The following is a 55,678-nucleotide window of genomic DNA, read 5'->3' as shown; positions in this document are numbered from 1 at the left end:
CTTCCTCAGGACGCGGACTCGCCCAGCGGGCCCAGCCAGACGTCGGTGACCCCGCTGACGTAGCGGGCTCCGCAGTGGTCGTCCGGGACGACCAGCTGCGGGCCCGCGGCGTCCAGCGGGGCGCCGTCCATGCTGGTGGCCAGCAGGATCTCCTGGCCGCCGAAGTCCGGGTCGATCTCGGCCCAGGAGACGACCGCCCGGTGCCCGTCCGCGCCGCCGACCGACAGCAGGAAGCGCAGCCGCTGCTTGCGGCCGCTGAAGTCGATCCGGGGCCGGGCCGCGCGCAGCACGTCCCACAGGGCCGGGCCCTCGTAGCCGTGGCGCTGCTCGCCCTCCGTCCGGCAGTCGAAGCTCACCTCGACGCGGTGCGCGGGGAGGGTGCGCAGCTCGTCGACGGTCAGCTCGGCGGGCCGGTCCAGGTGCCCGTGCAGCCGGACGGTGGGTCTCGCCGGGGTCATGTGCTCGCCCTCCTCCCGGGCCGCGCCGCCGCAGCCCGGGTGGAGGAGTACCCGAACGGGATCCGTGGCATTCGCACATGCGGCGATGAAAGGAACATTTCAGCCGCATCTGCGATGGATGATGCGCCTCAGGGCCAGCAACTGCAATCGTCCGGACGGCCGGTTCCACACCCTGCCGCCACCGCCCGCACTGGATGATCCCACGAGAAGAACCACCCTTCCGCCGCTTGCATTTACGATGCCCATGCGAATGTGAAGCTTGCAAATGCGAGAGGCGGCGAAAAATGATCGTCGGTGACCTGCTGCACCTCGACGACCTCGACATCCGGCTGGCCTGGGGCACGCCGGACCTCCTCGACCGCCCGGTCACCGGCATCAGCTCCACCGACCTCCAGGACCCGGCCCGCTACCTCCAGCCCGGCGAGCTCGTGCTCACCGGCCTGGTCTGGTGGCGGCCCGCCGATGCCACCGGCGCGCTGCGCTTCGCGACCGCGCTGCGCAGCGCCGGCGTGGCCGCCCTGCTGGCCGGCGAGGGCACCCACGGCAGCATCCCCGACAGCCTCGCCGAGGCCTGCCGCACGCACGGCATCCCGCTGCTCGCGGTGCCCGTGGGGACCAGCTTCCGCGCCGTCACCGACCGCGTCTACCTGCGGCTCTGGGGCGACCTGCGGGCCGGCTCGCAGGACACCGCGGCCATCCCGGAGACCGTCCGGCACGACCTGCTCGACCTCATCCACGCGGGCGCCGAGCCCGGCGAGGTGCTGGCGCACGCGGTCGGCCGGCTCGGCGTGCCGGACTGCTCGATCGCCACCGCGGGCGGCCGGCCCGTCGCCGCCACCGCCGCCCCGGTGCCGTCCGTCGTGCGCGGCGACGCCGGACTGCCGGTCGGCCCGCAGGACGGCTCGCCGTTCGACGGCTGGCGGCTGCGCCCGCACACCCGGGCCGCGGCGGCCGAACCGATGCTGCGCGCGCTGGCCGACCTGCTCGCCCCGCTCGCCGTGCGCGACCGCGCCGCCGCCGACGCCCGGCACAGGGCCGCCGGACGGCTGCTGGACGCCCTCGCCGGGGACGGCGGCCTCGCCGAGCCGCTCGCGGCCTGCGAGCTGGGCGACGCCCGGGCGCTGGTGACGGTCACCGCCCGCATCGACGACGCACGGGCCGAACCGGACGGCGACGGCAGCGCACCGGCCGCCTGGGCCGCGCACGCGCTGGCCGAGGCGCTGCACCCGCTCGGCATGCCGTTCGCGGCCGGGACGGACCGGGCCGGCCGGGCCGCCGCACTGGTGGCCGCGCCGGCCGAGCGGGTCGCCGAGCGGCTGCGCCGGGCCCGGCCGGGCCTCCAGGCCCGGCTCACCGGGCGGCGCGCCCTGCGGGTCGGGGTCGGCCCGGCCGCGCCGCCCGACCCCGCGGCCCTGCGGGCGGCCCTGGTGCAGGCCCGCTACGTGCTGGAGGGCTCGGCCGGACCGGTCGCCAGCGCGGTCGAGCTCGATTCGCTGGCCGGGCTGCTGCGCGGCATCCCGGCGGAGGTGACGGCGGCCTTCCACACCCGGCTGCTGGCACCGCTGGCCGCCCATGACCGGGAGAACGGCGTCTCCCTGCTGGGCACGCTCGCGGTGTTCCTGGACCACGACGGCTCGTGGGCGCGGACGGCGGAACAGCTCCACATCCACGTGAACACCGTCCACTACCGGATCCGCCGGATCGAGGAGCTGACCGGGCGCAACCTGGCCCGCCTCCACGACCGGCTCGACCTGCGGGCGGCGCTGCTGTGCGCCCCGGAGCCGGCCACGGTCCCGGCACAGGGATCGGGGACGGGGTCAGGGGCGGGGACTGCCGTGGGCGCGGGTGCCGGCACGGGTGCCGGCGCCGGCACGGCCCGGGGCTCCGATCCGGTGGTTACGGGACGTCGTCGAGCCGCAGCCGGGCGCTGACCTCGCCCAGCCCCTCGGCGAGGACGGCGAGCTGCTCGTGGGTGAGCACGTCGATCAGCAGCTCGCGGACCAGGGCGACGTGTCCGGGTGCGGCCTGGCGGACCGCCTCGCGCCCCCGGTCGGTGAGTTCGGCCATCACGCCGCGCACGTCGCTCGGGCAGGAGCGGCGGCCGACCAGGCCCATCCGCTCCAGCTGGGTGACCTGGTAGGTGAGGCCGCTCTTGGAGGTGACCAGCTTCTCGGCCAGCTCGGTCATCCGCAGCGAGCCGGCCGGGGCGGCGGAGAGGTGCACCAGGATCTCGTACTGGGTGTGCGAGAGACCGGAGTCCTCCTTGAGCTGGCGCTCCAGGCGGCGGTTGAGCAGGTTGCTCGCGACGACGAAACCCCGCCAGGCGGCCATCTCGTGCTCGTCGAGCCAGCGGGGCTCACGGGGTGCGGACATGGGGCTCAGCCTACTCCCGTTGTTCAAATTCGAACGAAGGTGTACCGTCGGTCGGTAGAGGTTCAAATTTGAACTATCCCGGATCGAGCCGGATCGAGCCGGATCGAGGAAGAGGAAGTCGCCATGAGCACCGCGGCCCCCGAGCGCATGCCCGCCCTGTACCTCTCGCACGGCGCGCCGCCGCTCGCCGACGACCCGGTCTGGCCCGGCCAGCTCGCCGCCTGGTCGGCCGACCTCCCCCGCCCCGAGGCGATCCTGATGGTCTCCGCGCACTGGGAGGAGGCCCCGCTCGCGCTCGGCGCCGTCGACACCGTGCCGCTGGTCTACGACTTCTGGGGGTTCCCCGAGCACTACTACCGGGTCCAGTACGCCGCGCCCGGCGCGCCGAAGCTCGCCGAGCGCGTGCGCAAGCTGCTGCGCGCCCCCGGCACGCCCGTCCAGGACATCCCGGACCGCGGCCTCGACCACGGCGCCTACGTCCCGCTCGTCGAGATGTACCCCGAGGCGGACGTCCCCGTCCTCCAGATCTCCCTGCCCACGCTCGACCCGCAGCGGCTGATGGAGATCGGCCGCCGGCTCGCCCCGCTGCGCGACGAGGGCGTGCTGATCGTCGGCAGCGGCTTCTTCACCCACAACCTGCGGGCGCTCAGCAACGACGGACGGATCAGCTCGGTCATGGCCGAGTTCGACGACTGGGGCCGGCGCGCGCTCGCCGCGCACGACCTCGACGCGCTGCTCGACTTCGAGCACAAGGCCCCGGCCGGGAAGCTGGCGCACCCGCGCACCGAGCACTTCGCGCCGCTGTTCGTCACGCTCGGCGCCGGCGAGGCCGACCTCGACAGCCAGCGCAGCGTGATCGACGGCTTCTGGATGGGGCTCGCGAAGCGCTCGATCCAGCTCGGGTAGCCGCCGGGGTCTCACAGCGCGCAGCAGGTGAAGCGCTCGCCGATGTGCTCGGGCTGCTCGATCTCGTCGACCAGGGCGACCGCGTAGTCCGGCACCGAGATCCGGCTACGGCCGGCCGCGTCGGCGAGCAGCTGCTCCAGGCCCGTCCGGTAGCGGCCGGTCCGCTCCCCCGGGCCGATCTCGGCGGCCGGGCTGAGCACCGTCCAGCGGACGTCGGAGACCGTCCGGTAGAAGTCCAGGGCCTCGCCGTGCGCGTGCATGATCTGCAGGACCGGCCCCGGCAGGCCCGGGGCGTCCCAGACCCGCACGCCCGGCGCGGTCTCCAGGCTGCCCGCCCCGCCGACCGCGATCAGCCGCGGCGCGGCGCCGCCGAGCGCGCGCAGGCCCTCGACCAGCGACCGGGCGGCGGGCTCGATCAGCGCGGCGTGCCCCGGCCCGTCGCCGCCGCCCACGGCGCTCACCAGGACGTCCCGCCCGGCCGCGACCCGGGCCACGTCCGCCGGGTCCAGTACGTCGCCGCGCTCGACGGCCGCCGCGTCGCCCCGGTACCGGCCCGGATCGCGCACCACCGCCGCGACCTCGTGCCCGCGCGCCCGCGCCTCCGCGACGACGGCGCTGCCGATGGTGCCGTTTGCGCCGATCACGGCGATTGTGGCCATGGGGTACCTGCCTGTCCGTTCGGTGGCGGTGTGCGGTGTCCTGACATTCCGTCAAGCATCGGCGATTATCGGCCAACCGGGCGCCGGGGAGCGTCGCGACAGCCCGGGCGGAGGCCGGAATTCCGCCGCGGACCCGAACCCGGCCGGGCGGTCGGTAAAGACTTCGGATGACTCCAGGCCAATACGTCGACCACTGTCGAAATTAACCGACCGGTCGGCCGGTCGGCGCCCTTCCACCGAGCCGGACGCGACGCCGCACGGGAACTCCCCGCCGCCTTACGGGCTTTCGGCCAACCCCGCCGCAAGGCCTGGTCCGCACGGACGTGACGGCGCACGATCGAAGGGACCGGAGCGACGCGACAACGCTCCTGTTCCCCATGCGACTTGTGCGACTGAGGAGACTCGACATGCAGAAGAAGTGGGCACTTCGTGCGGCCACCCTCACCATCGGCGCCGGCGCCGCGCTCGGCCTCGCGGTCGGCACGGCCAACGCCGCGTCCCTGATCCAGTGGGGCTCCACCGGTCAGCCGGTGGTGTGCGTCCAGCAGGCCATGAACTACCTCGACAACGCCGGCCTGTCGGTCGACGGCCAGTTCGGCCAGAACACCTACAACGCGGTGTACGCGTACCAGGGCTCGAAGAGCAACCTGCAGCAGGACGGCCAGGTCGGCCCGCTGACCGGCGGCGACATCAAGGCCGACATCTACAACTCCTACCGTGCGGCGCACGGCTCGGGCGACTACAACACCCAGCAGGTCCTGGGCTCGTGGATGAGCAACTGCAACAGCCAGATCCCCGGCTGACCGTCGCCACTTCCCCGGCGATGAGCGGCTGACCGAGGCTGGTTCCGCACCGTGCGCACGGTGCGGAACCAGCCTCGACCGGTATCTCGACCGGTATCAGGCCTCGCCGGTGGCGACGCGCTGGGCCTGGCTGCGCTCGACGCAGAACTCGTTGCCCTCGGGGTCGGAGAGGACGGCCCAGCCGCGCCCGTCCGCCGTGCGGCGGTCGTCGACCATCCGCGCGCCCAGGGCCAGCAGTCGCTCGACCTCCTCCTCCCGGGAGCGGTCCTGCGGCTGGAGGTCGAAGTGGATCCGGTTCTTCACCGACTTGCCGTCCGGCACCCGGATGAACAGCAGCGCAGCCCCCGCGGACTCCACCAGCACCTCCGGGTCCCCGGGGTTGTCGTCCTTGCCGAGGGTGCCGTCCAGCACCTCGGCCCAGAAGCCCGCCAGAGCGTACGGGTCAGCACAATCGATCGTCACGTGTCGTACCAGAGAAGCCATGCCCCCCACTCTGGCCCCGGCCGTTCGAATCCGTCCAGCCGATTCCTGGAGTGCCGGTGGCCGTCGAGCGGGAACTCCGGGGGCAGAGCCGTCAGCACCTCCCGGAACGCGTACCCGCTCTTCTCCGCCACGCGGCACGAGGCGGCGTTGTCCACCTGGTGCAGCAGGTCGATCCGGGCCAGGCCCTCGTCGGCGAACGCGGCGAACGCCCAGGCCGTCAGCGCCTCCACCGCGCGTGGTGCGACGCCCCGGCCGCGGGCGGCGGCGGCCGTCCAGTAGCCGACCTCCGCCCCCTCGCCGCCCGGGGTGCCGCGTTTGAGCACCACGTTGGCGACCAGGTCGGCCCCGTCCGCGTCCAGGACCGCGAAGCTGTAGCGGGTGCCCTCCGACCAGCCGCGGTGCTGCAGCTCCAGCCAGCGCGCGGCCTGGTCGGCGTCGTCCACCGGGACGCGGGTGAAGCGGCGCAGCGTCTCGTCCCGGTAGGCCTCGACCAGCGCGGGGGCGTCCCCGTCCTCGAAGGGGCGCAGCAGCAGACCGCCCACCGCCGGGAGGGCGGTGGGGGCGAGGGTCACCGCAGTCCCTCCCAGCCCCAGCGGGGCGTCGGGCCCGGGTCGCCGAGGTCGGTGCCGGCCGGAGAGGCCGAGACGTCCTCGGCGATCCTCGTGCCCCAGTCGAAGTACTCCAGCACCCGCCGGCGCAGCAGTTCGTCGTCCGGGAGCTCCTTGCCGACGGCGGCGGCCATCAGCTCCATCCAGCGCAGGCGCTGCTCCTCGGTGATGGCGAGGCCGAGGTGGGCGCGGAGCAGCGACTGGTGGCCGCCGAGCTCCTCGGTGTAGCGGACCGGGCCGCCGAAGACCTCCGCCAGCCACACGGCGACGTGCTCGATGTGCGTGGTGGTGAAGTGCTCGAAGACGGGTGCGAGGAGGGGGTCGGCGAGGACGCCCTCGTAGAAGGTGTTGCTGAGTCTGCGCAGCGCTTCGATGCCGCCGACGGCCTCGTAGAGGCTGTCGGGCCGCTGGTCGTCGCTCATTGGTGCTCCCCGTTGTGGTGGTGACCGTGCGTCGGGACTTTCCTAGCAGGTCCGGCACAACTCCTCGGCGGTTCTCCGCATTCCGCGCTTGACGTTGTCGTTGGCGTCAGGGTCGGAGGGTGGGCGCATGAACACCGAAGAGGAAGCAGTGGAGCGGCGCGTCGTCCTCGTCACCGGGGCCGGAACGGGGATCGGACGGGAGACGGCGCGGGCGTTCGCCGCCCGGGGCGCGCGGGTGGTGGCGGTCGGACGGCGGCCGGAGCCGCTCGCCGGGACCGCCGCGACCCACCCCGGGCTGATCCGGCCGCTGGCCGCCGACATCACCGGCCCGGACGCGCCGGAGGCGATCGTCGCGGAGACGGTGGAGCGGTACGGTCGGCTGGACGTCCTGGTCAACAACGCCGGGATCGTGCGCGCCGGGCAGGCCGTCGGCGACCACGACAGGGCGGGCGTCGAGGCGCTGCTCGCCACCAACCTCGTCGCCCCCGTCCTGCTCGGGCGGGCCGCGGTGCCGGCGCTGGCGGCGAGCCGGGGCGTCGTGGTCAACGTCAGCACCGCCGTCGGGCAGCGCGGGTGGCCGTCCAACGCGGTGTACGCGGCGAGCAAGGCCGCACTGGAGACGGTGACCCGCAGCTGGGCGGTCGAACTGGCGCCGCGCGGCATCCGGGTCGTGGCGGTGGCGCCCGGGGCGATCGACACGCCGATCGGCGAGCACGCGGCGTTCGGCCCCGAGCAGCGCGCCGCCGTCCGCGCGTGGCAGATCGCGCACACCCCGCTGGGCCGGATCGGCCGACCGGCGGAGGTGGCCTGGGCGATCGTTCAACTGGCCGAGCCGCAGGCGTCGTTCGTCACCGGAGTAGTGTTGTCGGTCGACGGGGGCGCGCTCGTGGGATGACGCGCGACGGGCGGAGCCATCGGGGGCGGTGCGTGGTGCGGATCGGGGAACTGGCCGAGCTGACCGGCACGACGGCCCGCGCGCTGCGGCACTACGAACAGGCCGGGCTGCTCACCGCCGGGCGCACGCCGAACGGCTACCGCGAGTACGGGGAGGCCGACGCCGTCCGGGTGCGCAACATCCGCGCACTGCTCGGCGCGGGGCTCACCCTGGACGACCTCCGGCCCCTCCTGGGCTGCCTGGACGGCGACGTCATGGCACAGCCGCCGTCCGCGCGGGTCCTCGGGATCGCCCGCGACCGGCTGGCCGTCCTGGAACGGCGGATCGCCGCCCAGACCGAGGCCAGGGACCGGCTGCTCGCCGCGTTGGAGGCGGCGGGGAACGCGGTGGCGGGCAAGGCGGTCGCGGGGAACGCGGTGGCGGGGAACACGGTGGCGGGCAAGGCGGTCGCGGGGAACACGGTGGCGGGCAACGCAGTCACGGGGAACACGGCCGTCGGCGCCACGGCCGTCAGCACCACGGCCGCAGGGTCGCGTTCGGACGGGTGACACCCCCGATCGGGGGTGTGCAGGGAGCGGTCCGGAGAGGACAGTGGGCGCATGCAGATTCCACTCTCCGTGATGGACTTCCTCGACCGGGCCGAGCTCGTCTACGGCGACCGGGTCGGGATCGTCGACGAACCCGTGCAGCCGGCCGCCCCCTGGGGCGAGCTCGACTACCGCCGGATCGCCGAGCTGGCCCGGGCCCAGGCCGCCGGGCTGGACCGGCTCGGCGTCGGGCCGGGCGAGCGGGTCGCGATCGTGTCGCACAACTCCGCCCGGCTGCTCACCTCCTTCTTCGGGGTGAGCGGGTACGGCCGGGTACTGGTGCCGGTGAACTTCCGGCTCAAGGCCGAGGAGGTGGCGTACATCGTCGAGCAGAGCGGCGCCTCCGTCCTGCTCGTCGACCCCGAACTCGCCGACGCGCTGCACGGGGTGGTGGCCAAGCACAAGTTCGTGATCGGGGCCGACAGCGACGCCGTCCTCTACGACTTCGACAACTCCCCCCGCCGGTACGCGATCTCCGAGAACGACACCGCCACCATCAACTACACCAGCGGAACCACCGCCCGCCCCAAGGGCGTTCAGCTCACCCACCGCAACATCTGGCTCAACGCGACGACCATGGGCCTGCACTACGGCGCGAGCGACCGCGACGTCTACCTCCACACCCTGCCGATGTTCCACGCCAACGGCTGGGGGCTGCCGTTCGCCCTCACCGGCCTGGGCGCGCAGCACATCGTGCTCCGCAAGGTCGACGGCGCCGAGATCCTGCGCCGCATCGACCGGCACGGCGTGACCTTCCTGTGCGGCGCGCCCGCGGTCGTCCAGATGGTGCTGGACGCGGCGGCCGACTGGGACGGCCCGGTGCCAGGACGCGACCGGGTGCGGATGATCGTGGCCGGCGCCCCGCCGCCCACCTCCGTCGTCCAGCGCGTCGAGGCCGAACTGGGCTGGGAGTTCATGCAGCTCTACGGCCTGACCGAGACCTCCCCGGTGGTCACCGTCAACCGCACCCGCGCCGAGTGGGACGCCCTGCCCGCCGCCGAACGGGCGGAGAAGCTCGTGCAGGCCGGCGCCCCCTCCCTCGGCACCCAGCTGCGGGTCGACCCGTCCGGCGAGGTGCTCGTCCGCTCCAACACCGTCCTGGACGGCTACTGGCAGCAGCCCGAGGCGACCGCCGAGGCCCTGCGGGACGAGTGGTTCCACACCGGCGACGGCGGCTTCCTCACCGACGGCTACCTCACCATCTCCGACCGCAAGAAGGACGTCATCATCAGCGGCGGGGAGAACGTCTCCTCGATCGAGGTGGAGGACTGCCTCTACGCCCACCCGGCGGTGGCCGAGGCCGCGGTGATCGGCGTGCCGGACGAGAAGTGGGGCGAGACCGTCAAGGCGCTGGTGGTGCTCCGGGAAGGGCACGGCGGCGTCACCGCGGCCGAGCTGATCGCGCACTGCAAGCAGCGGCTGGCCGGCTACAAGTCGCCCACCTCCGTGGAGTTCCGGGACGAACTGCCGCGCACCGCCACCGGGAAGCTGCAGAAGTTCCGGCTGCGCGAGCCGTACTGGAGCGGGCAGGACCGGCAGGTCAACTGAGCAGGCAGGCCGACCGAGCGGGCAGGCTGGTCGACCGAGCGGGCAGGCCGACCGGGTCGGCGGGGTCGCGGGCGGTCCGGGTCAGCCGAGCAGTCCCGACTCCCTGGCCGCCACGGCGAGTTCGGTCCGGTTGCGGACGCCGAGCTTGTGCATGGCGGACTTCAGGTAGCCCGTCACGGTGTTGCAGGTCAGCCCCAGCCGGGCGGCGATCTCCGGGTTCGTCCGGCCGGTCGCCGCCCAGCGCAGCACCTCGTGCTCGCGCGGGGTCAGGGGTCGTGCGGGGGCGGCAGCCCGGTCCTTCCCGGCGGGGCCGGGCTCCGCGCGGCTCCAGGCGGCGGCGCCGGCGAGCGCCCGGGTGGCGGTCGCCGCCAGCTCGCCGACGGCCGCGATCCTGACGTCCCCGAACGGCACGACGGCGCGCAGCGAGGCGTACACCACGCCGTGCACGGTGCCGCCGTGCAGCAGGGGCACCGTGAGCATCGCGTACAGGCCCTCGGCGCTGACGGCCGCGTCGTGGTGGTGCGAAATGGTGGTGGCGGCCCGGTAGTCGGGCACCCAGCTGGGAGCCCGCTCGGCGAGCGCGCGCCCGCCCAGTCCGGTGCCGGCCGGGACGGGACGGTCGTGCAGCAGGTCCGCCCGGGTACCGGCCCAGTGCCGCAGCACCAATCCGTCCTCGCCCGCCCGGTGCCCCGGCAGCGCCACCGGCAACGGCTCCGGCACGCCCACCAGGCCGACGTCGGCACCGCACTCCGCCACCACCCGGCGGGCGAGGTCGCCTAGCACGGCGTCCCTGACCAACTCGGCGGCGCGCGCCCCGAGCCCGGGGTCGTCCGGGGGCGCGGCGGTGAGGGTCTCCACGGCCCCTGTCATCGCGAGACTGCCCTTCGCATCGCGTGCATCGCGAGATTGTCACACGCGGCACGGGCGCTGGCGAGGGTTCCGGTGTGCGGGTCCGGCAGCGTTGATTCGGCGGAGTGGCGGGCGTGGTGGCCGCCCCCGGCGTAGGGTGCGGCCGTGACCGTGGATTACCGGCGGGTAATGCGCCGGGACCGGAGGAAGGGGAACCGATGACGGATCCGAACGCCCCGCAGGATGCCTCGAAGGACGTCCCACAGGACGTCCCGCAGAACGCCCCACAGGACGGCCCGCAGGACGGCCCGCAGGACGTCCTGCGCGGCCTGCTCGCCGACCTCGGCGCCGAGAGCGCCGTCCTGGACGCGCTGGTGGCCGACCTCCCCGCGGCCGGCTGGGCCCGCCCCACACCCGCCGAGGGCTGGACGGTCGCGCACCAGATCGCCCACCTCGCCTGGACCGACGACTGGACGGTCCGCGCCGCCCGCGACGGCGAGGCCTTCACCGCGGCCGCCGGCGCCGCCTTCGGCGACCTCCTCGCGGCCGGCCGCGACCCGGTCGACGAGGGCGCGGTCGCGGGCGCCGCCGAGGAGCCCGCCGCCCTGCTCGCCCGCTGGCGCACCGGACGCGACGCGGTGCACACCGCGCTCGCCGCCACCCCGGCCGACGTCAAGCTGCCCTGGTTCGGCCCGCCGATGAAGCCCGCCTCGATGGCCACCGCCCGCCTGATGGAGACCTGGGCGCACGGCCAGGACGTCGCCGACGCCCTCGGGGTGACCCGCGAGCCCTCGGCCCGCCTGCGGCACATCGCCCACCTGGGCCTGCGCACGCTCGGCTTCGCCTTCACCCTGCACGGCCGCCCCGCCCCGCAGAGCCCGGTCCGCCTCGAACTGACCGCCCCCGACGGCACGTCGTGGACCTTCGGCCCGGCCGACGCCACCGACGTGGTGCGCGGCCCGGCACTGGACTTCTGCCTCCTGGTCACCCAGCGCCGCCACCACGACGACCTCGCCCTCACCGCCACCGGCCCGACCGCCACCGCCTGGCTCCCCATCGCCCAGGTCTTCGCCGGCCCACCCGGCAAGGGACGGCAGCCCGGCACCGGAGCCTGAACGGCCCCGGGCGGGTCTGTGCCTAGACTGCGACTTGCCGAATGCACATACCCGGAGGCGGCACCATGAGCTTCTACGAGCGGCACCGCGACTTCGTCAAGGTGGTGCTGCGCACGGCCCCTGACGGTGTCCGGGTCGAATGGTCCGGCGACATGCTGGTCATGCAGGCAGCCTCTTCCAGCGTTCACCAGTTGAACCTCGGACTCGTCCAGCGCCAGTTCGAGCACCATGCCCCGGACGACTACGTGCCCGGCGGCTACACCACGCTGACCACCCCCGACATGACGAAGGGACGCAGCCCTGATCTGACCTACCTTCCGATCGCCTCCCTGGCCCGGCCGGGCAACAGCACCCCCGCCGAGGAAGCGCTCGTCGCGGTCGAGGTGGTCTCGCCGTCCAACCCCGGGAACGACTGGGTGGACAAGCTCCGCGACTACGCGGTGATGGGCATTCCGCTCTACCTGATCGTCGACCCGCGGGAGGGCACGGTCACGCTGTTCTCCGAACCGAACCACGACCGCTACCACGCGCGGCACGACCGGAAGTTCGGGGACAGCATGCGCATCCCCGAGCCGTTCGACTTCGACCTGGACCTGAGCGGGCTCGTGCGCTACCCCGACTGAGTGGCCCGAGGACTCTGCGGCTTCAGAGGCCGATCCGCAGTGGTGTGAGCCGGGTGGCGATCAGGTTGGTGGCGCCGCGGTCGCGTTCGATGTGGCCGTGGACGAGGAGGCCGGCCCGGTCGAGGGCGGTGCGGCGCTGGGACTCCCAGACCGGGCGGTTGCAGATCACGTTGATCAGACCGGTCTCGTCCTCCAGGCTGAGGAACAGCACCCCGCCGGCCGTCGGCGGCCGCTGCCGGTGGGTGACCAGGCCGCCGACCACCACCGCCGTCCCCGGTGGGACGTCCGGGAGTTGGGCCGCGGAGAGCGCTCCGCCGCGCTCCAGGTGGGCACGCAGGTGCTGGAGCGGGTGGCTGGTGGCGGAGGTGCCGGTGGCCCACAGGTCCGCGATGGTCTCCTCGACCGGGCTCAGGCCGGGCAGCTCCGGCGCCTCCGTGCCGGGGGTGGTGCCGGGCAGCAGATCGGCCGAGATTCCGGCGAACGCGCCCGCCGACCACAGAGCTTGACGTCTCGTCAACCCGAAGCAGTCAAACGCACCGGCCGTCGCCAGCGCCTCCAACACGGGCGCGGTCAGGCCCGTCCGGCGAGCGAAGTCCTCCAGGCCGGCGTACGGCTGCCCGGCCACGATCGCCTCGGCCTGCGGGGAACCGATGCCGCGAACCGTCTCCAGCCCGAGCCGGATCGCCGGCTGCGGACGGCCCGCCGTCAGCGGCGGCGCCGGCGTCGGCCCCCGGTACGGCTCCAGGCCGGGCCGCGCCCCGCTCGCGTTGACGTCCACCCCGCGCACCCGCACCCCGTGCCGCCGCGCGTCCGAGACCAGGCTGAGCGGCGAGTAGAAGCCCATCGGCTGGTTGGCCAGCAGGGCGCAGGCGAAGGCCGCCGGGAAGTGGTACTTGAGCCAGGCGCTCGCGTACACCAGGTAGGCGAAGCTGATCGCGTGGCTCTCCGGGAAGCCGTAGTTGGAGAACGCCTCGATCTTGCCGTAGACGTCCTCGGCCACCTCGGGCGGGATGCCGCGCTCCGCCATGCCGGTCAGCAGCCGCTCGCGCAGCCGGGCGACCCGCTCGTGCGACCGCTTGGCCCCCATCGCCTGCCGCAGCAGGTCCGCCTCCGCGGGCGTGAACCCGGCGCAGTCGATGGCGAGTTGCATCATCTGCTCCTGGAACAGCGGCACCCCGAGCGTCTTCCCGAGCGCGTTCTCCATCAACGGGTGCGGGCAGCCCGCCGGTTCGGCCCCGGCCCGCCGGCGCAGGTACGGGTGGACGGAACCGCCCTGGATCGGGCCGGGGCGGATCAGCGCCACCTCGACCACCAGGTCGTAGAAGTGGTCCGGCTTGAGCCGGGGCAGCGTCGCCATCTGCGCCCGCGACTCGACCTGGAACACCCCGACGGTGTCGGCCCGCCGCAGCATCGCGTACACGCCCTTGTCGTCGTCCGGGATGGACGCCAAGTCGTAGCGCAGGCCGTGGTGTTCGGCGATGAGGTCGCACGCGTCGTGCAGCGCGGCGAGCATGCCGAGCCCGAGCAGGTCGATCTTCACCAGTCCGGCCCCGGCCGTCGACTCCTTGTCCCACTGCAGGACCGAACGCCCGGGCATCCGGGCCCACTCGGTCGGGCAGATCTGGCCGATCGGCTCCTTCGTGAGCACCATGCCGCCCGAGTGGATGCCCAAGTGGCGCGGCAGTCCGTGGAGTTGCTCGGCCAGCGACAGCACGTCGGCCGGGATGACGGCGTCCGCGCCGGGCGCCGAGCGGAAGTCGGTCTGCCGGCTGAACGCGTCCACCTGCCCCTGCGGGTAGCCGAGCACCCGGGCCGCGTCGCGGATCGCCAGGCGGGGCCGGTAGGTGATCACATTGGCCACCTGGGCGGCGTGCTCGCGCCCGTAGCGGCGGTAGACGTACTGGATGACCTCCTCGCGGCGGCGGTTCTCGATGTCCAGGTCGATGTCGGGCGGCCCGTCCCGGGCGGTGGACAGGAAGCGCTCGAACAGCAGCTTGTAGTGGATCGGGTCGACGGCGGTGATCCCGAGGGCGAAGCAGACCGCCGAGTTGGCCGCCGACCCCCGGCCCTGGCACCAGATGTCCTCGCGGCGGCAGAAGTCCACGATGTCGTGCACGATCAGGAAGTAGCCGGCCAGGTCGAGGTCCTCGATGACGTCCAGCTCCTTGGCGAGCTGGCGCCGGGCGGCGGCGTTGCCCGCTCCGAATCGGGCCGGGCCGCCGGCCGCGACCAGGGCGCGCAAGTGGCCGATCTCGCTCCCGCCCCCGGGGACGGGGTAGCCGGGCAGCTCCGGATCCAGCTTCGCGAAGTCGAAGGCGCAGCTCCGGCCGAGCTCGGCGGTCGCCCGCTGCACCCCGGGGAAACGCGCCAGGCGGGCCGCCATCTCCCGCCCCGAGCGCAGGTGCGCGGTGCCGGACGCCTGCGTCCAGCCGGCCGCGTCCTGCAGCGTGCGGCGCTCGTGCAGCGCGGCCAGGCTCTGCGCGAGGCGGCCCTGGGCCGGGCCGGCGTGATGCGCGTTCGTGGACGCGACGACGGGCAGGCGCAGCCGGGCCGCGAGCGCGGCGAGGGCGTCGTTGCGCCGGTCGTCGCCGGGCAGGCGCTGGTCGATCAGCTCGACGTGGACGTTCTCGCGGCCGAACAGCTCGGTGAGGGTGTGGAGTTGGCGTGCCGGGCTACCGGGGGCGGGCGGAGGCGCGAACGGGGTGGCGGGCGGGGGCGCGAGCGTAGGCGTGAACGGGGTGGTGGGCGGATTCGCCGACGGAGTGGCGGACAGGGCGGCGGGCACCCGGCCGAGGCGGCAGCCGGTGAGCACCGCCCAGTGGCCGTCGTGCGCCCCGGCCAGCGCCTCCACGTCGTACGCCGGCCGGCCCTTCGCGCCACCGGCCATCTGTGCGGCGGCGATCGCAGCGGAGAGGCGGCGGTAGCCCGCGGGGTCGCGGGCGAGGATGAGCAAGTGCTCGGTGCGGCCCTCGTCGTGACGGATCGTCAATTCCGCTCCGAAAGCGGTGGCCAGCCCCGTCCCCCGGGCGGCCTCGGCGAGCCGGACGGCACCGTACAGCCCGTCGTGGTCGGTGAGCGCCAGCGTCTCCACGCCCAGCCGCAGCGCCTCGGCGACCAGATCCTCCGGGTCGCTCGCGCCGTCGAGGAAGCTGAAGGCGGAGTGCACGTGCAACTCGGCCCAGGGCTCGCTCGGGCGGGGGGCGGGACGGGGAACGTCTCCGCCGCGTCCCTCTCCGTTCCGGGCCTCCTCCCCGTTCCGGGCCTCCTCTCCGTTCCGGGCCTCTCTGCCTCGGGCCTCCCCGTCTCGGGCCTCCCCCTCCCGGGTGGGGCGGTGCAGCGGGACGACCTTGTCCGACGCTTCGCCGGTCATGCGGCGGCGCAGCTCGCTCCAGGGGACGGTGGGGTGGCTGGTGAAGCCCATCGGGGATCGCCTTCGTTCTCGTGCTCTCGCTCCCCCTCGGGTCGGTTCGGTGGCCGCTAGTCGTAGCCAGCCTCCAGGTACCACCCACCCCCCTCCACGGTCAGCAGCAGCGCCCGGCCGCCCACCACCACCTGGAACCGCGCCCGACGGCGGGCCAGCGACTGATCCCACCAGTACTCGACCGCCGGCCACGGCCCGGTCCAGCCGTCCACCCGCTCCTCCCGCCCCCGCACCACGACCACGGCCGGCCGGCCCGACACCCCCGCCCGGCCGTCCACCGCCACCGGCCGCCCGTCCTCGTCCAGCACCCGCACCGGCACCGGCTCCCGCAGCACCACGGCCGGCCACACGTCCAGCAACCGCCCGGGCCACGGGGCACCGGCCGGCGCCGCCGCCTCGTACGGCTCGCCCCACGGCACCCTGACCGCCTGCTCCGCCGGACCACGCCCGCCCCCCGGCTCGATCCGCCGCAGCCCGGCATGCCCGAGCACCGCCTGCACCCGCGCCACCGCCCGCTCCACCCGGTCGTCCGCGACCGCCTGACCCCACAGCGCCAACTGCCGCCCCTCGTCGGGCGACAGGCCGTCGGGGGCCAGGCGGAGGAGGACGAAGCCGGTGTCGGTGTCGGGGGCGGGGGGTCGGGTGGTCGCGTCGGCGGTGCCGTCGGGGCGGATGGGGTCGGCCGACCTGCGGGCGGGGCCGACGGACCCGCGGGTGGGGCCGACGGACCCGCGGGTGGGGCCGACGGACCGGACTGGGCCGGCGTCGGGGCGGGCATGGCCGGCGTCGGGGCCGCCCGGCCGAGGTCCGGAGCTGCCGCCGAAGCGAGCGCCGCCGGCGGCCGGAGCGTCAGCGGGACCGCCGGGCCTGGTTCCGGGGCCGAAGGTGCCATCGGGTCGGGCCCGAACGGCGGTGTGGCCGTCGGGTCCGGCCGCGCCGCTGTCCCGTCGAGTGTGGTCGGTGCCGGAGGTGCCATCGGGCCAGGTCCGGTCGGCGGTGTGGCCGGGTGCGGAGGTGAAGGCGCCGGCGCTCTGCCAGGCCTGGAGCTGCCAGCGGACCCGCTCGGCCAGTGCCGTCGCCGACAACCGGCCCTCGTGCCGCCAGAGTCGCGACGCCGTCCGGCCGTCCGCGCACTCCACCTCGACGGCCACCCGCTGGCAGGTCAGTCCCGCCGCGGCCAGTCGCCGGTGCAGTTGCTCGGCCAGCGTGCGGGCGACGAACACCAGTGGTTCGGCCAGTGTCTCCGGCGGGTCGAAGCGCTGCTCGACGGCCAGGTCGGGCCCCTCTCCGCGCGGCACCAGCGGGCGCGGGTGGAGACCCCGGGCCAGTCGGTGCGCGGCCGTCCCGGTGGGGCCGAACCGGTCCGCGACGGCCTCCGGCGGCAGCGCGGCGAACGCCCCGACGGTGGGCAGCCCGAGCCGCCCCAGCAGCTCCGCCAGGTCCTCGTCGCCGAGCGCGCTCACCGGGTACGGCGCGAGGAACTCCGCCGTCCGGCCGGCCGGCACCAGCACCCCGGCCCTGGCCGCCAGCACGGCGGCGAACAGGCCGTCCGCCACGCCGACCTGGGCGTGGGGGGCGGTGGCCGTCGCGGGTTCCGCGTCCCGGCGCACGGGTTCTGCGTCCCCACCGGGGACGGCGTCCGGGACCGGCTCCTCGGCCAGCGCCGCCGCGACCGCCGTCCGGACCTTCGACGCCAGCGCCTCCTCGCCGCCGAAGTAGCGGCCCGGCCCCTTCACCGGGATGGCGCACAGGCCCGGACGGATCACCTCCACCCGGGGCGTGAACCCCGCCACCGCCGCGACCACCGGCTCGAACCGCCGTGTCTCCGCCTCCGGATCCCGGTCACGCAGCTCCAGCGCCGGGCAGAGCCGCTGCGCCAGCTTGAGCCGCTGCCCCTGCCGCACCCCGGCCGCCCGGGCTCCCGCCGAGCACGCGAGGATCCGCCCGCCCTCGGTCACCGCCACCGGGTCGTCGCCCGTGACGGCCACCACCGGCCAGTCCGGGCACCACACCACCAGCACGCGCGGCGTGCCTCCGCCCGCCATCTCACACCACCGCCACGCGCTCGGCGGCCTCGCCGATCTCGCCGATCTCGCCGATCTCGGCCGACTGCGCGACCTGCGCGACCTGCGCAACCTTGGCAACCCGCGCGGCCTGAAGGGCAGCAACGGGCTCGGCGGGACGGCGGCGCCCGCGCGGGTGCACCTCCCCGAGCGGATGCACCGCCCCGGCGGCGCCGGACGCGCCAGGCAGGCGGCGCACACGTCCGAACGGCTCCGTCTCGACGACCGCTCCGGCCACCTCCCCCAGCGGGTGCACCCCATCGGAGGCGTCGGCCGCGCCGCTTTCGAACGCGTCCGTCTCCCCTGCGCCCCCCGCGGGCTCGCCGACCGGGCGGGCCGCGCCGTGCTCGTCCGGGAGCCAGAGGCGGGCGGTGCGGCCGGGGGCGGCCGAGCCGCGGCCCTCGGCCACCACCTCCACCTGCCGCCCGGCGAGCTGCCCGTACCCGTCCCCCAGTCCGAACCAGCGCCCGGAGCGCACGCCCAGCCGCAGGGCGGCCCCCGGCCACGGTCCGGCCACCAGCAGCACGCAGCCGCTGCGCCGCAGGACCGCCGCCAGCCGGGTGGCCAAGCGGGGCGGGACGGGGCCGTCCGGGCGGAGCATCACCAGTTCGACGGCGCCGGCCAGCACCGACACCACCTCGGCCCAGTGCGGCCCGGGGTCGTCCGCGACCAGCAGTCGCCGCAGGTCCAACCCGTACCCCTCGGCGGCGGCGAGCCCCAGGTCGGGCAGGCCGACGGCCGCCGCCCAGCCGCCTCCGGCGTCCTTCGCCCCGGCGGCGAGCGCCAGGAGCAGCCCGGTGTCCCCGCCCGCGACGGACACGGCGGTGCCCCGGCGCAGCCCGCCTTCCGGCAGCAGCTCCCGCAGGGCGGGCACCACCGGCAGCAGTCCCCGTTCGGCGGCCGTGGCCTCCGTCGGCGCAGCCGTCGGCACCACCGGTCGGAGCGTGGGCCGCCCTCCGGTGGATTCGAAAGCGGGTTCGATAACGAGCACACCCCCAGGATCGAACATTCGTTCGCAAAGATTCAAGTCCGAATAGGCCACCCCATCCGTCACGCTCCGTATTGCCGGGGGCATGACAAGCAATCCCGAAAGGCGAGGTGAGAGCCGTGCGCACGGCCTCCGCGCCCTGCAAGCCTCAGATCGGGAGCCCGACGATCCCCCACCCACGCCGCTCGGCCTCGCCGACCACTTCCCCCCACCCGGACAGCAGCCCCGCGAAGTCGTCGAAGCCCTCGATCCTGCCGCCGGGGGAGGCCGCGAGGCGGTCGTACGGCTCCCGCACCCTCGGCAGGACCGGGACGATCTCCCGCCAGCGGCGGCTGAGGCGCGCCGTTTCAGCCGGGCCCCACGCGATCAGCGGCCCGGACCGCAGGACCGGGTCGTCGGGCGGGAAGACGCCGGCCTCCACCTGTTCGGTGTCGGTCTCGATCTCGGGACCCCACCAGATCAGCGCCCCGAGGAAGTCGTCCAGCAGCGCCCGCGGCTCGCGTCCCACGCCGCGCCGGGCATGGTCCCAGCCGTCCGCGGCGCAGAAGTGCGACTTGACCGAGCCGCTGATGCCGTCGAACTCGAACCGTCCCAGCCACGACGGGCCCGGCTCGAACCACACCCAGCCGGCGTGGACGACGCGGTCGTCGTCATCCGGGTACGCCGCGTCCTGGAGTGCGTCCGCCCGGTCGTCCGGCGCGATGCCCATGAGGTGGCCCCAGTCGACGACCAGGACCGTGATGTCAACACCCATGCGGCGAGGCTAGGGCACGCCAACGGGCCGCCAGACGAACACCTCGGTGGCCGGCTGACGGACCGAGAAGCGGCCCGCCGCGGAGGCGCGGGCCAGGAGCCGGCGCAGGTCGGCCTCGAACGCCGCCCGCCCGGGGCCGAACAGGTGCGGCGCCGAGAAGGACATCGAGAACACCCCGGCCACCACGTCGTCCACCGTCCGCTCCAGCACCAGCCCGCCGGGGACGACCACGCGCTCCGGGCCCGCGAAGCCCGCCCGGGCGAGGACGGCGGACTCGTTGCCGGGAGTGCCGGCGGCCAGGAGGCCCCGGCCCGCGCGCCGGACCGGGCCCAGGTAGCGGCGGACGAGCTCGCCGATCGCCGCGTCGGGGACGGGCGGGTGCGGGAGGCCTTCGGCGGGGCGGGGGTCTTCCTTCGGGTTCGGCCCGTCGCCCGGCTTCAGGTCCGGCTTCAGGTCCGGCTTCAGGTCCGAGACGTGCACGAGCGCTCCGCCGGGACGCAGCATGCCGCGGACGGTCGCCGCCACCAGGTCGCGGTCCATCCAGTGGAAGGACTGGCCGAACGTCGCCACCGTGAACGTTCCCAGCCCGGCGGGAAGTTGCTCCGCCCGGATTCGCAACCAGGTGCTGCGGCCGGCCACTTCGGCCGCCTTCGCCGCCCGACGGGCCGCGGCGATCATCCCGGCGTCCGGATCCACCCCGACGACCTCCTCGAACCGGTGCGCCAGCAGCAGCGCCAGCGTCCCCGGCCCGCAGCCCACGTCGAGCAGCCGCCCCCGGCCGTCCAGCCGCAGCACCCCGGCCAGCGCGTCCGCCAGGCCGGGCGCGTAGGGCAGCCTGCCGCGCTCGTAGTACGCGGCCGTGCCCGCGAACAGCGTCTCGTCCCACGTCCAGCCGTCGATCATGGCCGCCGCCTTCCAGGGTTCGCCCGCCTCGGATCCGCGGATGTGACGCTACGCCACATCCGTCCGGCGAAACCCGGTGGACAGCCCCGGGGCCGTCCACAGACTGGTCCCATGACCGCCACCGACCCCAAGGCCGATCTCCGCGTCTACCTCCAGGACGCCCGCGACGTCCTGCTCTGGAAGCTCGACGGCCTCTCCGAGTACGACCTCCGCCGCCCGCTCACCCCGACCGGCACCAACCTGCTCGGCCTCGTCAAGCACCTCACCGGCGCCGAGGCGCTCTACTTCGGCGACACCTTCGGCCGCCCCTTCCCCGAACCCGCCCCGCTCTGGATCACCGGCGCCGCCGAACCGAACGCCGACCTCTGGGCCAGGGCCGACGAGACCACGGAGGACGTCGTCGGGCGCTACCGCCGGGCCTGCGCGCACGCGAACGAGACGATCGAGGCGCTGCCCCTCGACGCGGTCGGCCAGGTGCCGTTCGGCGCACGGTCGAAGCAGACGCTCCACCGGGTCCTGGTGCACATGGTCTCCGAGACCCACCGGCACGCCGGCCACGCCGACCTCGTCCGCGAACTCGTCGACGGCGCCACCGGCCAGCGCCCCGACGGCGCCAACACGGCTCCGGGCGACGCCCCTTGGTGGGCCGCCCACCACGCCCGCGTGGAGCGCGCCGCACGGGACGCCGCCGGGCTCAGCTGACCTCGGCGTCCGCGGCGAGCCTGAGACCGGCGGCGGCGTGGCGCCGGGCCGTGGTCACCCGCAGCAGTCGGCTGCCGAGCAGGCTGTACATGGCCAGATGGTTCTCGTCGATGCCGTCGTCGGCGCCAGTGCCGGTGCCGATGCTGGTGCCGGTGTCGGCGCTCGTGTCGGTGTCGGCGTCGTCGGTCATGTGGCGCTCCATCAGTGGGCATGGGTGCGGATGTGCCCCCGCAGGCCCCTCACCCTGATCGGGTACGAGACGGCCCGCAACGGGATTTGATGGGCCATGGCCTACATCCGCCGAGCACCGGCTACACGTACCGGCGCGCCGTCGCGACGAAGGCGTCGATCGACTCCCGGCTGCCGTCCCGCCGGGCGGTGACGTCCTGCCGGTCCACCGCCCGGTCGATCCTGCCGATCCGCTCGAAGGCCTCCCCGGCAACGGCCAGGAGCTCGGGCTCGTCAACGAGCAACTGGAGCTGGAACAGGGCCCGCTGCGCCCCGGAGCGCGTCTCGAACGACCGCTTGCGCAACTCGACCTCGTCCTCGGCGTCACGCCCCTCGTGCACGCAGAACCAGTGGTGCAGTGCGGCCTGCCGGTACTCCACGAGCAGTCCGGCGTACGAGCCGAAGGTCTCCAGCCGCTCCTGCCGCCCGCGCTCCAGACGGGTGTTGTGCTCCGTGCGGAGTGCGGCGCGCCGCTGGAAGACGTGCGTCACCGTCGACCCCAGGAGCGTGCCGAGCACCGCGATGATGCTCGTGACCATGGCATTCATGCCGCACATGCAACCAGACGCCCCAAGGGCACTGACCACGGAGGTGGACGGGGTTCACGGCACCTCGCTTGCGGGCAAGCCACCCCCCGGCCGTATCCCCAACCTCACGGGACAGAACACCTAGGCTTCCCGGCATGATGATGCAGGGCGTGGAACTGGCCGCCCGCTGCGACGGGTGCGGGGGCACGGCTACGCGGTGGGTGCGGCAGTTCGTCCAGGAGCGGGGGCCTAGGCAGGGGCGAGGCCCGGGCTGGGAGCTGTGGTGGGACTCCGAAGGGTCCTGCCGGGACTGCGGCGCCGCCTGGTGCGAGCACGCGGGGCCGGAGCCGGCGCCGGAGGCCGTCCGGGAGGCGCTGCTGACCGCGCACGGGCCGTTCCGGCTGCGGCCGGCCGGGGCTTCGGTCGATGCGGTGGCGGCGCTGCGGGTGTTCCGGACCTTTCGGGCTTCCCCGGTGCTCCCGGAGGGCGACGGGGCCGTCCCGCTCGGTCGGGCGCGTGAACTGCTCGGCGAGTTCCGTGATTTCGGCCTGGTCGGGACGGAGGCCGAGATGACCGTTCTGGGTCTGCTGCTGCGGGATCACGGCGTTCCGGCCGAGGTGTCGACCGGCCCGGGGCGGGCGTACCGGTACGTAGGGCCGCCGGAGTTGTGGGGTGGTGGCGGACCGGGTGGGCAGCTGGTACGGACGGAGCCCGAGTTCGCCGACTGGGTGGGCGAACGGACCGCCGCGGAGCTCGCGGAACCGTTCACCTTCGTCGTCGACCTCGCCGGCTTCCTGCGCCTCGCCCCGCGCCGCAGTGAGCACGTGGTCTGCGCGGGCGGCGAGTTGGTGCTGAGCGCCGGGGAGGTCCGTTTCGAGCGGGGTGACGACGCGGACTTCCACGGCTGGACGGCCGAGGAGGTCAGCAACCAGTCCACCGGGTACTGTCCGGACGTCGTGTCCTGGTCTGCCGTCGCCGCGGCGCTGGAGCGGATCGGCGTGCGCCGCCCGGGCGGCTTCACGCACGGGATCGTGTTCCGGCGCTGCCCGGGCTGCCGGGGCGTCAACGTCGTCCGCGAGGGCTCCTTCGTGTGCGTGTTCTGCGACGGCGACCTACCGGTCCGGTGGAACGTGGACGACGGATCACGGGTGTAGTGCGGGCCCGGTGCGGGGGTGTCGGCGGCGGCCGTTAGGGTCGGGGTGGTCAGTCGGGGTGGTCGGGGGTCGTACGGGGAGGGTGGTGGGCTCGTGGGGTACGGGCTGGTGATGGCCGGGGAGCTTCCGGCCGGGGTGGTGCACACGGGGAGCCGGGAGTTCCTGGAGCGGGAGGGCCTGCCGCGGACGGGGGCGTTCCTGGACTTCGGGCGCTTCGGGGACGGGCCGCTGGAGTCGGTGGAGCTGTCGGCGTCTGCGGAACCGTCCGCCTTGGCGGAGGCCGCCGGGGCCCCGGCCGCTGGAGCCCAGGCGGCCGGGCCGCTGTTCGTGCTGGGCGAGACGGAGTACTGCGCACCGTTCGCACGCGCCGGGAACACGGTGCTGCTGGACGGCGTCACCGGCGAGGTGTTCCTCGCGAAGCCGTCGGGCGAGCACCTGGACCGCGACCTCCTGGCCTCCGACCTGCCCGCGCTGGCCGCGATGGTGCGGGAGGTCGAGTCGGTGGCGGAGACCGCCCGCCGGCCCGAGGCGCTGGACGGGCGGCGCGGTCCGGCCGTCGTGGCCGAGGTGATGGCGGCGGCGGACCGCCGGCTGCGGGAGCTCGACCCCGGGCTGTTCGGCCGCTCGGACGTCCCGCCCGCGCACTGGGGCACGACGCTGCTGGTGCGGGCCCTGGGCTGGGGCGCGCTGCCGGGCGGCCCGGACGGGCCCGCGTACGAGATCGGCGCGGACCTGGTCGCGGAGATCGCGACGCTGACGGACGAGGGCCTGGTCCACCGCTACCGTCCCGAGGAACTGCCACCCGGCCTCGTGCACGAGCCGACACGCCGGCTGCTGACCGGGATCGGCCTGCCGCTGGGCGGGGCGATGTTCGGGGTGTCCGAGGAACCGCTGGTCACCATGGGCGAGGCGTACCCGGAGTACTTCGACGGCGAGGAGGAGCGCCCCTACCAGCGCGACTTCGTCGCCCTCGGGCACTGGCCGACGGACCTCGTGATCGCGCTGGACGGCGCGACCGGCCTGCTGGAGCTGCCCGACTGGTACGACGACGGCGAGCCCGAGGCCTACCTCAACCGCGACCTCTCCGCCCTGCTCTACTCGCTGTGGACGTACGAGCGCATGCGCGCCGAGTGGGAGCGCTGGGACTACGGCCTGGGCCGCGACACCTGGGCGGTGTTCGACCCGCAGTCGCTGCTGAGCACCGCCGTCGACGGCGTGGTCGAGGCCCTCGACCCGGAGGCGTTCGCGCCCGGGCGGTCGTGGCGGCTGCTCGCCGAGGACGCGCACATGGGCGGCCTGCTGGGGTGAACCCGGGCCTTGGGCGGCTGCTGGGGTGAACCCGGGCCTGGGGGCCGCCGTCACGGGATTCGTGGCCGCCCTGCGGGAGCGGCCCCGCGGCGGTGCGGACACGAAGGGTGGCCGCCCCGCCGCACGTCCTGCTCCGCGCCCTGCCACACGCTGCGCCGCACAATCCGAGGCACACCCTGCGGCGAACCGGTCGTGCCTGCTCGCAGGCCGGTACGCTGCCTCGGTGACGAACATCCGTACGGCGACCGCGCGAAGACGGGCGGTCCTGCTCGGCGTCGGCGCGGCGCTGTCGCTCGTCGGCGCGGGCGTCGTGTACGGGGTGCTGTACGCACGGTCACTGGACTTCGCGGAGCGCTGCGAGCAAGGCCTGGTGACCGGCAGCGGACAGCTGCTGGAGACGGGCGCCTCGTGGCTCCCGCCCGACGCATGGTGCCGGTTCGAGGACGGGAGTGTGTCCACCACGCCGTTCTGGGCACTGCTGCTCTTCTACGCACTGCTGACGACGGCGGTGTGGGCCCTGACCGCCCTGGCGCGGGTCCGCCGTCCGCACCCGCTGCCCGGGGCTGAGTGGCAGGTGGGGCACGGGCGGGGCTGGTAGACGCCGACGGAGCTGGTAGGCGCGGACGGATTCCTCCTTCAGACGTTTGGGAGAACGTTTTTGACATCTCGCCAGCTGCGCCGGTGGTGCGGCTCGGCAGGCGGTCCCCACACTCGTGCGGACGGCGGACCGCTCGAAGCGGCGCCCTGAAACGACGCCCTGAAACGACACCGCCGCCACGAAGCAGCGTCGCCGACTTGAAGTTGCCGCAACGGCAGCTCCTACCGTCGTGACCAGGGCCGGAGGAACCGGCCCGGGAACGGCGAACGTGCGGGAACACAACCTGGAGGAGGCGGCCATGGCCTGGCCGATCGCGGAGGTCGCCCGGATGTCGGGCGTCACCGCCCGGACCCTGCGGCACTACGACGAGATCGGGCTGCTGCCCCCGGCGTGGATCGGCTCCAACGGTCACCGCTACTACGAGGAGCGGCAGTTGCTGCAACTGCAGCAGATCCTCGTGCTGCGGGCGCTGGGCGTCGGGCTGACCGAGATCGCCCGGATCCTCGGCGAGCAGGTGGACGAACTGGAGGCCCTGCGCGGCCACCACCACCGGTTGGTCGCCGAGCGGGACCGGCTGGACGGCCTGGCCACCACCGTCTCCCGCACGATCGCCGAACTGGAACGATCCAGGAAGGACGGCACACCCATGACCAGCATCAACCGCCCGGAGAACCTGTTCGAGGGCATCCAGCCCACGGACGTCGCGGCGAGCCTCCGCGACTTCCCCGAGCACGCGGAGGCCGCCTTGCGGGCGACCGCCACGATGACCCCGGCCGAGGTCGAGGCCGGCCAGCGCGAACGGACCGCGCAGATGATCCGGCTCGCCGAGTTCATGACGGACGGCCTCCCGGCCGACGCCGAACCCGTGCAGACCAAGATCGACACGGAGTACCGGGCCCTCATCGCGCTCCGACCGGTCCCCGTCGAGGAGTACCTCGCGATCGCCCGGTCCTGCGTGGAGCACGAGCAGTGGCACGCCGTCTACGAGGCCGTCGCCCCGGGCCTGGCCGCCTACCAGCGGGCCGCCATGGAGGCCTACGCGGCGGCGCGGCTCTCCTGAGCCGGTCCTGCGGGTAACAGCCGGTCGGGGCAGCCGGTGGAAGGCCACGGCCGTCGGACGCTGCCCGGGCCGGGCTGCCGCTCCGGCCGCCCCGAGCAGCGACCTCCCGGCCCGGCGGCGGCCTCACTCGGTGCGCAGCGCCGTGACCGTCCGGGTGCGGGCCGCCCAGGTCGCGGGCAGGAGGGCGCCGATCAGCGCCAGCACCAGGCCGCCGAGTATCAGCGGCCCCACCACCGAGGGGGCGAACACGGCCAGGTCCGCCTCCGGCACCCCGACCCCGGCGGCGCTCGCCGTGGCCGGCATCACCCAGTGGTGCACCAGGATCCCGATCGGCACTCCGACCAGCCCGGCCACCAGCCCGCTCCCGCAGACGGAGGTGAGCACCATGCCGACCGTCTGTCGGGGCGACATCCCGAGTGCCTTGAACACCCCGAGGTCGTGCACCCGCTCGCGGGTGTCCAGCAGCACCGTGTTGAGAACGCCGAGGCCGGCCACCGCGATCAGCAGCAGGGTCAGTGTCCCGGCCAGGGTGTTCATCGCGAGGACGACGAGGTTGAGGTGCGTCCCACCGGGCTCGGCGCCGAGCCCCAGTGGCCGGACGGCGGCGTCGAGCCCGTCCGCGTACGCCTTGGCATCGGTGCCGGCGGTGAGGTCGATGTGGTAGGCGATCGCTTCGGCGTGGACGGGCGAGCCCAGCGCGGTCGGCGCGGCCCGGTCGACGAAGACCAGGTCGTTGGTGGCCAGCACCTCACCGGTGATCCGCACCGGGGTGGAGCGCCCCTGGTCGGTGAGGGTGATGGCGTCGCCCACCTTCGCCTGGTTGGCCCGGAGGTAGCCGGAGCCGACCACCGCCTCGCCGGGGCCGTTGAACCAGCGGCCCGAGACCATCTGGTAGCCGCTCCAGGAGGCGTCGCCGGAGAAGGCCACCACTTCGGAGCGGGCGGTGTTCCCGGCCACCGCGACCGAGGTCGGAACGGTGCTGTACCAGGCCCGGGTGCCGGGGCGGGCGTCGATCGCCCCGGCCACGGCCGCCTCGTCCACGTGGTCGGGGACCTTCACGGAGCCGTCGATCGGGGCCTCCACCACGACCTTGCCCGCGTGCTCGGCCGTCAGGCCCTCCTGGAAGCCGGTGAGCGAGAGCGTGAGGCCGACGCAGAGCGTGACCCCTGCGGTGCCGAGCACCACGGCGGCGGCGGTGGTCGCCGAGCGGCCAGGTCGGTTGAACGGACTCGCCAGCCCGAGGCTCAGGGCACGCGGCAGCGGCAGTCGGCCGATCAGCCGCTGGACCGCGGCCACCGGGCCCGAGCCCGCCGCACCGCCGCCGCGGGCCGTGGCCCGCTTGGCGCCCGGCGCCGTGCGGCCGACCGCGAGCGCCTCGACCGTGCGCAGCCGGCCGGCGCGCAGGGCGGGCACCAGTGCGGTGGCCACCACGGCGGCCAGGGCGACGGCCGGCACCGCGAGGTCCACCCAGAGCGGTATGCCGAGCAGGCCGCCGTGCAGGGCCTTGTGGGCCAGCCCGAGGACGGGGACGGAGAGCACGTTCCCGCCGAGCACGCCGAGCGCGGTGCCGATCCCGGCGGGGATCAGCGCCTGGCCGACGTAGGCGCGAACCACTTGGGCCGGGGTGAAGCCGAGCGACTTGAGGATGCCGATCCGCCGGGTCGCCGCGCTGACGGCGCCACTGACCACCACCCCGATGATCAGCACCGACATGGCCAGGCCGATCACCCCGAAGGCCGTCACGAACGGGACGAAGGTCGCCGCCGTCCGGTTGGCCTCCGCCTGGGCCGGTCGGTAGGAGGTGGCCGTGGTGAGCGCGCCGGGCGGCGCCGCGGCGACGAGCGCGGCGTGGTCCGCATCGACCTCGGCGTCGGTGGCGGCGTGGGCGAAGCGGTAGAGGTACTGCTGGGCGGGCACCGTACCGGGCGCGGTCAGCGCGGGGACCTGCCCGGGGGCGACCCAGCCGTCCGCGCTCCAGGAGACGGAGGAGGCGATGCCGACGACCTTGAGGGTCGGTCGGCCTGGCAGATCGGGGAAGGCCATGCTGTCGCCGACGGCCAACGGCGAGTGGCCGTCCAGGAACACCACCTCACCGGGGCCCGCGACCCACCGGCCCATCAGCATGTGCAGGTCGTCCATCGGGCCGCCCTGCTCCCGGCCGACCAGCGTCAGTGGCGGGAGCGGGCTCCCGGGCGGCGGAATCCGGGTGTCCGGCCCGGACCGCGCCTGCACGGTGACCGCCGGGTAGGGGCCGGCCGAGGCCGTCACACCGGGGACGTGCTCGGTCGCCGCGAGCTGCGCGGGAGTCGCCTTGGCCGGGTCGTACAGCACGTTCAGGTGTGCGCCGCGCTGGTCGGCGAAGGAGCGCTGGTAGGGCCCCTGCGCAGCGACCAGCAGCCCCGTCGCGAGGATGCACGCCGTCACGGACATCATCGTGGTGAGGACCATGACGAGCGTCTGCACCCGCTTGCGCCCGACCCCGGCCCGAACCACCTTGCTCAGCGCGCTCATGCGCCCACGTCCCTTCCGTCGGCAGGGGCGATCGCCCACCCGCGCCGTCCCGTTCTCCGTTCTCCTCCGGCGCACGGTCGGGGGTGACCCCACCGCCGGCTCACCGCACACCTCCGGTGACGGGCGCCGCCGCGGTGTCCCGGACGAGTCGGCCGTCGAGCAGTTCGATCGTCCGGCTCGCGCAGGCGTCGGCGAGCGCGGTGTCGTGGGTGACCAACAGGATCGTCTGGCCCTCCGCGTTGAGTTCGGTGAGCAGGCTCCGGACGTCGGCGGCCGAGGCCGAGTCGAGCGCCCCCGTCGGCTCGTCGGCCAGCAGCAGCGGCGGACGGTTCATCAACGCCCGGGCCACCGCGACGCGCTGGCGCTCGCCGCCGGAGAGCCGGCCGGGGAAGGCGGTGGCGTGCCGGGCCACCCCGAGCCGCTCCAGCAGCTCACCGGCCCGGGCCCGGGCCTTCTCCCGCCGCATCCCGGCCAGTTGGGCCGGGAGCAGCACGTTGTCCTCGACGTTCAGGTCGTCCAGGAGGTTGAAGAACTGGAAGACCATGCCGATCCGCGTCCGTCGGTACTCGGCCAGCGCGGCCTCGCCGAGCTCGTGCACGGCGACGCCGTCCACCACCACGCCGCCCTCGCTGGGCCGGTCGAGCCCGGCGATCAGGTTGAGCAGCGTCGACTTGCCGCTGCCGGAGCGGCCGAGCACGGCCAGCGCCTCGCCGGCCCCCACCGCGAGGTCGAGCCCGGCCAGCGCGGCACGGGCGGCGTCGGATCGGTCGTACGTCTTGCCGACGCCGCGGATCTGGATGATCGGCGTGCTCACGGGCCCTCCACTGCTCGGGGTCCGGCACCGGAAGGCCGGTGCCGACTGACGGAACACGACGCTACGAACCGGGGCCCGGGTCCGGACAGCTGTCTAGGCGGCGTCTCTGAGGTGTATTCAGATACACCTGGTTTTCGGGGTTCAGACCTAGAGCGCCGCAGGTGGACGGCGCTGCAGACTGGCTGCCGACCGATCGACCGGGGGGCTTGCGGGCCGCCGTACGGAGAGGAGGCGCGGGATGAGGACCGATGCCGGGACGAACACGAACGTGGTGACGCGGGCCACCGCGCGGGCAGAGGGCGCCGTCGTGGCCGGCGTACGGGCGCTCTACGCGGTCACGCTGGGCGTGACCGGGCTGGTCTCGCTGGCGGCCGGGCCGGTCCTGCTGGCCGCCGCACTGCTCGGCCCCGACGACTCGGGCGGGCGCTCGCCGGGCGGGCCGCTGATCCTGCTCGTGCCGCTCGGGCCGGTGGCCCTCTGGGCCCTCTGCTGGGCCACCGGGGGCGGGGGCCGGGCGGTCGGGGCCGCCTTGGCCGCACCGGGCGCGCTCGCGGTGATGGCCACCCACCTGTACGGCGGCGCGGCGCCCGGCGGCCGCTCCGGCTCGCTCTGGCTGGCCCCGGCGATGCTCGTGTTCGGAGTGCTCGGCGCGCGCTGGGTCGCGGCGGAGACCAGGCGCGTCGTCGGGAAGTGGAGCGGCCGCCCGGTCCCGGTGCCGTACCGCCGCGCCGCCGGCACCGATCCGTGGCAGCGGCTGCTGTCCGGCGGCTGGCTGACCGACCCGGCGACCTGGCGGGACCTCGCCTGGACGGCCCTCAGCGGGCTCGCCTACCTGTTCACCGCCGCGTTCGTCGTCCTCGCCCCGGTCTCGCTGGAGGTCCTGGGGCGCAACGGCCCCCTGGTCCACCTGGGAGTCGTCTACATGATGGGGCTCTGGGTCGCTCCGGTGGCCGCCCTCTGGGCCGCCCCTCCTGTCCTGCGGCTGCACGAGCGGGCCGCGCGCCTCCTGCTCGGGCCCTCCCGACGGGCCGAACTGGCCCGCCAGGTCCGCCATCTGACCCGGACGAGGGCGGACACCATCGACGCCGGCGCCGCCGAGCTGCGCCGCATCGAGCGGGACCTGCACGACGGGGCCCAGGCCCGGCTGGTGGCGCTCGGCATGCTGCTGACCGTCGCCGACCAGCTGGTGGAGGACCCGGTGGCGCTGCGCCCCCTGCTGGCCGAGGCCCGGCTCTCCTCGGTCAAGGCGCTCGGCGAGCTGCGGGACCTGGTCCGCGGCATCCACCCACCGGTGCTCGCGGACCGTGGCCTGGCCGACGCCGTCCAGGCCACGGCACTGGACCTGCCCCTGCCGGTCACCTTCGCCGGCGCACTGACCGGCCGTCCCCCGGCGCCGGTCGAGTCCGCCGCCTACTTCGCGGTCAGCGAGCTGCTGGCCAACGTGGTGAAACACGCGGGCGCCTCACACGTGTGGATCGAGATAGGGCACAGTGACGGGTTGCTGCGGATATCGGTGACCGACGACGGGCGCGGCGGCGCCGACCCGTCCCGGGGCACCGGCCTCAGCGGTACCGAACGCCGACTGGCCGCGTTCGACGGGGTGCTCGCGATCAGCAGCCCGCCGGGCGGTCCGACCATCGTGAACCTGGAGATCCCGTGCGCGTTGTCATCGCCGAAGACCTCTTCCTCCTCCGGGACGGGCTGACCCGGTTGTTGGAAGCCAACGGCATGAAGGTCACGGCGGCCGTGGAGACGGGTGAGGACCTGCTCGCCGCGGTGGCCGCCGACCGGCCGGACATCGCCGTGGTCGACGTACGGCTCCCGCCCGGCTTCACCGACGAGGGGCTGCGCGCCGCCCTGGCGGCCCGTCAGGCCCACCCGGGGCTGCCCGTGCTGGTGCTCTCCCAGTTCGTCGAGCAGCTGTACGCCCGCGAGCTGCTGGCGGGCGGCAGCACCGGGGGCATCGGCTACCTGCTCAAGGACCGGGTGATGGACGGCGCCCAGTTCATCGACGCGGTACGGCGGGTCGCCCAGGGCGGCACCGCGATGGATCCGGAGGTGATCACCCGACTGCTCACCCACAACTCCTCGGCCGGCCCGGTCGCAACCCTCAGCCCGCGCGAGCGGCAAGTGCTCGCGCTGATGGCCGAGGGCCGCTCCAACGCCGCGATCGCCCAGCAACTGGTGATCACCGAGCGCGCGGTCGCCAAGCACACGGCGTCGATCTTCGTCCGGCTCGACCTCCAGCCCTCGGACGACGACAACCGGCGGGTGCTGGCCGTCCTCGCCTTCCTCAACAACGGGGAGAAGAACTGAACGACCGAGAAACGAACCACCGAGAACCCGACTGCCGGCGACCCGGCTGCCGCCGATCCGACCCCCGGCGAGCCGACGACCAGATGTCCCACGACCGAGCACCGGGCGCCTGAGGACCGCCCGGACGAGAGAAGGGCTCCTTGACAAGAGCACAGAGAAGTAGAGAAGTGGGGACGAGCCCTCCGCCGTAGGGGGCTCGCCCGACACAGAACGGGTCATTTAGGCTGGTGACGTGCTCATCCTTGTTCGTCGTCGCCACGTGGACCTGCTCCGCGTGACGAGCATGTCCTGTCGACGCTCCGGCTGAACCTCGCGCCACCACCCTCAGGGCGGCCCCAACCGGGCCGCCACCACCACCCGGCACCCGGAGCACGCGCCGCACCAGGCCACCGCTCCGCCCTCCCCCGGTCGACCACCGGGACCGGCCGGGACGAGACCCAGCGGATGTCACCCATGACGCAGCAGCACACCCTGTCCCACCTCCAGTCACTCCCGGTGATCGACCTCTCGCTCGCCGACGGCGGCCCCGAGGACCGCCGCCGCCTGCACGACGAGCTCCGCGCCGCCGCCACCGGCGTCGGCTTCTTCCAGCTCGTCGGCCACGGCATAACCCCGGCCGAGACGGCCGCTCTCACCGAAGCGATGCGGGCCTTCTTCGCCCTCCCCGAGGCCGACCGGCTCGCCGTGAGCAACCTGAACTCCCCCCACTACCGCGGCTACACCCGCACCGGCGACGAGCGCACCGGCGGCAGCCAGGACTGGCGCGACCAGCTGGACATCGGTGCCGAGCTGCCCCCGCACGTCCCCGGCCGGGGCGAGCCGCCGTACTGGTGGCTGGAGGGTCCGAACCAGTGGCCCACGGCGCTCCCCGAGCTGCGCACCGCGGCCCTCGGGTGGATCGACCGCCTCGGCTCCGTCGCCCGCCGCCTGCTGCACGAACTCCTCACCGCGATCGGGGCCCGCCCCGACTTCTACGACGCCGCCTTCGCCGGCCACCCCCACCTGCGGCTCAAGCTCGTCCGCTACCCCGGCACCGCCCCGGACGGCGCCGGCCAGGGTGTCGGCGCGCACAAGGACTACGGCTTCATCACGCTGCTCCTCCAGGACACCGTCGGCGGGCTCCAGGTCGAGCGCCCGGACGGCACCTTCCTCGACATCCCGCCACTGGAGGGCGCCTTCGTCGTCAACCTCGGCGAGCTGCTGGAGGTCGCCACCGACGGCTACCTCAAGGCCACCAGCCACCGCGTGGTCAGCCCGCCCGGAGCGCACGAGCGCTACTCGGTGCCGTTCTTCTACAACCCCCGCCTCGACGCCCACATCGAGCCGCTCGACTTCCCGCTCGCGCACCACGCCCCCGGCGCGACCGAGGACCCGGACAACCCGCTGTTCGCCGAATTCGGGCAAAACGAGTGGAAGGGGTACACAAGGGCCCATCCTGAGGTCACCCGCCGCCACCACCCCGGCCTGGCGGAGACCGCCTCCCGCTGAACCGGCCGTCGCCCCGCCCCGCCGGTCGCGTGCCCCAGAGCGGCAACGCCCCAAAACAGCAGGGCCCCGGAGCGGCAGTGTCCCGGATCGACAGTGATCCGGGTCGACAGCGCTCAAGGACGCGGTGGACCGGCGGGGCGGGCACTGTCACACTGCTGCTGTTACAGCACGAGTGTGCCAGCGCGGCGGGAGGCGGCGGATGGGGGAGCACGGGGCCGTGGCGGGTGAGGTCCGGCTGACGGTGGACGAGCTGGCGGCGCGGGCCGGGGTCACGGTGCGGACCGTCCGGTTCTACGGGACGAAGGGGCTGCTGCCGCCGCCCGAGTTGGGGCCGCGCCGCGTCGGGCTGTACGGCGTCACGCACCTGGACCGACTGGGGCTGATCGAGGAGTTGCAGCGCCAGGGGCTGACGCTGGCCGCGATCGAGCGCTACCTCGCCCGTCTGCCGGAGGACAGCACGCCGCTGGACCTCGCCATCCACCGCGCTCTGGTGGCCTCCTGGACCCCGGAGGCGGCCGAGGAGGTCGGACGGGAGCAACTGGAACGCCGGGCCGGGCGCGAGCTGTCCGAGGAGCAGGTGGACCGGCTCCTCGCGATGGGGGCGCTGGAACGGACGGCCGACCCGGAGGTGTTCCGGGTGGATCCGGGGCTGCTCCCGCTGGGGGTGCGCATCCTGGACGTGCCGATCCCGCTGGAGACACTGCTGGCCGCCCGGGCCGTGGTGCTGGAGCACAGCCGGGCCACGGCGCGGGAGTTGCACCGGCTCTTCCGGGAGACGGTGTGGAAGCCCTATCGGGAGAGCGAACCCGCACCGGACGATCTGGTGCGGATGAAGGCGCTGACCGACCACATCCAGCCGATGGTGGCACAGGCACTCGTGACGGCGTTCCAGCGGTCGCTGCGCGACGAGTTGGGTGAGGCCGTGCGTGACACGGCCCCACCCGCCCAAGACTGACGGATCCCTCGGCGCACCCGGGGCGCACCTCGGGAAGCGCCCATGAGACGAAGGACCTCCGCCTCAGGCAGCGCACCTCAGGCGGAGATCCCCGGCAGCGTCCCCAGCCGGAGACCCCTGGCAGAGTCCCCAGTCGGAGTCCCCAGTCGGAGTCCTCAGTCGGAGAACGTCCGCCCCTCCGCCGCCATCCGCTCCAGCAGTGCAGGCGGCGCGAACCGCTCGCCGTAGGCGGCGGCGAGCTCGCGGGCCCGGGCCGCGAAGCCGGCCGGGCCGCCCTCGTAGCCGTTGATGTACTGGAACACGCCGCCGGTCCAGGCCGGGAAGCCGATGCCGAGGATCGAGCCGACATTCGCGTCGGCGACGGAGGTCAGGACGCCCTCCTCCAGGCAGCGCACCGAGTCGAGCGCCTCACTGAACAGCATGCGCTCCTTGAGGTCCTCGAAGGGCACCTCGGCGTCGGCGCGGGTGAAGTGCTCGCGCAGCCCCGGCCAGAGCCGCCCGCGCCGGCCGTCCTCGCCGTACTCGTAGAAGCCGGCGCCGCCGCTGCGGCCGGGGCGGCCGAACTCGTCGACCATGCGGTCGACGACCGCGTCGGCCGGGTGCGGCGTCCAGGTGCCGCCGACCGCCTCGGTGGCGCGGCGGTACTCGTCGCGGATCTTGCGGGGCAGGGTGAGGGTGAGCTCGTCCATCAGCGAGAGCACCTTGGCGGGGTAGCCGGCCTGGGCCGCGGCCTGCTCGATGCTGGCGGGCTCGATGCCCTCCCCGACCATGGCGACGCCCTCGTTGAGGAACTGGCCGATCACCCGGGAGGTGAAGAAGCCGCGCGAGTCGTTGACGACGATCGGGGTCTTGTCGATCTGCCGGACGAGGTCGAAGGCACGGGCGAGGGCCTCGTCGCCGGTCTGCGGACCGCGGATGATCTCTACCAGCCGCATCTTGTCGACCGGCGAGAAGAAGTGCAGGCCGATGAAGTCGCCCACGCGCTGCACGCCTTCGGCGAGCACGCCGATGGGCAGGGTGGAGGTGTTGGAGCAGAGCAGCGCGTCGGGGGCGACGACGCCCTCGATCTCCTGGAACACCTTGTGCTTGAGCTCGGTGTTCTCGAAGACGGCCTCGATCACCGCGTCGCAGCCGGCCAGGTCGGCCGGGTCGCCGGTGGGGGTGATCCGGGCGAGCAGCTCGTCGCGCTTGGCCTCGGTGGAGCGGCCCCGGGCGACGGCCTTGTCCAACAGGCCCGCGCTGTAGGCCTTGCCGCGCTCGGCGGCCTCGACGCTGACGTCCTTGAGCACGACCTCGATGCCGGCCTTGGCGCACGCGTAGGCGATGCCCGCGCCCATCATGCCCGCGCCGAGCACGGCGACCTTGCGGACCGTCCGCTTCTCGACGTCCTTCGGGCGGCCGGCGCCCGAGTTGACGGCCTGCATGTCGAAGAACAGGGCCTGGATCATGTTCTTGCTGGTCTGCCCGCAGGCCAGCTCGGTGAAGTAGCGGGCCTCGATCACCATGGCCGTGTCGATGTCCACCTGGGAGCTCTCGACGGCGGCGGCGAGGATGTTGCGCGGGGCCGGGTAGGGCGCGCCGGCCAGCTGCTTGCGCAGGTTGGCCGGGAAGGCGGGCAGGTTGGCGGCGAGCGCCGGGGTCGACGGGGTGCCGCCGGGGATCTTGTAGCCCTTGACGTCCCAGGGCTGGACGGCGGTCGGGTTGGCCGCGATCCAGGCCCGCGCCTTCGCCGTCAGCTCCTCCGGGGTGGCGGCGAGTTCGTGGACGATGCCCTGCTCCAGCGCCTGCGCCGGGCGGTACTGGCGGCCCTGGAGCAGTACCTTGAGCAGGGCGTCGGCGATGCCGAACAGCCGCACCGTGCGGACCACCCCGCCGCCGCCCGGCAGCAGGCCGAGGGTCACCTCGGGCAGGCCGATCCGGCTGGCGGGGGTGTCCAGGGCGATCCGGTGGTGGCAGGCGAGCGCGATCTCCAGCCCACCGCCGAGGGCGCTGCCGTTGACGGCCGCGACGACCGGCTTGCCGAGGGTCTCCAGGGTGCGCAGCGCGCGCTTGAGCCGCATCGACTTCTCGAAGACGGCGGCGGCGTCCTCGGGGCGGGCGGCGGAGAGCATCCGGAGGTCTCCCCCGGCGAAGAAGGTCTTCTTGCCCGAGGTGACGACGACGCCGCGCAGCTCGTCCGAGGCGGCGAGGCCGGCCAGCCGCTCGACGACGGTGTCGAAGTCGGCGGTGAAGGCGTCGTTCATGGTGTTGACGGACTGGGTGGGGTCGTCGAGGACGAGGGTGACCACGCCGTCCTGGTCCTGCTCCCAGCGGATGGTGGTGGTGTCGCTCATGAGGTCAGGGTCTCCGGGGATCCGAGGAACGGGGAGGTCAGATGCGCTCGACGACGGTGGCGATGCCCATGCCGCCGCCCACGCACAGGGTGACGAGGCCGTAGCGCAGGTCGCGCCGCTCCAGTTCGTCGATCACGGTGCCGATCAGCATCGCGCCGGTGGCGCCGAGCGGGTGGCCGAGCGCGATCGCGCCACCGTTGACGTTCACCTGGTCGTGGCGGAAGCCGAGTTCGCGGATGAAGCGCAGTGCGACGGCGGCGAAGGCCTCGTTGATCTCGACCAGGTCGATGTCGGCGGCGGTGAGCCCGGCCTTGGCGAGGGCCTTGCGGGTGGCCGGGGCGGGGCCGGTGAGCATGATGGTCGGCTCGGAGCCGGAGACGGCGGCGGAGACGATCCGGGCGCGGGGGCGCAGCCCGTACCGCTCGCCGACCTCGCGGTTGCCGATGGCGACCAGCGCGGCGCCGTCCACGATGCCGGAGGAGTTGCCGGCGTGGTGGACGTGGTCGATGGCCTCGACCCAGTGGTACTTCTGCAGCGCGACGGCGTCGAAGCCGCCGGCGTCGCCGATCTGGGCGAAGGAGGGCTTGAGGCCGGCCAGGGTCTCGACCGTGGTGCCGGGGCGGATGAACTCGTCGCGGTCCAGGACCACCAGGCCGTTGCGGTCGCGCACCGGGACGACCGAGCGGTCGAAGAGGCCGTCCGCCTGGGCCTTGGCGGCGCGGGCCTGGGACTCGGCGGCGAAGGCGTCCACGTCGGTGCGCGAGAGGCCCTCGATGGTGGCGATCAGGTCGGCGCCGATGCCCTGCGGGGCGAAGTTGGTCTCGTAGGCCGTCATCGGGTCGGCGAACCAGGCGCCGCCGTCGGAGGCCATCTTCACCCGGGACATGGACTCCACGCCGCCGGCCAGGATCAGGTCCTCCCAGCCGGAACGGACCTTGGCGGCGGCCAGGTTGACGGCCTCCAGGCCGGAGGCGCAGAAGCGGTTCTCCTGCACGCCGGCGACGGTGTCGGGCAGGCCGGCCGCGATGGCGGCGATCCGGGCGATGTCGGATCCCTGGTCGCCGATCGGGCTGACGACGCCGAGCACGATGTCGTCGATCGCGGCCGGGTCCAGGTCGGGGAAGCGGCCGCGCAGCTCGTGGATCAGGCCGACGACCAGGTCGATCGGCTTGGTGCCGTGCAGCGAGCCGGTGGCCTTGCCCCGGCCGCGCGGGGTGCGGATCGCGTCGTAGACGTACGCTTCGGTGGTCACGGTGGGAACGCCTTTCGGGGCTTCGGGACTTCGGGACTTCGGGACTTCGGGACTTCGGGGCTGCAGGGCTTAGGGGCCGGAGGACGAGGAGAACCGGGAGATCCGGGAGGGCCGGAGGCCGGAGGCCGGACGGAAGAGCGTCAGCCGAGGATGGAGCGGCCGACGATCTCCTTCATGATCTCGGTGGTGCCGCCGTAGATGGTCTGGATGCGCCCGTCGGTGAACGCCCGGGCGACCGGGAACTCGCTCATGTACCCGTACCCGCCGTGCAGTTGGAGGCACCGGTCGGCGGTGCGCTTCTGCAGTTCGGTGGCCCACCACTTGGCCATCGAGGCGTCCGCCGGGGTGAGGGCGTAGCGGTTGTGCTCGGTGATGCAGCGGTCGACGAACGCCCGGGTGACGGCGCACTCGGTGGCGAGCTCGGCGATCTCGAAGCGCACGTGCTGGAGCTTGGCGAGCGGACGGCCGAAGGCCTCGCGCTGCTTGACGTAGTCGGTGGTGATCTCGACCAGGTACTCGGCCCCGGCGATCGCGGCGACGGCGATCGCGAGGCGCTCCTGGGCGAGGTTCTGCATCAGGTGGACGAACCCGCCGTTGAGCTCGCCGAGCAGGTTCTCCTTCGGCACCCGGACGTCCTCGAAGAACAGCTCGGCGGTGTCCTGGGACTTCTGGCCGATCTTGTCGAGGTTGCGGCCGCGCTCGAAGCCGGGCGTGCCGCGCTCGACGACGAGCAGGCTCAGGCCGTGCGCGCCGCCCTCGGGGGTGGTGCGGGCCACGACGATCACGAGGTCGGCGAGGATGCCGTTGGAGATGAAGGTCTTGGCGCCGTTGAGCAGGTAGTGGTCGCCCTGGTCGACCGCCTGGGTGCGGATGCCCTGGAGGTCGGAGCCGGTGCCGGGCTCGGTCATCGCGATCGCGGTGATGATCTCGCCGCTGCAGAAGCCGGGCAGCCAGCGGCGCTTCTGCTCCTCGGTGGCGAGCGAGGTGAGGTAGGGGCCGATGATGTCGTTGTGCAGCCCGATCGCCAGCCCGGGGACGCCCGCGCGCGCGAACTCCTCGGCCAGCACCGCGGCGTAGCGGAAGTCCGGGGCCCCACCGCCGCCGAACTCCTCCGGGGCGGCGATGCCGAGCAGCCCCTGCCGCCCGGCGGCGAGCCAGGCGGAGCGGTCGACGATGCCGGCCTTCTCCCAGCGGTCGTAGTGCGGCAGGACTTCCTTGGCGAGGAACGACCGGACGGTGTCCCGGAAGTCGTCGTGCTGCTCGGTGAAGATGTCGCGCTGCAACGCTACGCTCCTTGGTCTGCTGCGGAGTTGTCCGGGTCGGGGCTCAGGAGGGGCACGTCCCAGTCGCGGGCCACCTCGGCGGTGTGCGCGCCGGGCCTGGCCGGCGGGCGGCGCAGCGAGCCCGGGGTGGCGGAGAACCGCGGGGCGGGGGCGGGCTGGGTGACGCCGTCCGCCTCGACGTAGGTGCCGCGCGCCGTCAGGTGGGCGTCGGCGACGGCCTGGCGCAGCGTCAGGACGGGTTCCACGCAGGCGTCGGAGCCGGCGAAGACGGCCTCCCACTCGGCGCGGGTGCGGGTGGCGAAGCGTTCGGCGATCAGGGTGCGCAGTTCGGGCCAGCGGGCGAGGTCGTGCTGGCCGGGCGCGTCCGGGCCGAGGCCGAGCAGGCGGGCGAACTCGGCGTAGAAGCGCGGCTCCAGCGCGCCGACGGCGAGGTGACCGCCGTCCGCCGCCCGGTAGACCGCGTAGAAGGGGGCGCCGCCGTCGAGCAGGTTCACGCCCCGGCGGTCCTGCCAGTGGCCGGCCGCGAGCAGGCCCCACAGCATGCTGCCGAGGTGCGCGGCGCCGTCCACGATCGCCGCGTCGACGACCTGGCCGGTGCCGGTGGCGCGGGCGTGGTGCAGGGCGGCGAGCAGGCCGACGACGAGGTAGAGCGAGCCGCCCGCGTAGTCGCCGAGCAGGTTCGCGGGGATCCCGGGCGCCTCCTCGGCCCCGCCGGGGGCGGCGACCAGCCCGAGCACGCCGGCGACCGCCGCGTAGCCGATGTCGTGTCCGGCCCGCGCGGAGCGCGGCCCCTCCTGCCCCCAGCCGGTCATCCGGCCGTACACCAGCGCGGGGTTGCGCGCGAGGCAGGCGTCCGGGCCGACGCCGAGCCGCTCGGCGACCCCGGGCCGGTAGCCCTCGATGAGCAGGTCGGCCCGCTCGACGAGGTCGAGCACCCGGGCAGGCCCGTCCGGGGACTTGAGGTCGATCAGCACCGAGCGCTTGTTGCGGTTGGTGACGTCCCGCGCCGGGTCGATGCCGAGCGGCGAGGGGTCGGGCCGGTCCACCCGCACCACGTCGGCGCCGAGGTCCGCGAGCAACATACCGGCGAACGGCCCGGGGCCGATCCCCGCGAGCTCGACCACCCGCACACCCGCCAACGGACCGCCACCCGAGGCCTGGGAACCACTGGTGTCACGCACTGGCTGCAGAACCCTTCGGGGTTTGACAGTAAAGCTGTAACACTCGCGATGATAGAGAAGCGACCCGCCGGTAACAAGACCTCGACACCCCAACCCTCCGCGCCGCGACGACCACGGAGAGTCCCTCCGCCCGCTGACGGCGCTACCCAATAACGTCTTCGCGCTGCGAGGGGCACCTCCTCCGCACCGGGAAATGTGAGCCACGCAGGGGGAACCCGGACTTCACCACCCGGCCGGGGGCGAGGCGGTCGGATGTGAGCCGATTCCGTGAGGCGGACGACGGGGGTAATGGTCTAGGGTGCACTGGATCTATTACGGATGACACGGGGGAACCGTCATGACCGTTGCCGGACGCACGATCGTCACCGAGACCGGACGGCTGCTGCTGACGCGGCCGCAGGACGACGACGTGGAGGCGGTGTTCGCCGTTCACGGGGATCCGGAGACCAACCGGTACAACCCGCACGGGCCGCACCGGGAGCGCTCGGAGAGCCGGGCGATGCTGGACGGCTTCGTGGCGCAGTGGACGCGGGACGGGGTCGGGTACTGCACGGTGGCGACGCGCGAGGAGCCGGGGGTGGTGATCGGGTTCGCGGGGGTGTGCTTCCACACGCTGGACGCCGAGCCGGTGTTCAACCTCTACTACCGGTTCCGGCCCGCCGCCTGGGGGCTCGGGTACGCGGCCGAGGCGGCCCGGGCCGCGCTCGCGGAGGCCCTGCCCCGGTTCCCCGGCCTGCCGGTGACCGCGCTGATCCGTGCCGACAACCTGCCGTCGCGGCGGCTGGCCGAGCGGCTCGGGCTGGTCCCGGACCCGGACGGCAGGGTCGACCACGAGGAGCGCCTGATCCACCGGATGCCCTGAGACCCCACCCCGCCCCACCCCGCCCCTTCACCTCCCCTCACCCTCCCTCTCCCCCCTCCCCCTCCCCCTGGCGCAGGACCCCGTTGCCGGATCCCCCGCCAGGGGGAGGGGGATCGTTTCCAGGACCGACGTGCCGCCCCCGCCCCCGGCGCGACCGTAGGGGCATGAGGAACAAAGAGGATGTGGTGCGGGGCGTCGCGGCCGGAGTCGCGATGGCCTCGACGGTGCCCTACCTGACGCTCAAGTCGTTCTGGCTGAGCGGGTCCGAGGTCGGCGTGCGCGACCCGGGCTCCATGGACAAGCTCTGGCTGCTCAACCTCATCACCTTCGGGATGGACGCGATCGCCCTGGCACTCGCGCTCACCTTCGTCCGGCCGTGGGGCCGACGGGTGCGGGCCGGACTGGTGGCCTTCCCGATGTGGGTGGCGACCGGGCTGCTCGGAACGATCCTGGTGGCCGTGCCGGTGACACTGATCGCCGGGCTGGTGCTCGGCCCGGAGCACCAGAACGCGGCGCAGCAGGCCGACGACGGCCTCGCGGGCTGGGTGTTCGGGCTGGTGTACGGCGGGTTCTCGGTGCAGGGCGTGGCACTGATCCTCGCCTTCGTCCTGTACGCCCGCCGGCGCTGGGCGGGCCTGCTGCACGACCGGATCGGCGACCTGCCGGACTCCCCCACGCTCGTCGTGCAGCGCGTCTTCGCGGGCGTGGCCGCGCTGCTCGGGCTGGGCGTCGCGGTGGTCCGGGCGTACTGGGCGGCGGGCGGGACGGTCGGGCTGCCGCTGCAGTGGGCCGAGGAGCGCAGCAGGTCGATCGCGACGATGGACGCGGTGACGGCGCTGATGGCGGTGGCCGCCGCCGGTGCCCTGCTGGTGCTGGTGTTCCGGATCGGGCCGGGGCGGCGGCTGCGGACGCCGTTCGCGGTGGCGTGGACCGCGGCCGGGTCGGTCTTCGCCTGGGGCGCCTGGCAGTTGGTGGCGTTCGGAAGCACGACGACCGTCCCGGACCTGCCTCACGCGGTGCCCGGGCTGATGGTCCTGGTGGAGGCCGGGCAGGTCGTGGCCGGCCTGCTGGTCCTGGCGGCGGGCGCGATGGCGCTGACCGAACGGGCGGCGGCCGCCGCCGCGAGGCCGTCGCCTGCCGTAGAGTCGCGCGCGTGACCACGGGGGCGGGCAGGTGAAGACGGGCGCGCGGGCGCAGCGGCAGGGGCGGATCCGGCGGACGGCGGAGACGCTGTTCGGACGACGAGCACGGCTGCGCTGGGTGCACCTGGTACTCGGCGGCGCCCTGCTGATGCCGTACTGGCTGCTGTCGCAGGTACTGCTCGGGGCGCTCAACAACAACCAGTCCCACCTGCGCCAACTCCTGCTCCAGCTCCTCTCGGTGGGCACCTCGCTGCCGATGGCCGCCGTCACCGCCCTGCTGCCGACCGTCCGCACGCTGGAGAGCGCGGCGGCGCGGGCCCTGTGCACGCCCGACCGGCCCGAGGCGCTGGCCACCGGCCCGGCCCGGTCGTGGGCGGCCCGGCGCCGCGCGGCCGGCTGGTACGTGCTGCACCTGTTCCTCGGCGGGGTGGTCGCCGGCATGACGCTGGCCGGGGCGCCGTTCGCGGTCGTGCTCATCTTCGACTTCCCGGGAGCCAACGACCTCACCCACTACTGGGAGCGGGGCTTCCCGGGCTGGATGCTCACCGGCGTCGCCCTCGGCCTGGCCGTCCTGGCCCTGATCGCCGGCACCAACGCGGCGTGCGGCGCGCTGCTCGCCCGCTGGGCGCCCGTCCTGCTCGGCCCGACCCCCGAGGAACGGCTGGCCGTGGCCGAACGCCGGGCCGCCGTGCTCGCCCAGCGCAACCGGCTGGCCCGGGAACTGCACGACTCGGTCGGGCACGCGCTGAGCGCCGTCGGCATCCAGGCCTCGGCGGCGGCCAGGGTGCTGCGCAGCGACCCGGACTTCGCCGCCGAGGCGCTGGCCGCGATCGAGGAGACCGCGCGGGCCGCCGTCGCCGAACTCGACACCGTGCTCGGGCTGTTGCGCGAGGAGGAGACCGGAGACGGACCCGCCGGCCCCACCCTGACCGGGCTGGACGACCTGCTGCGCCAGCTCGCCCGCACCGGCGTGCGGGTCGACGCCGAGCTCTCCCCCGGCCTGGACCGGCTAGCGCCGGCGGTCTCCCGCGAGGCGTACCGGATCGTCCAGGAGGGCCTGACCAACGTGCTGCGGCACGCCGGGCCCGCGCCGGCCGCGCTGCGGGTGGCCCTGGCGGACGGCCGGGTGGACATCGAACTGACCAACCCCCTGGGCTCCGCGCGCCCCAGCCGCCCCGGCGGCGGGCGCGGGCTGCGCGGCATCGGGGAACGGGCAGCGGCGCTGCGCGGCGGCAGCGAGGCGGGGCCGACCGGGGACGGCACGGCGTGGCGGCTGGCCGTCTGGCTGCCCGCCGGTCGATAGGAACGGATGGAACGCCGGCCGATCAGCCACCGGACACCGGACATCGACCACACTCCCACCGGACGCGACCGATGCGAACCGACACCGACCGACGCCGACCGAGCGCCGCCCAGACGCCAACCGAACGCGAACCAACGCCGACCGAACGCCAACCAACCGACGGGGAAGACGAGATGACGGGGAACATCCGCGTGGTGATCGCGGACGACGAACGGCTGGTCCGGATGGGCCTGCGGGTGGTGATCGACGCCGAGCCGGACCTCGACGTCGTCGGCGAGGCGGCGGACGGCGCCGAGGTCGTGCCACTGGTGCGCGAACTGCGGCCGGACGTCGTGCTCATGGACGTCCGGATGCCCGGCATCGACGGGATCCGGGCGACGAAGCAGCTGGTCGGCGGGATGGCCGAGCCGCCGCGGATCCTCGTCGTGACCACCTTCGAGCACGACGACCACGTGTACGAAGCGCTGCGGGCCGGTGCCGCCGGGTTCCTGCTGAAGCGGGCGCGGGCCGAGGAGATGGTGCAGGCGGTACGGCTGGTCGCCCGCGGGGACTCGCTGCTGTTCCCGGCGGCCGTCCGGGAGCTCGCCCTGCGGCACGCGCCCGCGGCCGCCCGCGGCGCCGCCGCCCCGGACCGGGGGCCGATCGGGCGGCTGACCGAGCGCGAGGCCCAGGTGCTGCGGCTGATGGCCACCGGGCTGAACAACGGGGAGATCGCGCGGGAGCTGGTCGTCAGCCAGGAGACGGTGAAGACCCACGTCGGCAGCGTGCTCGCGAAGCTCGGCGCCCGGGACCGCACCCAGGCGGTGATCGCGGCGTACGAGTCGGGATTCGTGCTCCCCGGCTGAGCCGCTCGGGGTTCGCGCTCCCGGGCTGAACCGCTCGGGATTCGTGCTCCCCGGCTGAGCCGCTCAGCGCCCTCCACGCAGGAACGATTCTTTCGTCCGGCCACTACCTGCGAGTAGAGTGCTTCGATCCCCTGCCCGTCCGATACCTCCCGTATCGCCTGAAACGAACTGGTGGCCGCATGTCAGTCCGGACCCGCCCGGCGCTGTGGTGGCGCATGGGCATCGCGCTGTCGGCATTCCTCGGTCTGACGCTCGGCAACGCGTCGCTCGTGTACTTCACCGTGCAGAGCAACGTCATCGTGCTCGGCTACTTCATCGGCGCGGCCTACTGGATGCTCAAGCGCGGCACCGTGGACGCGCCCGCGCCCAGACTGCGCGGCGCCGCCACGCTGTACATCGTCATCACCGGGCTGGTCTCGCACATCCTGCTCCAGCACGGCGCCAACCCGCTGCCGGGGCTCGTCGACGGGCCGGACAAGCTGGCGCACTGGTCGTCGTTCTTCCTGCACTACGTGACGCCGTTGATGGTGGTCGCCGACTGGCTGCTGCTCAAGCCCCGCAACGCCTCCGCCTGGCGGGACATCCCGCTCTGGCTGGCCTTCCCGCTCGGGTACGCGGCGATCGTGCTCACCCGCAACGCGCTGTTCGCCGACTTCCCGCTGAAGTACCCGTACTTCTTCTTCGACCCGACCGCCAAGGGCTACGGCTACGTGTGGGGTCAGATCGGCATGCTGACGGTCGAATTCGTCGTGCTCGGCGCGGCCGTGGTCGGCCTGGACCGGCTGGGCACACTGGTCGCGGGCAAGCTGCGGCCCGCCGCCACCGAGGCGTAGCACCGAACCCCTGCGGCCGGTCGATCACCCGTGGGATCCGCCCACGCGTGCTCAGATCCGCCAGGAGCGGATCCGGTCGGCCGCCGTGTAGACGTCCGCCCTGCCCTCGGCGACGTCCCGGGCCAGCTCCACCAGCGCCCCGTACGGAGGGTCGACGCCCTCGCCGGCGGCATGCATGTACGCGGCCGTGGTCATGCATGCGTACAGGTTGTTGCGCACCGGGAGCGGCCGCAGCAGGACGATCGTGTGCATCAGCGTCGCGGCGCACCACGCGGCGTCGGCCTCGTGCCCGAGCTGCGCGGTGTTGACCCGGTGCCGGGCAACGGCGGCCTGGAGCGCCGAGTAGTCCCGCACGCTGAGGTCCTCCGGCGAGGCGTGCTCCTGGACGTCCAGCAGCCAGCGCAGATCGACGTGCAACACCGTCACGCCCGCCCCCTCACGCGGCGGGCGCGTCCTCCGGGAACGCCGCGTCGAACTCCGCGCGGTGCTCCTTCCAGAAGGACACCGCGTGATCGACGAAGACCCGCCGCTGCTGCTCCCGCACGCTCAGGTCGTGCACGTACGCCTTGACACTCTTCCCGTCCGCGGCCGCCGCCGCCCGGATCGCGGCGAGCTCGTGCTCGGTGTACTCGATGTTGAGCGCTGGCATGACCCCGATGCTACTGGCTCCCAAGGCAGTTGAACACCGGACCGCACCACGGCGCGGAAGGACGGCTTCGACGGTCCGGGCGTCCCGCCGGACCCGCGGGTGCCGGTGTTCACCCCCGACGAGCGGGCCGGGCTCAGGGACTCGGCCCTGAGCCCGGCCTGCCGGGTGCTGTTGGACGGAACAACATCGGTGGGCGGGAGCAGGCCACGGCTACATCGGGGCCACCGCCCTCAGCTCCCCGTCCAGCTCCAGCCACCGCGTGAGACCGAGGCCGCGCAAGAACGGCAGGTCGTGGCTGGCCACGATCAGCGCGCCCTGGTAGGCGGCGAGCGCCTGGGTGAGCTGGCGAACGCTGGCGAGGTCCAGGTTGTTGGTCGGCTCGTCGAGCAGCAGGAGCTGCGGCGGCGGGTCGGCCAGCAGCAGGGCGGCCAGGGTGGCCCGGAACCGCTCGCCGCCGGAGAGCGTGACGGCCGGCTGGTCGGCCCGCCCGCCGCGGAACAGGAAGCGGGCGAGCCGGGCGCGGATCGCGTTGTCCCCGGCGGCGGGGGCGAACCGCTTGACGTTCTGCGCGACGGTGAGCCCGTCGTCCAGCAGGTCGAGCCGCTGGGGCAGGTGGCGCAGCGGCACCGGCGTGGTGACCTCCCCCGCCGGCGGGGCGAGTTCGCCCGCGATGGTGCGCAGCAGGGTGGTCTTGCCGCTGCCGTTGCCCCCGACCAGCGCGATCCGCTCGGGGCCGCGCAGGTCGAGGTCGGCGGTGGCGCCGTTGGGCAGCCGGACCTTCTGCAGGGTGAGCACGGTGCGACCGGCCGGGACGGCGGTGCGCGGGAGGTCGATCCGGATCTCGGCGTCGTCGCGGACCGCCTCCTCGGCGGCGGTGAGCCGCTGCTTGGCCTCCTCCAGCCGCTCGGTGTGCATGCCGGTGAGCCGGCCCGCCGTCTCCTGGCCCTGGCGTTTGAGCATGCCGGCGAAGATGTGCGGGTCGTTGCGGGTGACCGAGCGCTTCTTGCCGTAGCTGGCGCTGCGGTCGAGCCGGATGCGGGCGTCGGCGAGGTCCCGCTTCTGGCGCTGGACGTCGGCCTCGGCGTTGCGCAGGAGCCGCTCGGCCGTCTCCTGCTGGGCGGCGAGCGTGCGCTCGTACTCGGTGAAGTTGCCGCCGTACCAGGTGATCCGGCCGTCGCGCAGGTCGGCGATCTGGTCGACGTGTTCGAGCAGTTCGCGGTCGTGGCTGACGATCAGCATGACGCCGCGCCAGCCGGCCACCGTCTCGTAGAGCCGCTCGCGGGCGGCACGGTCGAGGTTGTTGGTGGGCTCGTCGAGCAGGAGGACGTCGGGGCGGCGCATCAGCAGGGCGGCCAGCCGCAGCAACACGGCCTCGCCGCCGGAGAGTTCGCCGGTGGTGCGGTCGAGGTCGAGCCGCTGGAGGCCGAGCTTGTCGAGGGTGGCGCGGGCGCGCTCCTCGACGTCCCAGTCGTCTCCGACGGCGTCGAAGTGGTGCTGGGCGGTGTCGCCGGACTCGATGGCGTGCAGGGCCTCGCGGGCGGCCCGGACGCCGAGCGCCTCGTCCACGCGCAGGGCGGTGTCGAGCGTCAGCCCCTGGGGCAGGTAGCCGAGTTCGCCCGCGACGCGGACGGTGCCGCCGGAGGGCGTGAGGTCCCCGGCGATCAGCCGCAGCAGTGTGGACTTGCCGGCGCCGTTGAGCCCGATCAGGCCGGTGCGGCCGGGGCCGACGGCGAGCTGGAAGCCGTCGAGGACGGACTTGCCGTCGGGCCACTCGAAGTCGAGGTCGGTGCAGAGGACGGCGGTGGTGGGTTGTGCCATGGTCGGCCTCCCGGTTGGTTGCTGGTGGAGAAACGGGGTGAGCAACACGGGGAGACACCGCGGGTGCGGAAGGGCGCGAAAGGGCTCGGCGGAAAACGGCGGGAAGCGGCGGAGAACGGCAGAACGCGGCGGAGGACAGCTGAGAAGAACGCCGCACGAGCCGTGGGGAACCACAGGGGCCGTGACCGAGGTCGCACACCATGACGCACACCGCGCGGCGAAGCGGCCTGCGCGGCGGGGCGGTGTCCTGGGACCTCAGTAGTTCAACGGCCTGCTCCTGTTCGGGTGACTGACGGACACGACGCTACGGACCCCGCGCACCGCTCCGCAACCGAATTTCCGTACGCCCTGCGGACCGGCGTCGGAGCCGCGGGACCGGCGCCGGCGAAGGCGGCAATGCCGAGGTGCCGATCCGGTGCCGATCCCGTGACAGCCTCGTCGCAGTCGGGGGCGGACGTGAGAAAGCCCTTATGCGGCATGGCAGACTCCTCACCTGCCATACCTGCGGCCCTCGCGGCCGTACCCGCGGATCGGGCCGTATGGCGTTCATTCACAGGGGGAACAGAACACGATGTCATCGATATCCCGGACCACCCGTGCCGCCCTGGGCGCCTCCGTCGTCGCGCTGACGATGGTGCTGGCCTCGGCGTGCGGCCCGGACAACAGCGACAGCTCGACCGGGGCGCAGACCGCGGCGCCCACCACCGCTGCCGCGGCGGGCGACACGGCCAAGCCGGGCGCCGCGCCGATCAAGCTCCCGACGGTCGACGAGATCAAGAAGTGGAAGCCCGAGGACTGGGAGAAGTGGGCCCAGGCCAACGTCATCACCCCGGCCGTCAAGGGCTACTGGGACCTGCAGAAGATCCTTAAGGCGAAGCCGGTCAAGCCGGGCCTGGGCAACCAGCCCACCGGCCAGCCGACCGCCCCGGCCCCGACCGGCGCCGCGCCGGCGCCGGCCCAGCCGACCTCGCAGGCCCCGGTCCAGCCGCCGGCCGACGGCGGCAACGACCCGAAGCCGGCCCTGGTCCAGATGAAGCCGGTCCAGCACCCGTTCGCGAAGAACCTGAACGTCAACGGGAAGCTGTTCTTCATGGACGGCACCCAGGAGTACGTCTGCTCCGGCACCGTGATCTCCGACCCGGCCAACCCGGGCAAGAGCAACCTGGTGTGGACCGCGAGCCACTGCCTGCACGGGGGCAAGGGCGGCAAATCGCACACCAACATCGTCTTCGCCCCGGCCTTCAACAGCAACGGCGTGCTCAGCGGCGGCAAGCAGGGCTCGCTGGCGCAGGCCGAGCCGTTCGGCGAGTGGGGCGCCACCGCCGGCATCGTGTCGCCGACCTGGGCCGGTGAGGCCGACCCGGAGAGCGGCGGCCCGTGGAGCCAGTACGACTTCGGCATCGTCCGGGTCGCCAACCCGGACGGCGGCGGCAAGTCGCTGGAGGAGACGGTCGGCGGCTCCGTGCCGGTCTGGTTCAACGCCCCGCGCGACCAGATCACCGCGGTCAGCAGCTACGGCTACCCGGCCGCCAAGCCGTTCGACGGCATGGAGCTGGACCACTGCGACGGCCCGAAGCCGGCGCGCCGCACCATCGACCCGTCCCGCCCGGCCATGCTGACCTCCGGCTGCAACGGCACCGGCGGTGACAGCGGCGGCGGCTGGTTCGCGATGAAGGACGGCAAGCAGGTGCTGGTCTCGGACACCTCCATCGGTGGCGAGGACAACACCTGGGAGGCCGGGCCGTACCTGGACGACGTCGCGGCCAAGGCGCTGGACTACATCTCGAAGAAGACGAAGTAGCACCACGCAGGAGCACCACGAAGCAGCACCGCGCGGGAGCAAGCCGAGCGCCTGAACGCATGAACGTCCAGGCGAGTGAGCACCGGGGTCGTGGCTGGGAACAGCCGCGACCCCGGTGTTTTCCGCCCGGGGCCCGCGGCTCCGTAGAATCGGCCCCATCATGAGCGCCACACTCGTAGTCAAGGACCTCAGCGCCGGCCACGGCGAACGCACCCTCTTCTCCGGCCTGAACCTGGTCGTCGCCCCCGGCGACGTGATCGGCCTGGTCGGCGTGAACGGCGCCGGCAAGTCGACCCTGCTGCGGCTGCTGGCCGGGCTGGACACCCCGGAGGCGGGCTCGCTGCGGCTCAGCCCGGCGAGCGCCAACGTCGGCCACCTGCCGCAGGAGCCGGAGCGGCGCGAGGGCGAGTCGGTGCGCGACTTCCTGGCCCGGCGCACCGGCGTCGCGGCCGCGCAGGCCGAGCTGGACGCGGCCACCGAGGGCCTGGTCGAGGGCCGCCCGGGCGCCGACGACGCGTACGCGACCAGCCTGGACCGCTGGCTCGACCTCGGCGGCGCCGACCTGGAGGAGCGCGCCGAGGAGGTCGCCGACTCGCTCGGCCTGAAGGTCTCGCTCGACCTGCCGATGACGGCGCTGTCCGGCGGCCAGGCCGCCCGGGCCGGCCTCGCCTCGCTGCTGCTCTCCCGCTACGACGTCTTCCTGCTCGACGAGCCCACCAACGACCTCGACCTGGACGGCCTGGAGCGGCTGGAGGCCTTCGTGAAGGGCCTGCGCGCCGGCACCGTGCTGATCAGCCACGACCGCGAGTTCCTGGCCCGGACGGTCACCAAGGTGCTGGAGCTGGACCTGCACCAGCAGCAGGTCAACCTGTACGGCGGCGGCTACGAGGCGTACCTGGAGGAGCGGGCGGTGGCCCGCCGGCACGCCCGCGAGGAGTACGAGGAGTACGCCGACACCAGGTCCTCGCTGGAGGCGCGCGCCCAGATGCAGCGCAACTGGATGGAGCACGGCGTCCGCAACGCCCGCCGCAAGAGCGGCGACAACGACAAGAACGCCAAGGCGAAGCGCACCGAATCCACCGAGAAGCAGGCCTCCAAGGCCCGGCAGACGCAGCGGATGATCGAGCGGCTGGACGTGGTCGAGGAGCCGCGCAAGGAGTGGGAGCTGCGGATGGAGATCGCCACCGCGCCGCGCTCCGGCTCCGTCGTCGCCACCCTGCGCGCGGCCGTCGCCCGCCGCGGCGACTTCTCCTTCGGCCCGGTGGACCTGCAGATCGACTGGGCCGACCGGATCGCGATCACCGGCGCCAACGGCGCGGGCAAGTCCACGCTGCTGGCCGCCCTCCTCGGCCGGCTCGAACTCGACGGCGGCAGCGCCGTGCTGGGCTCGGGCGTCGTGGTCGGCGAGGTCGACCAGGCGCGCGGGCACATCTTCAAGAACGAGCACAGCCTGGGCGGGGAGCCGCTGGTGGAGGCGTTCTCCGCCGCCGTGCCGGAGCTGTCGCCGGAGGACGTGCGCACGCTGCTCGCCAAGTTCGGCCTCAAGGCGGTGCACGTGCTGCGCCCGGCCGCCACCCTCTCCCCCGGCGAGCGCACGCGCGCCGCGCTGGCGCTGCTCCAGGCGCGCGGGGTCAACCTGCTCGTGCTGGACGAGCCCACCAACCACCTGGACCTGCCCGCGATCGAGCAGCTGGAGTCCGCGCTCGCGTCGTACACCGGCACGCTGCTGCTGGTCACGCACGACCGGCGGATGCTGGACACCGTCACGGTGAACCGGCGCCTGGAGGTCCGGGACGGACGGGTGCACGAGCTGTAGCAGCTGCACGTCCGGACCGGGCGCAGCACGGCGCGCACGACACGCGGCACTTGGCGGTTCCGCCGGGATTGGTCTCGACCTCTTCCCGGCGGAACCGTCATGTGCTGTGCTGTCCGCCATGGTTGAGAGTGCAGAGAGCGCAGTGGCGGAGACGGCCCACCCGACCGTCCCGCACACCCCGATGACCGTGCCGGCCCACGAGGCCGAGGCCCGCAGCAGGTCGTTCCACGACGTGATGGCGCAGCGCCGCACCGTCCGCGACTACTCCACCCGCCCGATCCCGGACGGCGTGGTCGAGTGGGCGGTCCGCACCGCCAACACCGCGCCCAGCGGCGCGCACGTGCAGCCGTGGCGGTTCGTGGTGATCACCGACCCGGAGCGCAAGCGGCGGCTGCGCGAGGCCGCCGAGGCGGAGGAGCGCGAGTTCTACGCGCACCGGGCCTCGGAGGAGTGGCTGACGGCGCTGGCGCCGATCGGCACCGACTGGCACAAGCCGTTCCTGGAGGACGCGCCGGCGGTGATCGTCGTGTTCGAGGTGCACAAGGGGCCGGGCTCGCCGCGCCCGTACTACACGAAGGAGTCGGTGGGCATCGCGGTCGGGCTGCTGCTGGCCACGCTGCACCAGGCCGGACTGGCCACGCTGACCCACACGCCGAGCCCGATGAAGTTCCTGAACGAGGTGTGCGAGCGCCCGGCGGAGGAGCGCGCCGCGTACGTGATCCCGGTCGGCTACCCGGCCGAGGGGGCGCGCGTGCCGGACCTGCGGCGCAAGGAGCTCGACGAGGTGCTCGTGCGGCTCTGAGCGCTCCCGCGACCGCGGGGCCGCGGACGTCCGCCTCCCGCGTGCTTCCGGTCCACGGCGGACGCCGCTGGTGACAGGTCCTGGCCAAGGACATAATCGCCGTCATGAGCGACGCACAGCCACGGTCCTGTGACCACCACCCGGCGGCGCCGGGCGAGGCCACCGCCGGCCGGCCCCCGGAGCTGCTGCGGCTGGCCGGCGGCGTCTCGCTGCACCGTCGGCTCAGCACGCACACGGCCGCGCTCACCAGGGCCGTCCGCGCCAACCTGGACCACCTGCGGCCCTGGCTGGAGTGGGCGGCCGAGGCGCCGAGCCGGGCCAGGACAGCCCGGCTGACCAGGGCCGGCACGGCGGCCTGGGACGCCGGCACCGACTTCATGTACCTGGTCGGACTGGACGCCGAACCCGGCAGCGTGATCGGCGCGTTCGGCCTGCACGGCCGGATCGGCCCCGGCGCGCTGGAGATCGGCTACTGGGTGAGCGCCCGGCACGTCGGCCGCGGCATCGCGACCACCGGGGCCGGGGCGCTGACCTCGGCCGCGCTGGCGCTGCCCGGGATCGCCCGGGTGGAGATCCGCTGCGACCAGGCGAACGGCGCCAGCGCGGCCGTCCCGCGCAAGCTCGGCTACCGGCTGGAGCGGATCGCCGACGCCGCCGTCCGGGCCCCGGCGGAGACCGGACGGCAGCAGGTGTGGGTCAAGGAGCGGTAGGACCCGGGCCGCTCAGTAGCGCCCGCCGGTCGCCGACGGGATCGCGTCCAGCTCGGCGAGGTCCGCCGCGGAGAGCACGACGTCGGCCGCGCCGGCGTTGTCCACCAGGTAGCGCGGGGTCCGGGTGCCCGGGATCGGGAAGACGTACCGGCCCTGCGCCAGCGTCCAGGCCAGCGCGACCTGCGCGGGCGTCGCGCCGATCCGCTCGGCGACCTCCCTGACCTTCGCGACCAGCGCCAGGTTCGCCTTGAGCGCGTCCTGCTGGAAGCGCGGCAGCCGGCGGCGGAAGTCGTCGGCGGGCAGCTCGTCGAAGGAGGAGATGCTGCCGGTCAGGAAGCCGCGGCCGAGCGGCGAGAACGGCAGGAACGCGATGCCCTGCTCCTCGGTGTACGGCAGGACGCCGGCCAGGGCGTCCCGGGTCCAGAGCGAGAGCTCGGACTGCACGGAGGCCACCGGGTGCACCGACTGAGCCCGCTTGATCTCCTCGACGGTCGCCTCGGACAGGCCGATCCGCCGCGCCTTGCCGGCCTGGACGACCTCGGCGAAGGCGCCCCAGGTCTCCTCGATCGGGACGGCCGGGTCGACCCGGTGCAGCTGGTAGAGGTCGACGTGGTCGGTGCCGAGGCGGCGCAGGCTCTCGTCGATCGAACGCCGCACGTGCTCGGGGCGCCCGTTGCGGTCCCCCTGACCGCTGCCGCCCGGGACGATGCCGACCTTGGTGGCGAGGAACGCGCGCTCGCGGTACGGGCCGGCGAGGGCGGCGCCGACCACCTCCTCGTTGGTGTAGGGCCCGTACATGTCGGCGGTGTCGATCAGCGTGACGCCGAGGTCCAGCGCCTGGCGGATCACCTGGACGGACTTCTCGTCGTCCCGGTTCCCCACGTCGTAGGCGTGGGTCATCCCCATGCAGCCGAGGCCGAGGACGCCGATCTCCGGGCCGTTGAGTCCGAACGGGGCGGTGCGCATGATGACGGTTCTCCGATCTGGTGGCTCAGTTCCGGTGGCCCGGTTCCCGTGGCCCGGCGGGCCGTCCCGCTCAGCGGGCCAACGGGGAACAGCCTCCACCTTGGAGTGCACTCAAGGTCAAGCGGCACGGTTCCGGGCCCGTGCGGAACCGTGCGGAACCGTCTCCTTAAACGCGTCCTAAAACCTGCTCACGGCGGGCCCCCGGGACCGGGGAAGTGCTTGACGTGCACAGCTGGTCTAGTCCAGTTTGATCCTCAGCACCCCACGCAGCTCCCCGCACACACAGCTCCCCCGCACCGGACCACGCCCCCAGTCGGCCGCCCGCCCGCGCCCCCACCTGTGCGGCGCGGGCGGCCCACCGTCCCCGAGAGGCACCCCCATGCCCACCGCGCCCCACGACGCCCCCGCGCACCGCCGGTCCCCGGGCCGCACCAAGCTGTTGAGCCTCGCCGCGGCCACCGCGCTCGCGGCCGGCGGCCTCGCCGCCCTCGCCGGGAACGCCGGCGCCGCCGACACCAACCTGCTCGCCAACGCCGGCTTCGAGAGCGGCTCGCTGAACCCGTGGAGCTGTTCCGCCGGGACCGGAAGCGTCGTCAACTCCGGCGCCCACGGCGGCACCTACGCGCTCAAGGGCGCGGCGAGCGCGAGCGACACCGCGCAGTGCGGACAGACCGTCAGCGTGCAGCCCAACACGACGTACTCGCTGAGCGCCTGGGTGCAGGGCCAGTACGTGTACCTCGGCGCCACCGGCAACGGCGTCACGGACCCGGCCACCTGGACCCCCGGCGGCACCGGCTGGCAGCAGCTGTCGACCGGTTTCACCACCGGCCCGAGCACCACCAGCGTCACCGTCTACCTGCACGGCTGGTACGGGCAGGGCACCTACCTCGCCGACGACGTCACCCTCACCGGCCCCGGCGGCGGAGGGCCCAGCCCGACCGCCACGCCGACCGTGACGCCCACCGGCACCCCGACGGGCACCCCGACCGGCGGACCGGGCACCCCGCCGCCGAACGTCGCCCTCCCGGTCGCCCCCTACATCGACATGGGCGCCTGGCCCACGCCGTCCATGCCCGACATGGCCAAGGCCGGCAACCTCAAGGGCTACACGATGGGCTTCGTGACCGGTGTCGGCTGCAAGGCCAGCTGGTTCAACGCCTACGACCCGCGCACCGGCTGGGCCAAGGACCAGGTGGACGCGCTGCGCGCGGCCGGCGGCGACGTCAAGCTCTCCTTCGGCGGCGCGAGCGGCACCGAACTCGCCGCCGCCTGCAGCACCGTGGACTCGCTGTTCGCCGAGTACGACGCCGTGGTCAAGGCCTACAACCTGCGCTACGTCGACTTCGACATCGAGGGCGCGGCGATCGCCGACACCGCCTCCAACGACCGCCGCTCGGCCGCGCTCGCCAAGCTCCAGCAGGCCAACCCGGGCCTCAAGGTGTCGTTCACCCTGCCCGTCCTGCCGGAGGGCCTGACCTCCGACGGCGTCGCCATCGTCAAGTCGGCCCGGGACGCGGGCGTGAGCGTCGACCTGGTGAACATCATGGCGATGGACTACTACCGCTCCGGCACCGACTACGGCAACGCCGCCGTCCAGGCCGCGCAGGCCCTGTTCGGCCAGCTCAAGGCGCTGTACCCGGCGAAGACCGACGCGCAGCTGTGGGCCGCGGTCGGCGTGACCCCGATGATCGGCGAGAACGACGACCACCAGGTCTACAACCAGGCGGCCGCCCAGCAGTTGGTGACCTTCGCCCAGCAGAACCACCTCGGCCTGCTGGCCTTCTGGGACGCCACCCGGGACGCCAACGCGTGCACCGGCGGTTCGCTGTCCAAGTGCACCAACATCCCGCAGCAGCCGTACGAGTTCGCCAAGATCTTCGCGAAGTACGCGGGCTGACCAGGGGATTCCCTGCGGCGGGGGGGCGCGGGGGGGGCGCGGGGGGGGCGGTGGGCCGGGGGGGGG

At 74.0% G+C, this 55,678-nt stretch carries 51 protein-coding genes; 27 read left to right on the top strand and 24 right to left on the bottom strand.

The annotated features are described in order from the left end of the window. Positions 1-5: 5 nt before the first annotated feature. Positions 6-458: a molybdopterin-dependent oxidoreductase gene (locus ACFXDE_RS24455; protein WP_380437419.1), complete on the bottom strand. Its 453-nt coding sequence runs from the start codon at positions 456-458 to the stop codon at positions 6-8. A gap of 284 nt (positions 459-742) precedes the next feature. On the opposite strand from ACFXDE_RS24455, the gene ACFXDE_RS24450 reads away from it, so the two are divergent. Continuing rightward, entirely contained in the window at positions 743-2,389 is a 1,647-nt protein-coding gene (locus ACFXDE_RS24450) for a PucR family transcriptional regulator (RefSeq protein ID WP_380496910.1), read from the top strand. Here the strand turns inward: ACFXDE_RS24450 and ACFXDE_RS24445 are convergent. Beyond that, the gene (locus tag ACFXDE_RS24445; protein ID WP_380496909.1) at positions 2,355-2,831 is read right to left on the bottom strand and encodes a MarR family winged helix-turn-helix transcriptional regulator; all 477 of its coding nucleotides are present in this window, start codon (positions 2,829-2,831) and stop codon (positions 2,355-2,357) included. The two genes, ACFXDE_RS24450 and ACFXDE_RS24445, sit on opposite strands and share 35 nt — an antisense overlap. Before the next feature lie 123 nt (positions 2,832-2,954). Here ACFXDE_RS24445 and ACFXDE_RS24440 point away from each other — a divergent pair, with 123 nt between their 5' ends. Continuing rightward, on the top strand, positions 2,955-3,737 hold the full coding sequence (locus ACFXDE_RS24440; RefSeq protein WP_380496908.1) for a dioxygenase: 783 nt from the start codon (positions 2,955-2,957) through the stop codon (positions 3,735-3,737). Between the two features lie 11 nt (positions 3,738-3,748). On the opposite strand, the gene ACFXDE_RS24435 is transcribed toward ACFXDE_RS24440, so the two are convergent. Further along, on the bottom strand, positions 3,749-4,396 hold the full coding sequence (locus tag ACFXDE_RS24435; protein WP_380496906.1) for an NAD(P)-dependent oxidoreductase: 648 nt from the start codon (positions 4,394-4,396) through the stop codon (positions 3,749-3,751). 407 nt (positions 4,397-4,803) lie between these two features. Between ACFXDE_RS24435 and ACFXDE_RS24430 the strand changes: the two genes are divergently transcribed. Further along, positions 4,804-5,199 carry a peptidoglycan-binding protein gene (locus tag ACFXDE_RS24430; RefSeq protein ID WP_380437429.1) on the top strand — a complete coding sequence of 132 codons (396 nt, stop codon included), beginning with the start codon at positions 4,804-4,806 and terminating at the stop codon, positions 5,197-5,199. 96 nt (positions 5,200-5,295) lie between these two features. Here the strand turns inward: ACFXDE_RS24430 and ACFXDE_RS24425 are convergent, their stop codons facing one another. From ACFXDE_RS24425 to ACFXDE_RS24415, 3 genes are read right to left on the bottom strand one after another with little or no spacing between them, the layout of a single operon-like run. Beyond that, positions 5,296-5,682 (bottom strand): VOC family protein, encoded by a 387-nt coding sequence (locus ACFXDE_RS24425; protein ID WP_380496905.1) that lies wholly within the window; start codon positions 5,680-5,682, stop codon positions 5,296-5,298. Beyond that, on the bottom strand, positions 5,658-6,254 hold the full coding sequence (locus ACFXDE_RS24420) for a GNAT family N-acetyltransferase (RefSeq protein WP_380496904.1): 597 nt from the start codon (positions 6,252-6,254) through the stop codon (positions 5,658-5,660). Before ACFXDE_RS24420 ends, ACFXDE_RS24425 begins: the two co-directional genes overlap by 25 nt. Further along, the gene (locus tag ACFXDE_RS24415) at positions 6,251-6,712 is read right to left on the bottom strand and encodes a group II truncated hemoglobin (protein WP_380437435.1); all 462 of its coding nucleotides are present in this window, start codon (positions 6,710-6,712) and stop codon (positions 6,251-6,253) included. Before ACFXDE_RS24415 ends, ACFXDE_RS24420 begins: the two co-directional genes overlap by 4 nt. A 127-nt stretch (positions 6,713-6,839) precedes the next feature. Here ACFXDE_RS24415 and ACFXDE_RS24410 point away from each other — a divergent pair, with 127 nt between their 5' ends. The 3 genes from ACFXDE_RS24410 to ACFXDE_RS24400 are packed head-to-tail and all read left to right on the top strand — an operon-like array spanning position 6,840 to position 9,742. Further along, a complete protein-coding gene (locus tag ACFXDE_RS24410) occupies positions 6,840-7,607 on the top strand; it encodes an SDR family NAD(P)-dependent oxidoreductase (RefSeq protein ID WP_380496903.1) in 768 nt (255 codons plus the stop codon). Between the two features lie 32 nt (positions 7,608-7,639). Then, positions 7,640-8,155: a MerR family transcriptional regulator gene (locus tag ACFXDE_RS24405; RefSeq protein ID WP_380496902.1), complete on the top strand. Its 516-nt coding sequence runs from the start codon at positions 7,640-7,642 to the stop codon at positions 8,153-8,155. Between the two features lie 51 nt (positions 8,156-8,206). Beyond that, positions 8,207-9,742, top strand: coding sequence for an AMP-binding protein (locus ACFXDE_RS24400; RefSeq protein ID WP_380496900.1), 1,536 nt, complete (start codon positions 8,207-8,209; stop codon positions 9,740-9,742). Between the two features lie 81 nt (positions 9,743-9,823). Here ACFXDE_RS24400 and ACFXDE_RS24395 read toward each other — a convergent pair whose 3' ends face one another. Beyond that, complete coding sequence (locus tag ACFXDE_RS24395) at positions 9,824-10,612, bottom strand: LuxR C-terminal-related transcriptional regulator (protein WP_380496899.1); 789 nt, start codon at positions 10,610-10,612, stop codon at positions 9,824-9,826. A gap of 197 nt (positions 10,613-10,809) precedes the next feature. Here ACFXDE_RS24395 and ACFXDE_RS24390 point away from each other — a divergent pair, with 197 nt between their 5' ends. Next, positions 10,810-11,706, top strand: a complete 897-nt coding sequence (locus ACFXDE_RS24390) for a TIGR03084 family metal-binding protein (protein WP_380496898.1) — start codon at positions 10,810-10,812, stop codon at positions 11,704-11,706. 41 nt (positions 11,707-11,747) lie between these two features. Then, on the top strand, positions 11,748-12,329 hold the full coding sequence (locus ACFXDE_RS24385; RefSeq protein ID WP_380496896.1) for a Uma2 family endonuclease: 582 nt from the start codon (positions 11,748-11,750) through the stop codon (positions 12,327-12,329). Between the two features lie 22 nt (positions 12,330-12,351). Here ACFXDE_RS24385 and ACFXDE_RS24380 read toward each other — a convergent pair whose 3' ends face one another. The 5 genes from ACFXDE_RS24380 to ACFXDE_RS24360 form a co-directional block, all read right to left on the bottom strand. Next, positions 12,352-15,495 (bottom strand): error-prone DNA polymerase, encoded by a 3,144-nt coding sequence (locus tag ACFXDE_RS24380; RefSeq protein WP_380496895.1) that lies wholly within the window; start codon positions 15,493-15,495, stop codon positions 12,352-12,354. A gap of 311 nt (positions 15,496-15,806) precedes the next feature. Then, a complete protein-coding gene (locus tag ACFXDE_RS24375; RefSeq protein ID WP_380496894.1) occupies positions 15,807-17,795 on the bottom strand; it encodes a hypothetical protein in 1,989 nt (662 codons plus the stop codon). A 1-nt stretch (position 17,796) separates the two neighbouring features. Continuing rightward, complete coding sequence (locus ACFXDE_RS24370) at positions 17,797-18,747, bottom strand: hypothetical protein (protein WP_380496893.1); 951 nt, start codon at positions 18,745-18,747, stop codon at positions 17,797-17,799. Between the two features lie 202 nt (positions 18,748-18,949). After that, positions 18,950-19,555, bottom strand: coding sequence for a hypothetical protein (locus ACFXDE_RS24365; protein WP_380496892.1), 606 nt, complete (start codon positions 19,553-19,555; stop codon positions 18,950-18,952). A 9-nt stretch (positions 19,556-19,564) separates the two neighbouring features. After that, the gene (locus tag ACFXDE_RS24360) at positions 19,565-20,458 is read right to left on the bottom strand and encodes a class I SAM-dependent methyltransferase (RefSeq protein ID WP_380496891.1); all 894 of its coding nucleotides are present in this window, start codon (positions 20,456-20,458) and stop codon (positions 19,565-19,567) included. 111 nt (positions 20,459-20,569) lie between these two features. On the opposite strand from ACFXDE_RS24360, the gene ACFXDE_RS24355 reads away from it, so the two are divergent. Then, positions 20,570-21,160 carry a DinB family protein gene (locus ACFXDE_RS24355; protein WP_380496890.1) on the top strand — a complete coding sequence of 197 codons (591 nt, stop codon included), beginning with the start codon at positions 20,570-20,572 and terminating at the stop codon, positions 21,158-21,160. Here ACFXDE_RS24355 and ACFXDE_RS24350 read toward each other — a convergent pair. Then, on the bottom strand, positions 21,153-21,350 hold the full coding sequence (locus tag ACFXDE_RS24350; RefSeq protein WP_380496889.1) for a hypothetical protein: 198 nt from the start codon (positions 21,348-21,350) through the stop codon (positions 21,153-21,155). The two genes, ACFXDE_RS24355 and ACFXDE_RS24350, sit on opposite strands and share 8 nt — an antisense overlap. A 121-nt stretch (positions 21,351-21,471) precedes the next feature. Continuing rightward, positions 21,472-21,936, bottom strand: a complete 465-nt coding sequence (locus tag ACFXDE_RS24345) for a hypothetical protein (RefSeq protein ID WP_380496888.1) — start codon at positions 21,934-21,936, stop codon at positions 21,472-21,474. Between the two features lie 134 nt (positions 21,937-22,070). On the opposite strand from ACFXDE_RS24345, the gene ACFXDE_RS24340 reads away from it, so the two are divergent. The 4 genes from ACFXDE_RS24340 (at position 22,071) to ACFXDE_RS24325 (ending at position 26,035) form a co-directional block, all read left to right on the top strand. Continuing rightward, positions 22,071-23,069: a hypothetical protein gene (locus tag ACFXDE_RS24340; protein ID WP_380496887.1), complete on the top strand. Its 999-nt coding sequence runs from the start codon at positions 22,071-22,073 to the stop codon at positions 23,067-23,069. 93 nt (positions 23,070-23,162) lie between these two features. After that, a complete protein-coding gene (locus ACFXDE_RS24335) occupies positions 23,163-24,377 on the top strand; it encodes an SUKH-4 family immunity protein (protein WP_380496885.1) in 1,215 nt (404 codons plus the stop codon). A 223-nt stretch (positions 24,378-24,600) separates the two neighbouring features. Then, positions 24,601-24,975 (top strand): hypothetical protein, encoded by a 375-nt coding sequence (locus ACFXDE_RS24330; RefSeq protein WP_380496884.1) that lies wholly within the window; start codon positions 24,601-24,603, stop codon positions 24,973-24,975. Between the two features lie 298 nt (positions 24,976-25,273). After that, on the top strand, positions 25,274-26,035 hold the full coding sequence (locus tag ACFXDE_RS24325; RefSeq protein ID WP_380496945.1) for a MerR family transcriptional regulator: 762 nt from the start codon (positions 25,274-25,276) through the stop codon (positions 26,033-26,035). A 123-nt stretch (positions 26,036-26,158) separates the two neighbouring features. Here ACFXDE_RS24325 and ACFXDE_RS24320 read toward each other — a convergent pair whose 3' ends face one another. Together ACFXDE_RS24320 and ACFXDE_RS24315 are read right to left on the bottom strand one after the other, a co-directional pair. Next, the gene (locus tag ACFXDE_RS24320; RefSeq protein ID WP_380496883.1) at positions 26,159-28,546 is read right to left on the bottom strand and encodes an FtsX-like permease family protein; all 2,388 of its coding nucleotides are present in this window, start codon (positions 28,544-28,546) and stop codon (positions 26,159-26,161) included. A 100-nt stretch (positions 28,547-28,646) separates the two neighbouring features. Beyond that, positions 28,647-29,360: an ABC transporter ATP-binding protein gene (locus ACFXDE_RS24315; RefSeq protein WP_380496881.1), complete on the bottom strand. Its 714-nt coding sequence runs from the start codon at positions 29,358-29,360 to the stop codon at positions 28,647-28,649. A gap of 238 nt (positions 29,361-29,598) precedes the next feature. On the opposite strand from ACFXDE_RS24315, the gene ACFXDE_RS24310 reads away from it, so the two are divergent. From ACFXDE_RS24310 to ACFXDE_RS24295, 4 genes are all read left to right on the top strand, one after another. After that, positions 29,599-31,065 (top strand): histidine kinase, encoded by a 1,467-nt coding sequence (locus tag ACFXDE_RS24310; RefSeq protein WP_380496880.1) that lies wholly within the window; start codon positions 29,599-29,601, stop codon positions 31,063-31,065. Beyond that, complete coding sequence (locus ACFXDE_RS24305; protein ID WP_380437475.1) at positions 31,017-31,676, top strand: response regulator transcription factor; 660 nt, start codon at positions 31,017-31,019, stop codon at positions 31,674-31,676. Before ACFXDE_RS24310 ends, ACFXDE_RS24305 begins: the two co-directional genes overlap by 49 nt. 453 nt (positions 31,677-32,129) lie before the next feature. Then, positions 32,130-33,164, top strand: coding sequence for an isopenicillin N synthase family dioxygenase (locus tag ACFXDE_RS24300; protein WP_380496879.1), 1,035 nt, complete (start codon positions 32,130-32,132; stop codon positions 33,162-33,164). 199 nt (positions 33,165-33,363) lie between these two features. Continuing rightward, a complete protein-coding gene (locus ACFXDE_RS24295) occupies positions 33,364-34,119 on the top strand; it encodes a MerR family transcriptional regulator (protein WP_380496878.1) in 756 nt (251 codons plus the stop codon). A 155-nt stretch (positions 34,120-34,274) separates the two neighbouring features. Here ACFXDE_RS24295 and ACFXDE_RS24290 read toward each other — a convergent pair whose 3' ends face one another. The 4 genes from ACFXDE_RS24290 to ACFXDE_RS24275 all read right to left on the bottom strand — a co-directional run bounded on the left by ACFXDE_RS24290 (position 34,275) and on the right by ACFXDE_RS24275 (position 40,168). Beyond that, positions 34,275-36,452 carry a 3-hydroxyacyl-CoA dehydrogenase NAD-binding domain-containing protein gene (locus ACFXDE_RS24290; RefSeq protein ID WP_380496877.1) on the bottom strand — a complete coding sequence of 726 codons (2,178 nt, stop codon included), beginning with the start codon at positions 36,450-36,452 and terminating at the stop codon, positions 34,275-34,277. A 37-nt stretch (positions 36,453-36,489) separates the two neighbouring features. Continuing rightward, on the bottom strand, positions 36,490-37,704 hold the full coding sequence (locus tag ACFXDE_RS24285; protein WP_380496876.1) for an acetyl-CoA C-acetyltransferase: 1,215 nt from the start codon (positions 37,702-37,704) through the stop codon (positions 36,490-36,492). 140 nt (positions 37,705-37,844) lie between these two features. After that, positions 37,845-38,987, bottom strand: coding sequence for an acyl-CoA dehydrogenase family protein (locus ACFXDE_RS24280; protein WP_380437483.1), 1,143 nt, complete (start codon positions 38,985-38,987; stop codon positions 37,845-37,847). 2 nt (positions 38,988-38,989) lie between these two features. Further along, on the bottom strand, positions 38,990-40,168 hold the full coding sequence (locus tag ACFXDE_RS24275) for a CaiB/BaiF CoA transferase family protein (RefSeq protein ID WP_380496874.1): 1,179 nt from the start codon (positions 40,166-40,168) through the stop codon (positions 38,990-38,992). Positions 40,169-40,505: 337 nt separating this feature from the next. On the opposite strand from ACFXDE_RS24275, the gene ACFXDE_RS24270 reads away from it, so the two are divergent. The 5 genes from ACFXDE_RS24270 (at position 40,506) to ACFXDE_RS24250 (ending at position 45,153) form a co-directional block, all read left to right on the top strand. Continuing rightward, positions 40,506-41,030 carry a GNAT family N-acetyltransferase gene (locus ACFXDE_RS24270; protein WP_380496873.1) on the top strand — a complete coding sequence of 175 codons (525 nt, stop codon included), beginning with the start codon at positions 40,506-40,508 and terminating at the stop codon, positions 41,028-41,030. A gap of 164 nt (positions 41,031-41,194) precedes the next feature. Continuing rightward, the gene (locus ACFXDE_RS24265; protein ID WP_380496872.1) at positions 41,195-42,187 is read left to right on the top strand and encodes a hypothetical protein; all 993 of its coding nucleotides are present in this window, start codon (positions 41,195-41,197) and stop codon (positions 42,185-42,187) included. Between the two features lie 16 nt (positions 42,188-42,203). Continuing rightward, on the top strand, positions 42,204-43,475 hold the full coding sequence (locus ACFXDE_RS24260; RefSeq protein ID WP_380496871.1) for a histidine kinase: 1,272 nt from the start codon (positions 42,204-42,206) through the stop codon (positions 43,473-43,475). Positions 43,476-43,648: 173 nt separating this feature from the next. After that, a complete protein-coding gene (locus ACFXDE_RS24255) occupies positions 43,649-44,320 on the top strand; it encodes a response regulator (protein ID WP_380496869.1) in 672 nt (223 codons plus the stop codon). 179 nt (positions 44,321-44,499) lie between these two features. Continuing rightward, positions 44,500-45,153, top strand: a complete 654-nt coding sequence (locus ACFXDE_RS24250) for a Pr6Pr family membrane protein (protein WP_380496868.1) — start codon at positions 44,500-44,502, stop codon at positions 45,151-45,153. 51 nt (positions 45,154-45,204) lie between these two features. On the opposite strand, the gene ACFXDE_RS24245 is transcribed toward ACFXDE_RS24250, so the two are convergent. The 3 genes from ACFXDE_RS24245 to ACFXDE_RS24235 form a co-directional block, all read right to left on the bottom strand. Next, positions 45,205-45,579 carry a toxin Doc gene (locus ACFXDE_RS24245; protein WP_380437497.1) on the bottom strand — a complete coding sequence of 125 codons (375 nt, stop codon included), beginning with the start codon at positions 45,577-45,579 and terminating at the stop codon, positions 45,205-45,207. 10 nt (positions 45,580-45,589) lie between these two features. Then, a complete protein-coding gene (locus ACFXDE_RS24240; protein ID WP_380437499.1) occupies positions 45,590-45,802 on the bottom strand; it encodes a hypothetical protein in 213 nt (70 codons plus the stop codon). A 210-nt stretch (positions 45,803-46,012) separates the two neighbouring features. Continuing rightward, positions 46,013-47,620, bottom strand: a complete 1,608-nt coding sequence (locus ACFXDE_RS24235) for an ABC-F family ATP-binding cassette domain-containing protein (protein WP_380496867.1) — start codon at positions 47,618-47,620, stop codon at positions 46,013-46,015. 571 nt (positions 47,621-48,191) lie between these two features. On the opposite strand from ACFXDE_RS24235, the gene ACFXDE_RS24230 reads away from it, so the two are divergent. The 4 genes from ACFXDE_RS24230 (at position 48,192) to ACFXDE_RS24215 (ending at position 52,749) form a co-directional block, all read left to right on the top strand. Then, entirely contained in the window at positions 48,192-49,421 is a 1,230-nt protein-coding gene (locus ACFXDE_RS24230; protein ID WP_380496866.1) for a trypsin-like serine peptidase, read from the top strand. 160 nt (positions 49,422-49,581) lie between these two features. Next, positions 49,582-51,237: an ABC-F family ATP-binding cassette domain-containing protein gene (locus ACFXDE_RS24225; RefSeq protein WP_380496865.1), complete on the top strand. Its 1,656-nt coding sequence runs from the start codon at positions 49,582-49,584 to the stop codon at positions 51,235-51,237. A 118-nt stretch (positions 51,238-51,355) separates the two neighbouring features. After that, a complete protein-coding gene (locus ACFXDE_RS24220) occupies positions 51,356-52,039 on the top strand; it encodes a nitroreductase family protein (protein ID WP_380437507.1) in 684 nt (227 codons plus the stop codon). Positions 52,040-52,143: 104 nt separating this feature from the next. Then, positions 52,144-52,749 (top strand): GNAT family N-acetyltransferase, encoded by a 606-nt coding sequence (locus tag ACFXDE_RS24215; RefSeq protein ID WP_380496864.1) that lies wholly within the window; start codon positions 52,144-52,146, stop codon positions 52,747-52,749. 12 nt (positions 52,750-52,761) lie between these two features. Here ACFXDE_RS24215 and ACFXDE_RS24210 read toward each other — a convergent pair whose 3' ends face one another. Beyond that, positions 52,762-53,715, bottom strand: coding sequence for an aldo/keto reductase (locus ACFXDE_RS24210; protein ID WP_380496862.1), 954 nt, complete (start codon positions 53,713-53,715; stop codon positions 52,762-52,764). Between the two features lie 379 nt (positions 53,716-54,094). On the opposite strand from ACFXDE_RS24210, the gene ACFXDE_RS24205 reads away from it, so the two are divergent. Then, positions 54,095-55,612, top strand: coding sequence for a carbohydrate binding domain-containing protein (locus tag ACFXDE_RS24205; RefSeq protein WP_380496861.1), 1,518 nt, complete (start codon positions 54,095-54,097; stop codon positions 55,610-55,612). The last annotated feature ends 66 nt before the right edge of the window (positions 55,613-55,678 follow it).

Origin of the sequence: Kitasatospora sp. NPDC059408 (assembly GCF_042751525.1) — a bacterium.
GTDB lineage: Bacteria > Actinomycetota > Actinomycetes > Streptomycetales > Streptomycetaceae > Kitasatospora.
Note: the sequence above shows the minus strand (reverse complement) of the source record. Positions and strands in the feature narration are given on the sequence as shown.

Excerpts from the sequence above, each read along its gene's own strand:
- ACFXDE_RS24455 (WP_380437419.1), bottom strand. The coding sequence starts at position 458 with ATGACCCCGGCGAGACCCACCGTCCGGCTGCACGGGCACCTGGACCGG.
- ACFXDE_RS24450 (WP_380496910.1), top strand. The coding sequence starts at position 743 with ATGATCGTCGGTGACCTGCTGCACCTCGACGACCTCGACATCCGGCTG.
- ACFXDE_RS24445 (WP_380496909.1), bottom strand. The coding sequence starts at position 2,831 with ATGTCCGCACCCCGTGAGCCCCGCTGGCTCGACGAGCACGAGATGGCC.
- ACFXDE_RS24440 (WP_380496908.1), top strand. The coding sequence starts at position 2,955 with ATGAGCACCGCGGCCCCCGAGCGCATGCCCGCCCTGTACCTCTCGCAC.
- ACFXDE_RS24435 (WP_380496906.1), bottom strand. The coding sequence starts at position 4,396 with ATGGCCACAATCGCCGTGATCGGCGCAAACGGCACCATCGGCAGCGCC.
- ACFXDE_RS24430 (WP_380437429.1), top strand. The coding sequence starts at position 4,804 with ATGCAGAAGAAGTGGGCACTTCGTGCGGCCACCCTCACCATCGGCGCC.
- ACFXDE_RS24425 (WP_380496905.1), bottom strand. The coding sequence starts at position 5,682 with ATGGCTTCTCTGGTACGACACGTGACGATCGATTGTGCTGACCCGTAC.
- ACFXDE_RS24415 (WP_380437435.1), bottom strand. The coding sequence starts at position 6,712 with ATGAGCGACGACCAGCGGCCCGACAGCCTCTACGAGGCCGTCGGCGGC.
- ACFXDE_RS24410 (WP_380496903.1), top strand. The coding sequence starts at position 6,840 with ATGAACACCGAAGAGGAAGCAGTGGAGCGGCGCGTCGTCCTCGTCACC.
- ACFXDE_RS24400 (WP_380496900.1), top strand. The coding sequence starts at position 8,207 with ATGCAGATTCCACTCTCCGTGATGGACTTCCTCGACCGGGCCGAGCTC.
- ACFXDE_RS24395 (WP_380496899.1), bottom strand. The coding sequence starts at position 10,612 with ATGACAGGGGCCGTGGAGACCCTCACCGCCGCGCCCCCGGACGACCCC.
- ACFXDE_RS24390 (WP_380496898.1), top strand. The coding sequence starts at position 10,810 with ATGACGGATCCGAACGCCCCGCAGGATGCCTCGAAGGACGTCCCACAG.
- ACFXDE_RS24385 (WP_380496896.1), top strand. The coding sequence starts at position 11,748 with ATGCACATACCCGGAGGCGGCACCATGAGCTTCTACGAGCGGCACCGC.
- ACFXDE_RS24375 (WP_380496894.1), bottom strand. The coding sequence starts at position 17,795 with ATGGCGGGCGGAGGCACGCCGCGCGTGCTGGTGGTGTGGTGCCCGGAC.
- ACFXDE_RS24365 (WP_380496892.1), bottom strand. The coding sequence starts at position 19,555 with ATGGGTGTTGACATCACGGTCCTGGTCGTCGACTGGGGCCACCTCATG.
- ACFXDE_RS24360 (WP_380496891.1), bottom strand. The coding sequence starts at position 20,458 with ATGATCGACGGCTGGACGTGGGACGAGACGCTGTTCGCGGGCACGGCC.
- ACFXDE_RS24355 (WP_380496890.1), top strand. The coding sequence starts at position 20,570 with ATGACCGCCACCGACCCCAAGGCCGATCTCCGCGTCTACCTCCAGGAC.
- ACFXDE_RS24350 (WP_380496889.1), bottom strand. The coding sequence starts at position 21,350 with ATGACCGACGACGCCGACACCGACACGAGCGCCGACACCGGCACCAGC.
- ACFXDE_RS24345 (WP_380496888.1), bottom strand. The coding sequence starts at position 21,936 with ATGAATGCCATGGTCACGAGCATCATCGCGGTGCTCGGCACGCTCCTG.
- ACFXDE_RS24340 (WP_380496887.1), top strand. The coding sequence starts at position 22,071 with ATGATGATGCAGGGCGTGGAACTGGCCGCCCGCTGCGACGGGTGCGGG.
- ACFXDE_RS24325 (WP_380496945.1), top strand. The coding sequence starts at position 25,274 with ATGGCCTGGCCGATCGCGGAGGTCGCCCGGATGTCGGGCGTCACCGCC.
- ACFXDE_RS24320 (WP_380496883.1), bottom strand. The coding sequence starts at position 28,546 with ATGAGCGCGCTGAGCAAGGTGGTTCGGGCCGGGGTCGGGCGCAAGCGG.
- ACFXDE_RS24310 (WP_380496880.1), top strand. The coding sequence starts at position 29,599 with ATGAGGACCGATGCCGGGACGAACACGAACGTGGTGACGCGGGCCACC.
- ACFXDE_RS24300 (WP_380496879.1), top strand. The coding sequence starts at position 32,130 with ATGACGCAGCAGCACACCCTGTCCCACCTCCAGTCACTCCCGGTGATC.
- ACFXDE_RS24295 (WP_380496878.1), top strand. The coding sequence starts at position 33,364 with ATGGGGGAGCACGGGGCCGTGGCGGGTGAGGTCCGGCTGACGGTGGAC.
- ACFXDE_RS24290 (WP_380496877.1), bottom strand. The coding sequence starts at position 36,452 with ATGAGCGACACCACCACCATCCGCTGGGAGCAGGACCAGGACGGCGTG.
- ACFXDE_RS24270 (WP_380496873.1), top strand. The coding sequence starts at position 40,506 with ATGACCGTTGCCGGACGCACGATCGTCACCGAGACCGGACGGCTGCTG.
- ACFXDE_RS24265 (WP_380496872.1), top strand. The coding sequence starts at position 41,195 with ATGAGGAACAAAGAGGATGTGGTGCGGGGCGTCGCGGCCGGAGTCGCG.
- ACFXDE_RS24255 (WP_380496869.1), top strand. The coding sequence starts at position 43,649 with ATGACGGGGAACATCCGCGTGGTGATCGCGGACGACGAACGGCTGGTC.
- ACFXDE_RS24250 (WP_380496868.1), top strand. The coding sequence starts at position 44,500 with ATGTCAGTCCGGACCCGCCCGGCGCTGTGGTGGCGCATGGGCATCGCG.
- ACFXDE_RS24240 (WP_380437499.1), bottom strand. The coding sequence starts at position 45,802 with ATGCCAGCGCTCAACATCGAGTACACCGAGCACGAGCTCGCCGCGATC.
- ACFXDE_RS24235 (WP_380496867.1), bottom strand. The coding sequence starts at position 47,620 with ATGGCACAACCCACCACCGCCGTCCTCTGCACCGACCTCGACTTCGAG.
- ACFXDE_RS24230 (WP_380496866.1), top strand. The coding sequence starts at position 48,192 with ATGTCATCGATATCCCGGACCACCCGTGCCGCCCTGGGCGCCTCCGTC.
- ACFXDE_RS24225 (WP_380496865.1), top strand. The coding sequence starts at position 49,582 with ATGAGCGCCACACTCGTAGTCAAGGACCTCAGCGCCGGCCACGGCGAA.
- ACFXDE_RS24220 (WP_380437507.1), top strand. The coding sequence starts at position 51,356 with ATGGTTGAGAGTGCAGAGAGCGCAGTGGCGGAGACGGCCCACCCGACC.
- ACFXDE_RS24215 (WP_380496864.1), top strand. The coding sequence starts at position 52,144 with ATGAGCGACGCACAGCCACGGTCCTGTGACCACCACCCGGCGGCGCCG.
- ACFXDE_RS24210 (WP_380496862.1), bottom strand. The coding sequence starts at position 53,715 with ATGCGCACCGCCCCGTTCGGACTCAACGGCCCGGAGATCGGCGTCCTC.
- ACFXDE_RS24205 (WP_380496861.1), top strand. The coding sequence starts at position 54,095 with ATGCCCACCGCGCCCCACGACGCCCCCGCGCACCGCCGGTCCCCGGGC.